General features: G+C 59.2%; 55 protein-coding genes (2 of these 55 running past the window's edge). 38 read left to right on the forward strand and 17 right to left on the reverse strand.

Annotated elements, in window-relative coordinates:
* From hisA to AC0TOF_RS09790, 5 genes are all read left to right on the forward strand, one after another.
* Positions 1–570: the 3' portion of a 1-(5-phosphoribosyl)-5-[(5-phosphoribosylamino)methylideneamino]imidazole-4-carboxamide isomerase gene (gene hisA / locus AC0TOF_RS09770; protein ID WP_473768079.1), read on the forward strand. It extends 213 nt beyond the left edge of the window; the window shows 570 of its 783 coding nt (coding positions 214–783); its start codon lies off the left edge, out of view; its stop codon occupies positions 568–570.
* Positions 567–1352: an imidazole glycerol phosphate synthase subunit HisF gene (hisF, locus tag AC0TOF_RS09775; RefSeq protein WP_473768080.1), complete on the forward strand. Its 786-nt coding sequence runs from the start codon at positions 567–569 to the stop codon at positions 1350–1352. The genes hisA and hisF overlap by 4 nt, the downstream gene beginning before the upstream one ends.
* A 124-nt stretch (positions 1353–1476) precedes the next feature.
* The gene (locus AC0TOF_RS09780) at positions 1477–1800 is read left to right on the forward strand and encodes a phosphoribosyl-ATP diphosphatase (RefSeq protein WP_122002826.1); all 324 of its coding nucleotides are present in this window, start codon (positions 1477–1479) and stop codon (positions 1798–1800) included.
* Between the two features lie 60 nt (positions 1801–1860).
* Positions 1861–2829 (forward strand): type I pantothenate kinase, encoded by a 969-nt coding sequence (coaA, locus tag AC0TOF_RS09785; protein ID WP_121981221.1) that lies wholly within the window; start codon positions 1861–1863, stop codon positions 2827–2829.
* Between the two features lie 8 nt (positions 2830–2837).
* Positions 2838–3641, forward strand: coding sequence for a PhzF family phenazine biosynthesis protein (locus AC0TOF_RS09790; protein ID WP_473768081.1), 804 nt, complete (start codon positions 2838–2840; stop codon positions 3639–3641).
* Between the two features lie 60 nt (positions 3642–3701).
* Here AC0TOF_RS09790 and arfB read toward each other — a convergent pair whose 3' ends face one another.
* Together arfB and AC0TOF_RS09800 are read right to left on the reverse strand one after the other, a co-directional pair.
* Entirely contained in the window at positions 3702–4139 is a 438-nt protein-coding gene (gene arfB / locus AC0TOF_RS09795) for an alternative ribosome rescue aminoacyl-tRNA hydrolase ArfB (protein ID WP_122003109.1), read from the reverse strand.
* A gap of 144 nt (positions 4140–4283) precedes the next feature.
* Positions 4284–5894, reverse strand: coding sequence for a phosphoenolpyruvate carboxykinase (locus AC0TOF_RS09800; RefSeq protein ID WP_122002828.1), 1611 nt, complete (start codon positions 5892–5894; stop codon positions 4284–4286).
* A 411-nt stretch (positions 5895–6305) separates the two neighbouring features.
* On the opposite strand from AC0TOF_RS09800, the gene AC0TOF_RS09805 reads away from it, so the two are divergent.
* The 13 genes from AC0TOF_RS09805 (at position 6306) to trxA (ending at position 24985) form a co-directional block, all read left to right on the forward strand.
* Positions 6306–7025, forward strand: coding sequence for a response regulator transcription factor (locus AC0TOF_RS09805; protein ID WP_006468074.1), 720 nt, complete (start codon positions 6306–6308; stop codon positions 7023–7025).
* Between the two features lie 67 nt (positions 7026–7092).
* The gene (locus AC0TOF_RS09810; RefSeq protein ID WP_122002829.1) at positions 7093–8910 is read left to right on the forward strand and encodes a stimulus-sensing domain-containing protein; all 1818 of its coding nucleotides are present in this window, start codon (positions 7093–7095) and stop codon (positions 8908–8910) included.
* Complete coding sequence (locus AC0TOF_RS09815) at positions 8907–9389, forward strand: HPr kinase/phosphorylase (protein WP_473768082.1); 483 nt, start codon at positions 8907–8909, stop codon at positions 9387–9389. The genes AC0TOF_RS09810 and AC0TOF_RS09815 overlap by 4 nt, the downstream gene beginning before the upstream one ends.
* Before the next feature lie 204 nt (positions 9390–9593).
* Positions 9594–9995: a PTS sugar transporter subunit IIA gene (locus AC0TOF_RS09820; RefSeq protein WP_122002831.1), complete on the forward strand. Its 402-nt coding sequence runs from the start codon at positions 9594–9596 to the stop codon at positions 9993–9995.
* 3 nt (positions 9996–9998) lie between these two features.
* Positions 9999–10313: an HPr family phosphocarrier protein gene (locus tag AC0TOF_RS09825; protein ID WP_473768083.1), complete on the forward strand. Its 315-nt coding sequence runs from the start codon at positions 9999–10001 to the stop codon at positions 10311–10313.
* A complete protein-coding gene (locus tag AC0TOF_RS09830) occupies positions 10307–11140 on the forward strand; it encodes a glutamate racemase (RefSeq protein ID WP_473768084.1) in 834 nt (277 codons plus the stop codon). Before AC0TOF_RS09825 ends, AC0TOF_RS09830 begins: the two co-directional genes overlap by 7 nt.
* A gap of 172 nt (positions 11141–11312) precedes the next feature.
* Entirely contained in the window at positions 11313–12713 is a 1401-nt protein-coding gene (gene ahcY / locus AC0TOF_RS09835; protein WP_122002834.1) for an adenosylhomocysteinase, read from the forward strand.
* Positions 12714–13170: 457 nt separating this feature from the next.
* Entirely contained in the window at positions 13171–15624 is a 2454-nt protein-coding gene (locus AC0TOF_RS09840) for a sensor histidine kinase (protein ID WP_473768117.1), read from the forward strand.
* A gap of 14 nt (positions 15625–15638) precedes the next feature.
* Positions 15639–17168 (forward strand): tRNA (adenosine(37)-N6)-threonylcarbamoyltransferase complex ATPase subunit type 1 TsaE, encoded by a 1530-nt coding sequence (gene tsaE / locus AC0TOF_RS09845; protein ID WP_473768085.1) that lies wholly within the window; start codon positions 15639–15641, stop codon positions 17166–17168.
* Positions 17165–17884: a nucleotidyltransferase family protein gene (locus AC0TOF_RS09850; protein WP_473768086.1), complete on the forward strand. Its 720-nt coding sequence runs from the start codon at positions 17165–17167 to the stop codon at positions 17882–17884. Before tsaE ends, AC0TOF_RS09850 begins: the two co-directional genes overlap by 4 nt.
* A gap of 13 nt (positions 17885–17897) precedes the next feature.
* Complete coding sequence (addB, locus tag AC0TOF_RS09855; RefSeq protein WP_473768087.1) at positions 17898–21044, forward strand: double-strand break repair protein AddB; 3147 nt, start codon at positions 17898–17900, stop codon at positions 21042–21044.
* Positions 21041–24583, forward strand: a complete 3543-nt coding sequence (gene addA / locus AC0TOF_RS09860; RefSeq protein ID WP_473768088.1) for a double-strand break repair helicase AddA — start codon at positions 21041–21043, stop codon at positions 24581–24583. The genes addB and addA overlap by 4 nt, the downstream gene beginning before the upstream one ends.
* A 78-nt stretch (positions 24584–24661) precedes the next feature.
* Positions 24662–24985, forward strand: a complete 324-nt coding sequence (trxA, locus tag AC0TOF_RS09865; RefSeq protein ID WP_006473274.1) for a thioredoxin — start codon at positions 24662–24664, stop codon at positions 24983–24985.
* Between the two features lie 402 nt (positions 24986–25387).
* On the opposite strand, the gene AC0TOF_RS09870 is transcribed toward trxA, so the two are convergent.
* From AC0TOF_RS09870 to AC0TOF_RS09925, 12 genes are all read right to left on the reverse strand, one after another.
* Positions 25388–26680 carry a bifunctional folylpolyglutamate synthase/dihydrofolate synthase gene (locus AC0TOF_RS09870; RefSeq protein ID WP_473768118.1) on the reverse strand — a complete coding sequence of 431 codons (1293 nt, stop codon included), beginning with the start codon at positions 26678–26680 and terminating at the stop codon, positions 25388–25390.
* Positions 26681–26718: 38 nt separating this feature from the next.
* The gene (gene accD / locus AC0TOF_RS09875; RefSeq protein ID WP_122002842.1) at positions 26719–27624 is read right to left on the reverse strand and encodes an acetyl-CoA carboxylase, carboxyltransferase subunit beta; all 906 of its coding nucleotides are present in this window, start codon (positions 27622–27624) and stop codon (positions 26719–26721) included.
* 118 nt (positions 27625–27742) lie between these two features.
* Positions 27743–28582, reverse strand: coding sequence for a tryptophan synthase subunit alpha (trpA, locus tag AC0TOF_RS09880; protein ID WP_473768089.1), 840 nt, complete (start codon positions 28580–28582; stop codon positions 27743–27745).
* The gene (locus AC0TOF_RS09885) at positions 28579–29049 is read right to left on the reverse strand and encodes a hypothetical protein (protein ID WP_121981238.1); all 471 of its coding nucleotides are present in this window, start codon (positions 29047–29049) and stop codon (positions 28579–28581) included. The genes trpA and AC0TOF_RS09885 overlap by 4 nt, the downstream gene beginning before the upstream one ends.
* A 1-nt stretch (position 29050) precedes the next feature.
* On the reverse strand, positions 29051–30271 hold the full coding sequence (trpB, locus tag AC0TOF_RS09890) for a tryptophan synthase subunit beta (protein ID WP_473768090.1): 1221 nt from the start codon (positions 30269–30271) through the stop codon (positions 29051–29053).
* A complete protein-coding gene (locus AC0TOF_RS09895) occupies positions 30268–30942 on the reverse strand; it encodes a phosphoribosylanthranilate isomerase (protein ID WP_473768091.1) in 675 nt (224 codons plus the stop codon). The genes trpB and AC0TOF_RS09895 overlap by 4 nt, the downstream gene beginning before the upstream one ends.
* 39 nt (positions 30943–30981) lie before the next feature.
* Complete coding sequence (locus AC0TOF_RS09900) at positions 30982–31617, reverse strand: YdcF family protein (RefSeq protein WP_473768092.1); 636 nt, start codon at positions 31615–31617, stop codon at positions 30982–30984.
* The gene (locus AC0TOF_RS09905) at positions 31614–32375 is read right to left on the reverse strand and encodes a M48 family metallopeptidase (RefSeq protein WP_473768119.1); all 762 of its coding nucleotides are present in this window, start codon (positions 32373–32375) and stop codon (positions 31614–31616) included. The genes AC0TOF_RS09900 and AC0TOF_RS09905 overlap by 4 nt, the downstream gene beginning before the upstream one ends.
* Before the next feature lie 109 nt (positions 32376–32484).
* The gene (locus AC0TOF_RS09910) at positions 32485–32931 is read right to left on the reverse strand and encodes a DUF2852 domain-containing protein (RefSeq protein ID WP_122002847.1); all 447 of its coding nucleotides are present in this window, start codon (positions 32929–32931) and stop codon (positions 32485–32487) included.
* A gap of 195 nt (positions 32932–33126) precedes the next feature.
* Entirely contained in the window at positions 33127–34278 is a 1152-nt protein-coding gene (locus AC0TOF_RS09915; protein WP_122002848.1) for a benzoate/H(+) symporter BenE family transporter, read from the reverse strand.
* A 12-nt stretch (positions 34279–34290) separates the two neighbouring features.
* Positions 34291–35070: an alpha/beta hydrolase gene (locus AC0TOF_RS09920; protein WP_473768093.1), complete on the reverse strand. Its 780-nt coding sequence runs from the start codon at positions 35068–35070 to the stop codon at positions 34291–34293.
* Positions 35071–35216: 146 nt separating this feature from the next.
* Positions 35217–35477 carry a hypothetical protein gene (locus AC0TOF_RS09925; RefSeq protein ID WP_473768094.1) on the reverse strand — a complete coding sequence of 87 codons (261 nt, stop codon included), beginning with the start codon at positions 35475–35477 and terminating at the stop codon, positions 35217–35219.
* Between AC0TOF_RS09925 and infC the strand changes: the two genes are divergently transcribed.
* The 8 genes from infC (at position 35370) to pheT (ending at position 42542) form a co-directional block, all read left to right on the forward strand.
* Positions 35370–35906, forward strand: a complete 537-nt coding sequence (gene infC / locus AC0TOF_RS09930; RefSeq protein WP_122002851.1) for a translation initiation factor IF-3 — start codon at positions 35370–35372, stop codon at positions 35904–35906. The genes AC0TOF_RS09925 and infC overlap by 108 nt on opposite strands.
* Positions 35907–35985: 79 nt before the next feature.
* Positions 35986–36600: a methyltransferase family protein gene (locus AC0TOF_RS09935; RefSeq protein ID WP_122002852.1), complete on the forward strand. Its 615-nt coding sequence runs from the start codon at positions 35986–35988 to the stop codon at positions 36598–36600.
* A gap of 234 nt (positions 36601–36834) precedes the next feature.
* Positions 36835–37035, forward strand: coding sequence for a 50S ribosomal protein L35 (gene rpmI, locus AC0TOF_RS09940; RefSeq protein WP_006473268.1), 201 nt, complete (start codon positions 36835–36837; stop codon positions 37033–37035).
* Between the two features lie 26 nt (positions 37036–37061).
* Positions 37062–37466 carry a 50S ribosomal protein L20 gene (gene rplT / locus AC0TOF_RS09945; RefSeq protein WP_006468099.1) on the forward strand — a complete coding sequence of 135 codons (405 nt, stop codon included), beginning with the start codon at positions 37062–37064 and terminating at the stop codon, positions 37464–37466.
* A gap of 94 nt (positions 37467–37560) precedes the next feature.
* Positions 37561–38403: a BUD32 family EKC/KEOPS complex subunit gene (locus tag AC0TOF_RS09950; protein WP_473768095.1), complete on the forward strand. Its 843-nt coding sequence runs from the start codon at positions 37561–37563 to the stop codon at positions 38401–38403.
* Between the two features lie 192 nt (positions 38404–38595).
* Entirely contained in the window at positions 38596–39705 is a 1110-nt protein-coding gene (gene pheS, locus AC0TOF_RS09955) for a phenylalanine--tRNA ligase subunit alpha (RefSeq protein WP_122002854.1), read from the forward strand.
* A complete protein-coding gene (locus AC0TOF_RS09960; protein WP_473768096.1) occupies positions 39702–40106 on the forward strand; it encodes an ASCH domain-containing protein in 405 nt (134 codons plus the stop codon). The genes pheS and AC0TOF_RS09960 overlap by 4 nt, the downstream gene beginning before the upstream one ends.
* A gap of 21 nt (positions 40107–40127) precedes the next feature.
* Positions 40128–42542, forward strand: a complete 2415-nt coding sequence (pheT, locus tag AC0TOF_RS09965) for a phenylalanine--tRNA ligase subunit beta (protein ID WP_473768097.1) — start codon at positions 40128–40130, stop codon at positions 42540–42542.
* Positions 42543–42685: 143 nt separating this feature from the next.
* Here the strand turns inward: pheT and AC0TOF_RS09970 are convergent, their stop codons facing one another.
* Positions 42686–43306, reverse strand: coding sequence for a TetR/AcrR family transcriptional regulator (locus AC0TOF_RS09970; RefSeq protein ID WP_122002857.1), 621 nt, complete (start codon positions 43304–43306; stop codon positions 42686–42688).
* Positions 43307–43407: 101 nt separating this feature from the next.
* On the opposite strand from AC0TOF_RS09970, the gene AC0TOF_RS09975 reads away from it, so the two are divergent.
* Positions 43408–44619, forward strand: a complete 1212-nt coding sequence (locus tag AC0TOF_RS09975; protein WP_473768098.1) for an MFS transporter — start codon at positions 43408–43410, stop codon at positions 44617–44619.
* A 45-nt stretch (positions 44620–44664) separates the two neighbouring features.
* On the opposite strand, the gene AC0TOF_RS09980 is transcribed toward AC0TOF_RS09975, so the two are convergent.
* On the reverse strand, positions 44665–45645 hold the full coding sequence (locus AC0TOF_RS09980; RefSeq protein WP_473768099.1) for an aldo/keto reductase: 981 nt from the start codon (positions 45643–45645) through the stop codon (positions 44665–44667).
* A gap of 185 nt (positions 45646–45830) precedes the next feature.
* Between AC0TOF_RS09980 and AC0TOF_RS09985 the strand changes: the two genes are divergently transcribed.
* From AC0TOF_RS09985 to AC0TOF_RS10025, 9 genes are all read left to right on the forward strand, one after another.
* Positions 45831–46733: a LysR family transcriptional regulator gene (locus AC0TOF_RS09985; RefSeq protein WP_473768100.1), complete on the forward strand. Its 903-nt coding sequence runs from the start codon at positions 45831–45833 to the stop codon at positions 46731–46733.
* On the forward strand, positions 46730–47377 hold the full coding sequence (locus tag AC0TOF_RS09990) for a nucleotidyltransferase family protein (protein ID WP_473768101.1): 648 nt from the start codon (positions 46730–46732) through the stop codon (positions 47375–47377). Before AC0TOF_RS09985 ends, AC0TOF_RS09990 begins: the two co-directional genes overlap by 4 nt.
* 24 nt (positions 47378–47401) lie before the next feature.
* Positions 47402–48394: a Gfo/Idh/MocA family protein gene (locus AC0TOF_RS09995; protein ID WP_473768102.1), complete on the forward strand. Its 993-nt coding sequence runs from the start codon at positions 47402–47404 to the stop codon at positions 48392–48394.
* A 223-nt stretch (positions 48395–48617) separates the two neighbouring features.
* Positions 48618–50528 carry a molecular chaperone DnaK gene (gene dnaK / locus AC0TOF_RS10000; protein WP_473768103.1) on the forward strand — a complete coding sequence of 637 codons (1911 nt, stop codon included), beginning with the start codon at positions 48618–48620 and terminating at the stop codon, positions 50526–50528.
* A gap of 396 nt (positions 50529–50924) precedes the next feature.
* Positions 50925–52058, forward strand: coding sequence for a molecular chaperone DnaJ (dnaJ, locus tag AC0TOF_RS10005; RefSeq protein WP_473768104.1), 1134 nt, complete (start codon positions 50925–50927; stop codon positions 52056–52058).
* A gap of 109 nt (positions 52059–52167) precedes the next feature.
* Positions 52168–52767 carry a phospholipid N-methyltransferase PmtA gene (gene pmtA, locus AC0TOF_RS10010; protein WP_122002864.1) on the forward strand — a complete coding sequence of 200 codons (600 nt, stop codon included), beginning with the start codon at positions 52168–52170 and terminating at the stop codon, positions 52765–52767.
* Positions 52768–52808: 41 nt separating this feature from the next.
* Positions 52809–53387 (forward strand): NAD(P)H-dependent oxidoreductase, encoded by a 579-nt coding sequence (locus tag AC0TOF_RS10015; protein WP_122002865.1) that lies wholly within the window; start codon positions 52809–52811, stop codon positions 53385–53387.
* A 63-nt stretch (positions 53388–53450) separates the two neighbouring features.
* Positions 53451–54152, forward strand: coding sequence for an orotidine-5'-phosphate decarboxylase (gene pyrF / locus AC0TOF_RS10020; protein WP_473768105.1), 702 nt, complete (start codon positions 53451–53453; stop codon positions 54150–54152).
* 20 nt (positions 54153–54172) lie between these two features.
* Positions 54173–54460 carry a DUF1330 domain-containing protein gene (locus AC0TOF_RS10025; protein ID WP_473768106.1) on the forward strand — a complete coding sequence of 96 codons (288 nt, stop codon included), beginning with the start codon at positions 54173–54175 and terminating at the stop codon, positions 54458–54460.
* A 28-nt stretch (positions 54461–54488) separates the two neighbouring features.
* Here the strand turns inward: AC0TOF_RS10025 and AC0TOF_RS10030 are convergent, their stop codons facing one another.
* Positions 54489–55364: an SMP-30/gluconolactonase/LRE family protein gene (locus AC0TOF_RS10030; RefSeq protein WP_473768107.1), complete on the reverse strand. Its 876-nt coding sequence runs from the start codon at positions 55362–55364 to the stop codon at positions 54489–54491.
* A 182-nt stretch (positions 55365–55546) separates the two neighbouring features.
* Here AC0TOF_RS10030 and gshB point away from each other — a divergent pair, with 182 nt between their 5' ends.
* Both gshB and AC0TOF_RS10040 read left to right on the forward strand, forming a co-directional pair.
* Positions 55547–56485 carry a glutathione synthase gene (gshB, locus tag AC0TOF_RS10035; protein WP_122002869.1) on the forward strand — a complete coding sequence of 313 codons (939 nt, stop codon included), beginning with the start codon at positions 55547–55549 and terminating at the stop codon, positions 56483–56485.
* Between the two features lie 109 nt (positions 56486–56594).
* Positions 56595–56773 carry the 5' portion of a YifB family Mg chelatase-like AAA ATPase gene (locus AC0TOF_RS10040; protein WP_473768120.1) on the forward strand. The gene runs 1354 nt beyond the window's last position, so 179 of the gene's 1533 nt are visible here — the first part of the coding sequence; it begins with the start codon at positions 56595–56597; the stop codon falls past the right edge of the window.

Raw genomic sequence — 56773 nt, forward strand, 5'->3', positions numbered from 1 at the left:
GCCACGAAAAATCCGGTGCAGCTCGGTGGCGGCATCCGCACGCTACAGCATATCGAGAACTGGCTTTCCAAGGGGCTGCGCCGCGTCATTCTCGGCACGGTCGCCGTGCGCGATCCGGCGCTGGTGATCGAGGCCTGCAAGGAATTTCCGGGACAGGTTGCCGTTGGCATCGACGCCAAGGGCGGCAAGGTTGCTGTCGAAGGCTGGGCCGAAGCATCGGAACTGGGCGTAATCGAACTCGCGAAAAAATTCGAGGGCGCAGGCGTTGCCGCCATTATCTATACCGATATCGACCGTGACGGCGTGCTGGCTGGAATCAACTGGGATTCGACGCTGGCGCTAGCCGAAGCTGTTTCCATCCCGGTGATCGCTTCGGGTGGTCTTGCCTCGATGGACGATATTCGCCGCCTTGCCGCACCGGATGCCGCGAAACTGGAAGGTGCGATTTCGGGACGTGCGCTTTACGATGGCCGCATCGATCCGGCGGAAGCATTATCCCTGTTGGGGGCAGCGTCGTCGTCCGCAGCCGCACAGCGGCGAGGACGCGCAGATGAGGGAACAACGGTATGACACTCAAGGCACGCGTAATTCCCTGTCTCGACGTCAAAGACGGACGCGTCGTCAAGGGCGTCAATTTCGTCGACCTGATCGATGCGGGTGATCCGGTGGAAGCCGCCCGCGCTTATGATGCGGCGGGCGCAGACGAATTGTGCTTCCTCGACATCACGGCGTCCTCGGACAATCGCGAGACAATTTTCGATGTGGTGGCGCGAACGGCCGAACAGTGCTTCATGCCGCTCACCGTTGGCGGCGGCGTGCGGCAGGTTGCCGATATTCGCAAGCTTCTGCTGGCGGGTGCCGACAAGGTGGCCATCAACACGGCTGCGGTGAAGAACCCGGAATTCGTCGCCGAAGCTGCCGACAAGTTTGGCGATCAGTGCATCGTGGTTGCCATCGACGCCAAGAAGGTTTCGGGCGGAGGCGAAGCCGATCGCTGGGAAATCTTCACCCATGGCGGCCGCCAGGCGACTGGCATCAATGCGGTGGAGTTCGCGCAAAAGGTGGTGGGCCTCGGTGCGGGCGAAATCCTTTTGACCTCGATGGATCGCGACGGAACCAAGGCCGGTTACGATGTGGCCCTGACGCGCGCCGTGGCTGACAGCGTGCGCGTTCCGGTAATCGCTTCGGGCGGTGTCGGAAATCTCGACCACATGGTCGCGGGCATTCGCGACGGTCACGCGACGGCGGTGCTGGCCGCCTCCATCTTCCACTTTGGCACCTATACGGTTGGCGAGGCCAAGCGCTATATGGCCGAAGCGGGCATTCCAATGCGGCTCGATCCGGTCCACTAGAGCATTTCCAGCAAAAGTGCGAAGCGGTTTTGCGTCGGATAATGCGTAAAAACAGACAGATAGAGCGGTTCTAACGTTTCCATTTAAACGGGAGCCGCTCTAGAACAATATTTAGGGAAATCCGATGACCGATTTCACTCTTTCCGACCTTGAACGGATCGTCGCGGAGCGTGCCAGCGTGACGGACGGCTCGTCCTATACGGCAAGTCTGGTGGCAAAGGGGCAGTCGCGCGCGGCGAAAAAGCTGGGCGAGGAAGCCGTGGAAACGGTCATTGCCGCCATTGAAGGCAATCGCGCGGAAGTGATCACCGAAAGCGCTGATCTGCTTTATCACCTGCTTGTGGTTCTCAAGGTTGCCGACGTGCCGCTCGATGAGGTTCTTCAAGAGCTGCAACGCCGCACGGCGCAGACCGGCCTTGAGGAAAAAGCCGGTCGTCCGAAAGCCTAAATGCAAATTGGACCGGAAGCTGTTAGTGCAGAATTGGCGTTGAGGGAGAGCAGCGACAATATGTGGGAAAAAGTGGACCAGCTAACGCCGTCGCGTTACTCGCCTTACCGTTTCTTCTCGGCTGAGGAATGGGCGGGCTTCCGCGCCGATACGCCGCTTACCTTGACTTATGACGAGGTCAAGCGGCTGCGTTCGCTCGGCGACCCCATCGATCTCGATGAGGTGCGGCGCATCTATCTGTCGCTGTCGCGATTGCTGTCGGCGCATGTGGAGGCAAGCCAGCTCCTGTTCGAGCAGCGCAAGCAGTTCCTCAACATGGAGGAGTCGTTCAAGACGCCTTTCATCATCGGCATCGCCGGCTCGGTCGCGGTGGGAAAATCCACGACCGCACGTATCCTCAAAGAACTGCTTGCCCGCTGGCCATCAAGCCCCAAGGTCGATCTCGTGACGACCGATGGGTTTCTCTATCCCAATGCGGTTCTGCGCGAGCAGAACATGATGGAGCGCAAGGGCTTTCCCGAAAGCTACGATGTCGGCGCGGTCCTGCGCTTCCTGTCGGCGATCAAGGCTGGCATGAGCCAGGTGCGCGCGCCGCTCTATTCGCACTTGAGCTACGACGTGTTGCCGGGCGAATATCAGATCGTCGACAAGCCGGATATTCTGATCTTCGAAGGCATCAACGTGCTGCAGGTGCGCGATCTGCCGGAAGACGGCAAGATGGTGCCCTTCGTGTCGGATTTCTTCGACTTCTCCATCTATATCGATGCGGAATCGGAACTGATCCACAAATGGTATATCGACCGCTTCATGCGGCTGCGGGAGACCGCCTTCGTCAATCCGGAATCCTTCTTCCATCGTTATTCGCAGCTTTCCGAAGACGCGGCGCGTTCGATCGGCGAAGGGCTTTGGAACAACATCAACCTGAAGAACCTCAAGGATAATATCCTGCCGACGCGCCCGCGCGCCGATCTGATCCTGCGCAAGGGCAGCGATCATCTGATTGAGGAAGTGGCGCTCAGGAAAATATAGGAGCCGCTATGCTGCAGGCGCTGCGTATGTATCAGGTCGATGCCTTCACCGACCGCCTGTTCGGTGGCAATCCGGCCGCCGTTCTCATTCTCGATGCGTGGCTCTCCGACGATCTCATGCAGGCCATCGCCAGTGAGAACAATCTGGCGGAAACGGCTTTTGCCCGTCGCACCGGCGACAGCTGGCACCTGCGCTGGTTCACGCCGACGACGGAAGTCGATTTCTGCGGCCATGCCACGCTGGCAACGGCGCATGTCCTTGCCGCGCATTATGGCGCCGAAGGAGAAATGGCGTTTGAAACCCGCGTCGGAACGATCCGGGTTTCCCGTTCGGCGGACGGTTACGTCCTCGACATTCCGTGTTTCGACCCGCAGCCTCTGGTGGAACTGCCGGCCTGCATTGCCCCGCTTTTCGACCGCCTGGACGGGAGCCGGTTCTTCCGCAATTTCGAGAACATCTTTGTCGAGCTTGCGGACGATGCCTCCGTGCGTGCCTTTGTTCCCGATCTGGCGCAGATCGCCAAACTGGGTCCTGTCGGTCTGGTCGTCACGGCGAAAGGCACGATGTACGATTTCGTCTCGCGCTATTTTGCGCCCGGCGCGGGCATTCCCGAAGACCCGGTCACGGGATCGATCCATGCCACGCTCGTCCCCTACTGGAGCGGCAAACTGGGAAAGAACCGGCTACACGCTTACCAGGCGTCGGAGCGCGGCGGAGAATTGCTGTGCGAACTGAAGGGCGACCGCGTTCTGCTCGCGGGCAAGGCCGTCACCTATATGGCGGCAGATATCTATCTGCCGGACAGACTCTAGGTTCTTTTGTTTTCGTTTGTCTTTTCGGGAAAACCGGGTTCCACTTTTCCCTGACAAACTCTAATCGAAAGAAACCTTTCCCCTGCCCTTCTTGATGTCGGACCGGCCGGATTTTGCCTTGAGGCGACGTTCGATGGAGCCTTTTGTCGGCTTGGTTTTCTTGCGCGGCGGCGGTGGCGGTTCGGCGGCCTTGGCGACAAGCGCGATCAGCCGCTCGCGCGCGTCTTCGCGGTTGCGCTCCTGAGTGCGGAAACGATTGGCCTCGATCAGGATATCGCCGTCCTTGGTGCCCTTCTGCCCCGCTAGCTTGAACAGCCGCGACAGGATGTCTTCCGGCAGGCCCGACTGTGCCGCATGAAAGCGCAGTTGTACGGCAGTGGAAACCTTGTTGACGTTCTGACCGCCGGGACCGGAGGCACGGATAAAGCTTTCCTCCAGATCGTCTTCACGGATCGACAGGCGATTGTTGATGCGGATGATGTTCCGGTTCTCTTCCATGGCAAGGAGATATACCGCTTTGTATCCCTTATACAAAAGAAAAACCCGGCCTTTCAGCCGGGCTCTCCCTCCTCCTCAGGATGGTAGAAGCATGTCTCCAAAAAGTGGGAACCGGTTTTTGGATAAAGACATGCGTAGAAAAAGCTATTCCGCGGCGATGCGGATCGACGGAGCCGCGTCCTTGACCTCGTGATCGACATGGCTTTCGAACTTCTCGAAATTCGTGACGAACATGTCGACAAGCTTCTTGGCCTGCGCGTCATAGGCGGCCTTGTCGGCCCAGGTCGAACGCGGATCGAGGATCGACGTGTCCACGCCCGGTACTTCGACCGGAACCGCAAAGCCGAAATTCGGATCGATGCGGAATTCGGCATTGTTCAACGAACCGTCGAGCGCGGCTGCGAGCAGAGCGCGGGTTGCCTTGATCGGCATGCGCTTGCCGGTGCCATAGGCGCCACCGGTCCAGCCGGTATTGACCAGCCAGCAATCGACCTTGTGCTCGGCGATCAGCTTGCGCAGCAGGTTGCCGTATTCCGATGGATGGCGCGGCATGAACGGTGCGCCGAAGCAGGTCGAGAAGGTCGCTTCCGGTTCGGTCACGCCCTTTTCGGTACCGGCGACCTTGGCCGTGTAGCCGGACAGGAAGTGGTACATGGCCTGTGCAGGCGTCAGCTTGGCAATCGGAGGCATCACGCCGAAAGCATCGGCGGTGAGCATGATGATGTTCTTCGGCTGGCCGCCCTTCCCCGTTTTCGACGCGTTCGGGATGAAGTCGAGCGGATAGGCGCAACGGGTGTTTTCCGTCAGCGAGCCATCGTCGAAATCCGGCTGGCGATGTTCGTCGAGAACGACATTTTCCAGCACCGTGCCGAAACGCTGCGTGGTTGCGTAGATTTCCGGCTCCGCTTCGGCGGACAGGCGGATGGTCTTGGCATAGCAGCCGCCTTCGAAGTTGAAGATGCCATGTTCGCCCCAGCCATGCTCGTCATCGCCGATCAGCGTGCGGGTCGGATCGGCGGAAAGCGTGGTCTTGCCGGTGCCGGACAGGCCGAAGAAAACGGCGGTGTCGCCGTTCGGGCCTTCATTGGCCGAGCAGTGCATCGGCATCACGCCCTTGGCAGGCAGGATGTAGTTGAGCGCGGTGAAGACCGACTTCTTCATCTCACCGGCATAGGAGGTGCCGCCGATCAGCACGATCTTGCGGGTCAGATCAACGGCGATCACCGTTTCGGTGCGCACGCCATAGCGTTCCGGATCGGCCTTGAAGGATGGCAGGTCGATGATCGTCATTTCCGGTACATAGGAAGCCAGTGCTTCCTGTTCCGGACGGATCAGCAGATTGCGGATGAACAGCGAATGCCAGGCATATTCGGTGATGACGCGGGCATTGATCTTGTTGTCGGCGTCGGCGCCGCCGATCAGATCCTGCACGAAAAGCTCCTTGCCTTTCGCATGCTCGATGAAATCGGCATGAAGCAGGTCGAAGGCCTCGCGGCTCATCGGCTTGTTGTTGTCCCACCAGACATGCGCTTCGGTGTCGGCGTCGCGCACGACGAACTTGTCTTTCGGCGAGCGGCCCGTGTGCTGGCCAGTGCGCGCGACGAGCGCGCCTTGCGCCGACAGTTCGGCTTCGCCCCGGCGGACGGTTTCCTCATAAAGCCGGGCCGGCCCGAGATTGTAAAAGACTGCGGAGAGTTCCTTCAGTCCTGAAGTGGCAATGGAAGCGGCCGTGTTGTGAATGCCGGTCTCTCTCATGATGTCTCCGCCGTGGTTTGACAATTGATCGGTCTCATTTCGCGTCTCCAGATTGAACGCAAAACAGAGGATGGCAGTCAGAAACAGATTAATCGTGGCAATTCAAATATTTAATCGATTTAAAATTTTTGAAATTTTTTTAAATCGGTTAACCTGTGCGTTATGAGCCATTCGATTCCGGGAATGATGGACTTATCGGCATTAACCAAAGCGCGATTCGGTGGGCGGCGTTTCACGGCTTCTTCTGGCGCCGCCACATTTTGTACCTAATTTGTACTGCACAAGCAGGCGCATTATAATAGTATCGATGCGTAATCACGCGCTCGATTGGCAGTCTGCCAGTCTTTTGGCGGCTGAACGACGCCACCAGCCAGACATTCCGGCTGGCTTAGTTGAAGGAGAAAGGTTCGCATGAAGGAAGCCTCGGCAACGCAGACAATTGCGCTGGTCGACGACGACCGCAACATCCTGACCTCCGTGTCCATCGCACTGGAATCGGAAGGCTATCGGGTTGAGACCTACACCGATGGCGCATCCGCGCTGGACGGTCTGATGGCGCGTCCGCCCAATCTTGCGATCTTCGACATCAAGATGCCGCGCATGGACGGTATGGAGCTTCTGCGCCGCCTGCGCCAGAAATCCGACCTTCCCGTTATCTTTCTCACCTCCAAGGACGATGAGATCGACGAGCTTTTCGGCCTCAAGATGGGCGCGGACGATTTCATCACCAAGCCGTTCTCGCAGCGTCTTCTGGTCGAGCGCGTCAAGGCGGTTCTTCGCCGGGTCGCCGCCCGCGACGGCACGGCCAAGCCGACCGGGCAGCAGGCAAAATCGCTTGAGCGCGGCCAGCTGGTCATGGACCAGGAGCGTCACACCTGCACCTGGAAGGGCGAGCCGGTCACGCTGACGGTTACCGAATTCCTGATTCTTCATTCGCTGGCACAGCGCCCGGGCGTCGTGAAAAGCCGTGACGCCCTCATGGATGCGGCCTATGATGAGCAGGTCTATGTGGACGACCGTACGATCGACAGCCATATCAAGCGCCTGCGCAAGAAGTTCAAGGCGGTTGACGATGATTTCGAAATGATCGAAACGCTTTATGGCGTCGGCTATCGCTTCCGCGAGGCCTGATAGATAATTGCATATCGCCAGTCCGTGTGAGGTCTGGCGATAGCTTAATGAGAGCAGACAGAGCGACATGGTCGCAGAAACCCGGAACGACGGCCTTGTCGGCCAGAAATCGGATTTGCGCGAACGCAGGGCCCGGCGGCAGCGCTCGGTGTTCTGGCGTCGCTTCTTCGCGCCCCTGCGCAAGTTTCTCGGCCAATATCTGTTCTCAAGCCTGACGCGCCGCATCCTGTTTCTCAATCTGGCGGCGCTGGCGGTTCTTGTTTCCGGCATTCTCTATATGAATCAGTTCCGCGAGGGGCTGATCGATGCCAAGATCGAGAGCCTGCTCACCCAGGGCAAGATCATCGCGGGCGCAATTTCGGCTTCCGCGACCATCGACACCAATTCGCTGATGATCGATCCGGAAAAGCTTCTGGAACTGCAGGCCGGGCAAAGCCTGACGCCCTCGCCGGATTCGCCCGATAACTGGGAATTTCCGATCAACCCGGAAAAGGTCTCTCCGCTGCTGCGCCGGCTGATTTCACCGATAAGCACGCGGGCGCGCATCTATGATCGCTACGCCAATATGCTGCTCGATTCGCGCGCGCTCTATTCGCCGAGCTTCCCGTCGGCAGGGCCGGTGCTTCGCTACGACCTGCCGCCGATTGAGGAAGAGACCCCTTCCATCTGGGAGCGCGCCGGAGCGTGGATTTCGCAGTTGTTCTACGGTGGAGGCCTGCCGGTCTATCAGGAACAGCCGGGCGGTAACGGCCTCGCCTATCCGGAAATCGTCAAGGCGCTGGCCGGTTCGCCGCAAACAGCGCAGCGGCGCAATGAAAAGGGCGAGCTGGTGGTCTCTGTGGCCGTGCCGATCCAGCGTTCGCGCGCAATTTTGGGCGTGCTCCTGCTCTCCACCGAAGGCGACGATATCGACAAGATCGTGCAGGCCGAACGCATGGCGGTTTTCCGCGTGTTCGGCGTCGTGTCGCTGGTCATGGTCATCCTGTCGCTCTTCCTCGCTTCGACGATTGCAAGCCCGCTGCGCAAGCTTTCCGCCGCCGCCGACCGTGTTCGCCATGGCGTGAAAAGCCGCGTGGAAATTCCCGATTTCTCCGAACGTCAGGATGAGGTCGGCCATCTTTCCACATCCATTCGCGAGATGACCGATTCGCTCTATACCCGTATCGAGGCCATCGAGAGCTTTGCCGCCGATGTCAGCCACGAGTTGAAGAACCCCCTCACCTCGCTGCGCAGCGCCGTGGAAACCCTGCCGCTCGCCAAGACCGATGAATCGCGCAAGCGCCTGCTCGACATCATCCAGCACGACGTGCGCCGACTGGATCGCCTGATTACCGATATTTCCGATGCGTCGCGTCTGGATGCGGAACTGGCGCGCGAACATATCGACCGTGTCGATATGAAGACGCTTCTCACCAATCTGGTCACGGCGGCGCGCGAAGTGCGCCGCAACAAGGTCGGCACCGAAATCGTCTTCGATACCGGCAAGCTTCCCGCCGGAAAGAAGGGTTTTTATGTCGCCGGTCACGATCTGCGTCTCGGTCAGGTGGTGAGCAATCTGATTGAAAATGCCCGGTCTTTCGTGCCTGACGATACGGGACGCATCGTGGTGACGCTTGCCGGTGAAGGCAGCCGCCTGCGCGTGCTTGTCGAGGATAATGGTCCGGGTATTCCGATCGAGAATATTGAACGCATCTTCGAGCGTTTCTATACGGATCGTCCGACTTCGGAGGCTTTCGGCCAGAATTCCGGCCTCGGCCTTTCGATCAGCCGCCAGATCATCGAAGCCCATGGCGGCACGCTGACGGCAGAAAACATTGTCGACCCGGCAAGGCCTGACCAGTTCAAGGGCGCGCGTTTCATTGTCGACCTGCCTGCAAGCGCATGACGCCCGAAGAGGAAAAAAGCGGATTGCACGCGACGACGCTTCAGGTGCGGGGCCGTGGCGTCATGATCATGGGGCGCTCCGGCGCGGGCAAGACCGAGCTTGCATTGACGCTGGTGGAAAGGGCCCTCCTTCGCGGCGAGGCCGCTTCGCTGGTCGCGGACGACCGCACATTGCTGCATGTGGAAAGCGGAAGGCTGGTCGCCAGTGTTCCCGCAGCGCTTGCGGGTGGCGTGGAGATTCGCGGCGCGGGGCTTTTCAAGGTTGCTTTCGCGGAGGCGGCGCCGCTTTATCTCGTCGTCCGGCTTGTGGATCGTGACGAGGCCGAACGCTATCCAAGCGGCGAGGCCTGGGAGTTCGAGGGCGTTTCGCTGCCCCTGCTGCTTTTGCCCGCTTTGTCGTCGAATGGCGATTCCAACGCACTTTCGCGGGCAATCGAGGCCAGTTTGTTCTACGAAAAATGGCCTTCGGACGAAGGCTGAAACGGGCTTCGTTACGAATCGATTAATATTTCGCGACACTGCGGCATTTTGCTTTTTTCATGGCAGCGTGGGAATTTTTCACTTGCTATCAAGATTTGCGCTGCCAAGATGCACAACTCGCCGGCGTTTTTCCGGCGTGGTTTCAGTGCCATCTGACACTCTGGCGGGGTGATGCGGCGGGCACGCGACGGGAGCTTTTATAGTATGATCGGACTCGTGCTTGTCACGCACGGAAGATTGGCCGAAGAGTTTTTGCATGCTGTCGAGCATGTAGTCGGGCCGCAGGACAATTTCGAGACCGTGTGCATCGGTGCCGAAGACGATATGGAACAGCGTCGGCGGGATATCGTTGACGCGGTCGAGCGCGCCGACAATGGCGGCGGGGTCATTATTCTGACCGATATGTTCGGCGGTACGCCGTCCAATCTCGCCATTTCCGTCATGAAGGAAGGCAAGGTCGAAGTCATCGCAGGTGTCAACCTGCCGATGCTGATCAAGCTGTCGAGCGTGCGCATCGGGGGCGACATCAAGACAGCCCTGCGCGAGGCGCAGGATGCGGGGCGCAAATATATCAACGTTGCGAGCCAGGTGCTGACAGGAAAATAATTCATGCATTCCAGCGTGCCCGTCACCGGCGAATACGAACCCGAAACTGCAATTTCCCGATCCTTCGAGATCGTCAACAAGCGCGGCCTTCACGCCCGCGCTTCGGCCAAGTTCGTGCAGCTGGTCGATGGCTATAACGCGCATGTCCGCGTCAGCAAGGACGGCATGACGGTGGGTGGCACGTCGATCATGGGCCTGATGATGCTCGCTGCATCGCCGGGCTGCTGCATCGATGTGAGCGCTTCCGGCGAACAGGCCGATGCGGTGCTCGATGCGCTCCAGGCGCTCATCGCCGACAAGTTTGGCGAAGAATGCTGAAGCACGGAACCGCTGCCATCGGTGATCTCGATGATCCGGTGGCCGTTTTCGATGCAGGCATCGGCAGTTACGCTCTGGTCGAATTGATCCGGCGCAGCCAGCCGCAGCGCGACATCATCTATTTCGCCGACCGTGCCAGTTTTCCTTATGGCGCCAAAAGCCGCGATGAGCTGCTTTCGATCATGCGTCATACGATCCACTATCTGACCGGCCTTGGCGCGCAAATGATCGTGCTTGCTTCCAATGCACCCTCGGTCATGGTCCTCGACACGCTGAAAAGCGAGTTTCCGGTGCCGGTTTACGGCGTGGCGCCGCCGGTTCGGGCCGCGCTCGACAAAAGCCGCAGCGGCAAGGTCGCGGTCATGGGCGTGCGCTCGATGATCGAGAGCGAAGAGCTTGCGCGCTTTGTCCGGGCCGAGGCCGACAGACCGGATGACGTTGCCTTGATCAACGCGTCTGCAATGGTGGAACTGGTGGAAAACGGCGCTTTTCTTCGGCAACCGGACGAAACTGCACAGAAGATCGCTGCATTTTGCGACGAGATTGCCGCAAGCCACCCGCTCGTCGACACGCTGACCCTTTCCAGCACCCACCTGCCATGGCTGAGATCATTCTTCGAGCAGGCGCGTCCGGGCTGGCGGTTTCTTGATCCGGCAGACGATGTGATCGCCGCGCTCCCGCAAACCACAGGCGGCGCGGGCCGAACGATTGCCCTTGTCACGGAAAGCGAAACCTATCCCGTTTCCGGCTTTCGCCACATGCTCGAAATATTGCAGGTCGATCTTCCCTTGACGGTCATTGATCCCCTGCATGGCAAACATGCCTGATATGCACGTATAAAGATTTCTTTATATTGCGTTGTGCTTCTGGCTGCAATCTGCTAGTCAAGTCGCCAGCCGGGGCGCTTTCCCGCATGGAAAGCCGCTCCATACTGGAACGCAATTCCGGCCGCAGACTGCTTTTTCGTCGCGCTGGGACTGCCTTTGACTGGAGCACGCGATGACCGCAAGCCAAGATTTTGTCGTCAAGGACCTTAGCCTGGCCGATTGGGGCCGCAAGGAACTCGATATCGCAGAAACCGAAATGCCCGGCCTGATGGCTGCCCGCGAGGAATTCGGCAAGTCGCAGCCGCTGAAGGGCGCGCGCATTTCCGGCTCGCTGCACATGACGATCCAGACCGCTGTTCTGATCGAAACGCTGCAGGCGCTCGGCGCGCAGGTCCGCTGGGCCTCCTGCAACATCTTCTCGACGCAGGATCATGCCGCCGCCGCGATTGCCGCAACCGGCACGCCGGTTTTCGCCATCAAGGGCGAAACGCTTGAAGAATACTGGACCTATACCGACAAGATCTTCCAGTGGCCGGACGGCGAACCGTCCAACATGATCCTCGACGATGGCGGCGATGCCACCATGTATATCCTCATCGGCGCGCGCGCCGAAGCGGGCGAGGACGTTCTTTCGAACCCCGGCTCGGAAGAAGAAGAAGTGCTTTTCGCGCAGATCAAGAAGCGCATGGCTGAAACGCCGGGCTTCTTCACGCGTCAGCGCGACGCCATCAAGGGCGTGACGGAGGAAACCACCACCGGCGTCAACCGTCTTTACCAGTTGCAGAAGAAGGGTCTCCTGCCCTTCCCGGCCATCAACGTCAATGACAGCGTCACCAAGTCGAAGTTCGACAACAAGTATGGCTGCAAGGAATCGCTTGTTGACGGCATTCGTCGCGGCACCGACGTCATGATGGCTGGCAAGGTTGCCGTCGTGTGCGGTTATGGCGATGTGGGCAAGGGTTCCGCCCAGTCGCTCGCCGGCGCCGGCGCTCGCGTCAAGGTGACCGAAGTCGATCCGATCTGCGCGCTTCAGGCCGCGATGGACGGCTTCGAGGTCGTGACGCTGGACGACGCCGCTTCGACCGCCGACATTATCGTGACCACGACCGGCAACAAGGACGTGATCACCATCGACCATATGCGCAAGTTCAAGGATATGGCGATCGTCGGCAATATCGGCCACTTCGACAATGAAATTCAGGTGGCTGCACTTCGCAACCTGAAATGGACCAATGTGAAGCCGCAGGTCGACCTTGTCGAGTTCCCGGACGGCAAGCGCATCATCCTGCTTTCCGAAGGCCGCCTGCTCAATCTGGGCAACGCAACGGGCCATCCGAGCTTCGTCATGTCGGCCTCGTTCACCAATCAGGTTCTGGGCCAGATCGAGCTGTTTACCCGCACCGACGCCTACAAGAATGAGGTCTATGTGCTGCCGAAGCATCTCGACGAGAAGGTCGCGCGCCTGCATCTCGACAAGCTTGGCGCCAAGCTGACTGTGCTTTCTGAGGAACAGGCCGCCTATATCGGCGTCACTCCACAGGGGCCGTTCAAGTCGGAACACTACAGGTATTAACCATACATTAAGCATTGCACTACATGTTGAGGCCGGACGGTTGACAAGCCGTCCGGTCTTTCTTTTTGCGTGCAAGATGCTTCACGTGGATTCGCCGGAAGGGTATTGTGTAGGCGAATCAAGGTGTTTGAGCGGGTGTTTGCGTTGCGCGTTTTTTGCCGTTGTGGCGGGAAGCGAGAGGACGATTCATCCCCTGAATACCTGAAAACGCGTTGACTATCGTGCACTGTGGCGGCGTGCGTATGGTCAGGCTTTGATGTGTATTGAAGTGTTTTAATACGGCCAGTCTGCCCTCGGGCGGGTTTCATGGCCGGGTGGCGGAGAAAAGGACAACATGCCAGAGTTCGGCGCAACGGGGATTTTGCGGAATGTTTCCGCAATCGTTACTGGCAGGCAATGGCGTCCTGCCGCCCATGTTGCAAAGCCGCATGCCTGGCTCTCCCTGAAAAAAGCCGTGATGAAGGCTTCCGTTTCCCTTGCAACGCTTTTCGCTGCCATGCCTGCTTTTGCGCAAGGCGCGGAATCGGCGCGCATTGCCCTCCCCTTTGGCGGCGGCAGCGTCGGCGCTTTCGAGGTCATCCAGTTTTCCATGTTCCTCGGCGTGATGGGCGCGGCGCTTCTTTCTGCTGGCTGGCTGATCCGCGAACGGTCGCGTGTTGCGGCGGAAAACAAGGAACTTCGCTCCAAATTCGCCGACCTCAATCTGGTCGCGCAGCGCAATGAGGCCCTGCTCAACCTCAAGGATCAGCGCATCGTGGTCTGGGATGGCCACAGCACGCGCGCCGAGGTTGTCGGGTTGCTGCCGGACGAAAGTGCGGCGCCGCAGGATCGTTCGGCATTTCTGGCCTTTGGCCGCTGGCTGCGCCCGCAATCGGTCGTGGCGCTTGAACGTGCCATTGCGATGCTGCGCGAACAGGCGCGGTCTTTCGATCTCACGGTTGAAACCGTCAACGGCACCCTGCTCGACGTGCGGGGGCGCACATCAGGCGGCTTTGCGGTGGCGCGTTTCCTGAGCCTCCAGGGCGTCCAGGCGGAACGCGCGGCACTACAGGCGCAGAACCGCGAATTTTCCGAGCGTATCGAGCTCTTCCGCCGTCTTCTCGACCGGATCGACCAGCCGGTCTGGGCACGCGATGCCGGCGGTCGCGTCGAATGGGTCAATGCGGCCTATGCGCGAGCGGTCGATATGGCCGACGCAAGCCAGGTGATTTCCGAAGGGCGTGAGCTGTTCGGCGCGCAGGCGCGTCAGCGTCTGGAGCGTGACCGTTTTGCCGAACCTGTCCTGCAGGAACAATTGACCGCTGTCGTGCATGGTGATCGCCGCCTTTTCAACGTGACCGATGTGAGCGCGGAAACGGGTTCTGTCGGCCTCGGCTTCGACCTGACCGAAGTGCAGGCCGTGCGCGAAGAGCTGAACCGCACGCTGAAGAGCCACGCCGAAACGCTGGACCAGCTTTCGACGGCAGTGGCGATTTTCGATCCCGAAATGAAGCTGCAATTCTTCAATCAGGCTTTTGCCAAGCTCTGGTCGCTCGATACGGCCTGGCTGGAATCGCAGCCGAGCAACACGCTTATCCTCGACCGCCTGCGTTCGGAAGGCAAGCTGCCCGAACAGCCGGAATGGCGCAAGTGGAAGGATTCCGTCCTTTCCGCCTATCGCGCTGTCGAGCCGCAGGAACATATGTGGCACCTGCCGGATACCCGGACCATGCGCGTCGTCGCCAATCCGCATCCGCAAGGCGGCGTCACCTGGTTCTTCGAGAACATGACCGAAAAGTTCGAGCTCGAAGGCCGTTATAACACGCTCATCAAGGTGCAGGGCGAAACGCTCGACCATCTGGCGGAAGCCGTGGCGGTGTTTGGCTCCGATGGCCGTATCCGGCTTTCCAACCCATCCTTTGCCGATCTGTGGGCGCTGCCGATGCCGCTCATCGTCGAAGGCACGCATATCTCGTCGATTGCCAGGATATGCAGCGAGCGCGGCGGCAATGGCTTGTGGGATGATTTCGTCTCCACCGTCACCGGCTTCCTCGACAAGCGCGACGGTCGCATGGGGCAGGTGGAGCTGGATGATGGCACCATTCTTTCCTTTGCCGTGGTTCCGCTGCCGAAGGGCCAGACCATGCTGACCTTCATCGACGTCACCGACACGGTGCGCGTCGAGCGGGCGCTGAAGGAAAAGAACGAGGCGCTGGAACTGGCCGACCAGATCAAGAACGATTTCGTCCAGCATGTTTCCTACGAATTGCGTTCGCCGCTCACCAACATCATCGGCTTTACCGAACTGTTGCAGACCCCGGCTTTCGGGTCGCTCAACGAACGCCAGATCGAATATCTCGACCATATCAGCACCTCGTCATCGGTTCTGCTGACCATCGTCAACGACATTCTGGATCTTGCCACCGTCGATGCGGGCATTATGGAGCTGGAAGTCGGCGACGTTTCCGTCGTGGAGGCGATTTCGGCTGCCGCCTCGCGCGTCAGCGAGCGGATGCGCGACCACGATATCGGTCTCGATGTCGACATTGCCGACGATGTGGATGTGTTCAAGGCCGACGCCAACCGCGTCCGTCAGGTGCTTTTCAACCTCCTGTCCAACGCCACAAATTATGCGCCGGAAGGCTCTAGCATCCGGCTGCAAGTGGCGCGTGAAGGATCGGAAATCGTCTTCGCGGTCCACGATGACGGTCCGGGCATGCCGGGCGAGGTCCTGGATACGGTTTTCAAGCGCTTCCAGTCCTATCCGAACGGCGGCCGCCGCCGCGGCGCCGGGCTTGGACTTGCCATCGTCAAGAGCTTTGTCGAACTGCACGGCGGATCGGTCGATATCGATACAGGTTCCGGTCGCGGAACAACGGTAATTTGCCGCTTTCCATCGGAAACACGCAGCTTCCGCATCGCCGCCGAATAAGATAAAGGGTGCCCATGAGCGCCTCACAATCCAGCATCACCTATTTCTTGCCCGACGAAACCGCAACGCAGCGATTTGGTGAAGATTTCGCCCTCGCGCTTCAAAAGGGCGATCTTGTCACGCTTTCCGGCGATCTGGGGGCGGGAAAATCCTCGCTTGCCCGCGCCATCATCCGGGCAATCGCTGACGACGAGGGACTGGACGTTCCAAGCCCCACTTTCACGCTGGTGCAAAGCTACGAGGCCTTGCGGATTCCCGTCGCTCATACCGACCTTTACCGTATTTCGCACGGCGAAGAACTGGATGAACTGGGACTGCCGGAATTTATGGAGGATGGCGTGGTTTTGGCCGAATGGCCGGAACAGGGCGAGGGTTTTTTGCCGGAACCGTCTTTTGCCGTCACGCTGAGCCATGAAGGGGCAGGGCGGCGCATTGCCGTGTCGGGGCCTGCAGCTGCCATCAGCCGTCTGGAACGTTCGCGGGCCATTCGCGCCTTTCTGGACAGCCACGGCCGTTCCAATGCAACGCGGCGCTATTTGCAGGGCGATGCGTCCCCACGCAAGTACGAGACGATCTCCACATCTGCCCATGGTGTCGAAATTCTGATGAATGCGCCGCAGATGCCCTATGATCCGCCGCTGCGCGACGGCAAATCCTATCGGCAGACTGCGCATCTGGCGGAAAACATTTTTGCCTTTGCTGCCGTTGACGGGCTTCTTGCAAGGCAGGGCTTTCGTGTGCCGCAAATGCGTGCCGCCGATCTTGATGCCGGTTTTCTCATTCTCGAAAATCTTGGAACCGAGGGCGTGCGTGCGACGTCCGGTGAACCTGTCGCGGAACGTTATGAAGCCGCCGGGCGTTTTCTGGCGCATCTGCACGGCGTCACCTGGCCGGATCACGCGCCGGTGCCTGGCTATCCTGACCACATCATCGCCGGTTTTGACCGCGATGCGATGATGATCGAGGTCAGCCTGATCGGCCAGTGGTATGCGCCGCGCATGATGGGCAGGCAGCTCACAGACGCAGAAAAGCAAGGCTTCGAGACAGCGTGGGATCGCGTGATCGCCGAGATTGCCGATGTCGAGAAGAGCCTGCTCCTGCGCGATTATCACTCGCCCAACCTGTTCTGGTTCCCGGAGGCGCAAGGCGGGGACAGGATCGGCGTCATCGATTTTCAGGATGCGATGATTGGGCCAGCAGCCTATGACGTGGCCTCGCTGGCGCTCGATGCGCGCGTGACGATTTCGCCGGAGCTGGAGCAGGCCGTGGTCGCAGCCTATTGCGACGAGCGCCGGGCGCTCGGACATGTCTTCGATGAGGCTTCGTTCCGCAAGGCCTATGCGGCCATGGGCGCACAGCGCAATGCCAAGCTGCTTGGTCTTTTCGTGCGGCTCGACGAGCGCGATGGTAAGCCGGCTTATCTTGAGCATCTGCCGCGCATTCACGACTATCTCGGACGCGTGCTTAAAGATCCGGTCATGGCGCCTGTGGCTGCATGGTTTGAGCAATTGGGGTTGATGCAGCAGGAAGAGGCCGCGCAATGAAAATGCCTGAACTGGTAATGGTTCTTGCTGCCGGTCTTGGCAAGCGCATGCGCCCCATCACCGAAACCATTCCAAAGCCGCTGGTCGAGGTGGCGGGCAAGCCCCTGATCGACTGGGGTCTCGATGCGGCGGCACGCGCCGGTATCCGCACCGCAGTCGTCAATGTGCATTATCTGGCCGACCAGCTTGAAGAGCATCTTCGGGACCGTAACGATCTGGAGATTGTGATCTCGGATGAACGCGACATGCTGCTCGATTCCGCTGGCGGCATTGTGAAGGCTCTGCCCGTGCTCGGAACCGAGCCGTTTTTCATATTGAATGCCGATACATTCTGGGTCGGCGATGAGATGACCCCCAACCTTACGGCGCTGGCTGAGGTCTGGGATGCGGAGCGGATGGATATTCTCCTGATGACGGCGCGTCTCGATCAGGAAACCGGCTATGAAGGCAAGGGCGATTTCGTTGCCGACGAGAAGGGACATCTGCGTCGTGCGCGTGATGTCTCCGGCGAGCCGGTGATCTATGCCGGTGCGGGAATCATCCATCCCCGCATCTTCGATGGCGCGGAGCCGGTCGTGTCCTCGCTCAACCGTTATTTCGACGAGGCGATTGCGGCGGGTCGCCTTTATGGTATGCCAATGACCGGGCACTGGCTGACCGTCGGCACGCCGGACGCCATCGGCGAGGCGGAGGCCGCACTTACCGCATTTGCATAAGGAGGTAGAGCGCATGAGCGCACGCAGACCCAGAGATGGGAAACAGCGCCTGTTTTCAATTCCTCCCGGCACATCGTTTTTGCCAGCCTTTGCCAATGCCCTTCTGGAAGGGCGGCTGGTCGAAGGTTTTCCCGGCAATCCTTCCGATCCGCTGGCATTGGCCAATGCAACCATCTACGTGCCGACGCGCCGTGCGGCGCGTGCGCTAAGATCGATTTTAGTAGATAAGAATCTGGCTAGAAGCGCTATATTGCCGACGATAAAACCGCTCGGCGATGTGGATGAGGACGCCGCTTTTTTCAATGCCGGTTCGTCGGGCGTGTTCGACATCAATCCGCCTATCGGCACGGCGGAGCGGCTTCTGCTTCTGGCGCGATTGATCCGTCCGTGGCGGGAATCGCTGCCCTCCCATGTGCGTGCTTTGTTTGGCGTTGACGACGTTTCCGTTCCGGCAACCACTGCCGATGCGATCTGGCTTGCCCGCGATCTGGCGGGGTTGATGGATCAGGTCGAAACCGACGGAGCTGCATGGAGCGAGCTTGCGAGCATTGCCCCGGAAGACCTCGCCGACTGGTGGCAGGTCACGCTCGGCTTTCTCAATATCGTCACCAATCTGTGGCCGGATATTCTGGCGGAGCGCAAGCTCTCAAACCCCGCAGCGCATCGCAACGATCTCATATGGAGTGAGGTAAAGCGGCTGCGCACCCATCCGCCCGCCGGTCCGGTTATCGTGGCTGGTTCCACGGGTTCCATACCGGCGACTGCGGAACTGATTTCCGCCATTGCGGACTTGCCCAATGGCGCGGTAGTGCTGCCGGGGCTGGACCGCGATCTCGACGATGCCGCCTGGCAGCTGCTGGCATCGGCGACCGACAATCCGTCCACCTTCGGTCATCCGCAATTCGGTTTGCGCAAGCTTCTCGATGCAATGCAGACCTTGCGCGAGGATGTGGAACATCTGGACGATATGCCAGCTTCCAAACGCCTGCGCGAGCGGGTAGTGAGCGAAGCGCTTCGCCCGGCGGAAACGACCGATGCGTGGGGCAAGCTCGCTATAGAGGCTGATAGCCTGCACGCCGCCGCGCAGACGATCGACCTGATTGAAGCCGCCAACGAACGCGAAGAGGCGCTCGCCGTCGCGCTTGCCTTGCGTGATGCGATCAATGAGGAAGGCAAGACGGCGGCGCTCGTCACCGCCGACCGCAATCTGGCCAGGCGCGTGGTGGGTGAACTTGCCCGTTTCGGCATCGATGCCGACGATTCGGGCGGGCGGCATCTCCGCGATGTCGAAACCACGACATTGCTGCGGCTGCTGGTGGAAACGGTCTTCGATCCGGGCGATCCGGTTGCCTTGCTGGCGCTGGTCAAGCATCCGCTGCTGCGGCTGGAGGCCCCCCGTATCGAACGCCGCCTTGCTGCTGAAACGCTCGAACTCATCGCCTTTCGCGGCGGCACGGGCCGCGCTTCCGTGCTTGATCTTCCGGCATTTTTCGACCGGCGGCTGGAGGAGAGCGCCAGCCAGCCGTGGCAACCGGCATGGCATGACACCGTTACGCCGGATATGATCGCGGCTGCGCGAAATCTTTGCGAAAGCCTGTCGAATGCCGTGGCGCCGCTCGCACCTTTCGTCCTCGCTGGCCGCAGGACCGAGATCGGCGAAATCGCGCGCGCCACGGTCGAGGCGCTGGAAAATCTGGCACGCAACGAAAAGGCCAGCGTCGCGCCTTTTTATTCCGGCGAACGCGGAGAACAGCTCGCCGCCTTTTTGCGCGGTCTGGTCTCGAGTGAAGCCGGGCTTGATTTTGAAGCTTCCGAATGGCCAGCCGTGCTGGATGCCTTGATGGCGGGTGAGACGGTCAAGCCGCATCCGGGCGGTCATCCGCGCCTCTTCATCTGGGGTGCGCTGGAAGCGCGCCTGCAAACCATGGATACGGTGGTGATTGGCGGTCTCAATGAGGGAAGCTGGCCTGCCCGCACCCGCAACGATCCGTTCATGTCGCGCCCGATGAAGTCGATGATCGCGCTCGATCCGCCCGAACGGCGCACCGGCCTTGCCGCCCACGACTTCCAGATGGCGCTGGGCATGGATCATGTCGTGCTGACGCGCTCGCAGCGTTCCGACAATGCGCCGACGGTTGCCTCGCGCTGGCTGCAGCGGCTCGAAACGGTGCTGGGCGCTGATGTGGCCGCACAAATGCGCAGGCGCGGGGCGCGTTTCATCCAGTGGTCACGGGAAATCGATCAGGCACCTGACGTGCCTTTCGTCAAGCGCCCGGAGCCAGCCCCGCCTGTCGCTGCCCGTCCGAAGCATTTTTCGGTGACGGAAATCGAAACGCTGCGCCGCGATCCCTATGCGATCTTTGCGAAGAAGATACTGAAACTGCGGCCACTTGAGCCTTTGATCCGTGATCCGGCGGCAGCAGAACGTGGCACATTGTTCCACGATATTCTGGGTCATTTCACGCAAGAGGCGATCGATCCGCTGGCACCCGATGCCGCCGAACGCCTGATGGAGCTTGGCCGCATTCTTTTTGCCGATATGGATCTGCCGACCGAAATCGAGGCCGTGTGGTGGCCGCGCTTCACGGCGCTCATTCCGCAGTTTCTGGCCTGGGAGCGCGAGCGCGCCTATAATGTCCAGACCCGCTTTGCCGAGATTTCCTCCGACAAGCGTGAGGTTGAAGGACTTGGCGTCACGCTTTCCGGCCGTGCCGACCGCATCGACCTGATGCGCGACGGGACAGCCGAAATCATCGATTACAAGACCGGTTCGACGCCATCGCCCAAACAGGCGCATGCGCTGCTGTCGCCACAGCTGGCGCTGGAAGCCGCACTTCTGGTGCGCGGTGCGTTTCGTGAACTGGGGTCGGTCCGCGCTTCGGACCTCACCTATGTCCGTCTCAAGGCAGGCGGCGAGGTAAAGCCGGAATCCATCCTCAAGATCGGACGACCGCCATCGGAAAAAACCGCCCCGGCGCTTGGCGAGGAATCCTGGCAGCGGCTGGCGCAACTGCTGGCCGAATATCAGAAGCCGGAAAAAGGCTATCTTTCCCGTGCATTGCCGTTCCGCGAGACGGACCTGACAGGCGATTACGATCATCTGGCGCGGGTGCTGGAATGGTCTGCCGGTGGCGACGCGGGCGGGGAGGGCGACGCATGAAGAAGAAGCTCCATATTCCGCCGGAAACATTGTTTGCGCAGGGCAGGGCCGCCGATCCGTCAGCGTCCGTCTGGGTTTCCGCCAATGCGGGTTCCGGCAAGACGCATGTTCTGACTGAAAGGGTTATCCGCCTTCTGCTCGAAGGCACCGATCCATCCAAGATTCTCTGCCTCACCTACACCAAGGCGGCGGCGGCGGTGATGCAGAACCGCGTGTTCATGCGGCTTTCCGAATGGGCGGTCCTGCCCGATATCGAACTGGCCGAACGCCTGAAATCGCTGGAAGGGCGCAGGCCGGGCGATGCCCGTCTTGCCGCAGCGCGACGGCTGTTCGCGCGCGCGCTGGAAACGCCGGGCGGGCTCAAAATCCAGACCATCCATGCTTTCTGTGAAGCGATCCTGCACCAGTTCCCGCTTGAGGCGAACATTGCCGGTCATTTCGAGATGATGGACGACTTGATGCAGGCGGCACTTGTCGGTGAAGCACGTCGCCAGTTGCTGGAGACCGCGCATGGCGGCGGTGACATGGAGCTCGCCGCTGCCTTTGCCGATGTCCTGCAAGCAGCGGGCGAGATGGGCCTGCAATCGCTGCTCGATGAAGCGGTAAGCAGGCGCAATGGCTTGCAGACCTATATCGCCGAACTGGGCGTAGCGGCCCATCGAAGCGAAGCCCTGCATCGCGCTTTCCGCTTCGACCCGCAAACCAGCGAAGACGATCTTGTTGCCGATCTCTGGCCGATACCGGAATTTTCCGATGATGCGCTTGATCTCATCATGTCGATCCAGAAAGGGGCGTCGCGCGCGCAGGATTTTGCGCTGCAACTCCGGCGTTTCGACAAGGTGACGAGCCAGCGCGACCGCGAAGCCGTGTTGCGCGCCGCCTTCCTGAAAAGTACCGGCGAGCCCAAATCCGGCTCCTATGTCTGCTCGGCAGCGGTGAAAAAGCTTCTGCCGGATTTCGAGGAGGATTTCGACACGGCGGCGGCGCGTGTCGAACAGGGGCTCGACCGGCTGAAGGAGTTGCGCCTTGTGCGGCTCAATCTGGCTGCGCTCACGCTGATCGACAATCTCCTGCAACGCTATCACGACCTGAAGCGTCAGCGCGGCCTGCTCGATTTCGAAGACCTCATCACTCGAACCGTGGCGCTACTTGCCCGCAACGGGGCAGGGCAGTGGGTGCAGTACAAGCTCGATCGCGGCATCGACCATATTCTGGTCGACGAGGCGCAGGATACCAGCCCCGACCAGTGGCAGGTGATCCGCATGCTGTCGGAAGAGTTTTTCTCCGGCCTCGGCCAGCGCAATATCAGCCGCACGCTCTTTGCCGTCGGTGACGAAAAACAATCGATCTATTCGTTCCAGGGCGCGGTGCCGGAGGATTTTGCGGCGCAGGGGCGTTCCGTCAGTCTGCGGGCGGAAGATGCGGAGCTGAAATTCGAGCGCGTCAGCCTCAATTTCTCGTTCCGCTCCGCGCCCGATGTTTTGCAGGCGGTGGACGAGGTTTTTGCGAGGCCAGAAGCCAATCGCGGCCTTGCGGGCGCAACGGTGCATGAGGCCATTCGTTCCGACGCGCCGGGCGAGGTGGAAATCTGGGATATGCTGACGCCGGAAGTGGTAGAGGAACCTGACGACTGGCGTGAGCCGGTCGATCATCTGGCCGCCCCCGCCGTCCGGCTGGCGGATCAGATAGCCGCCACCATTCGCCACTGGCTGGATAGCGGCGAAGCTATTCCGGGCCAGAACCGGCGGATCATGCCGCGTGACATCATGGTTCTGGTGCGAAAGCGCGACCAGTTCATGCCGGCCCTGTCGCGGGCGCTGAAAAACCTGTCCGTTCCGGTGGCAGGCGCCGACCGCCTGCGGCTCACCAGCCATATTGCCATTCAGGACCTGATGGCGCTCGGGCGTTTCGTGTTGCAGCCTTCGGATGATCTTTCGCTGGCATCGGTCCTGAAAAGTCCGCTGTTCGGCTGGGATGACGACCAGCTTTTCGATCTTGCCCATCCGCGAGGTTCAAGCCTCACATTGTTCGAGCGGCTTTATCAGGTCTCGCGTGGCGATGCCGCGCTGGCCGAAGTGCACAAGACCTTGAGCCGCTGGCGCAATATGGCTGACACCATGCCGGTGTTCGAATTCTATGCACGCATATTGAGTGCGGATGGTGCGCGGCGAAAACTTCTGGCCCGGTTGGGGCCGGAGGCTGGCGACATTATCGATGAATTCCAGAATTATGCGCTTTCTGCCGAGCGCGCCGGTCTGCCGGGCTTGCAGGCCTTCCTTGAAACGCTGGAAGCGGCATCGCCGGAAATCAAGCGCGAACTCGATCAGGGGCGCAATGAAGTGCGCATCATGACCGTCCATGCCGCCAAGGGGCTGGAAGGAGCGGTGGTGTTTCTGGTCGATCCGGGAAGCGCTGTCTGGACCGGCAGTCGTGCGCCAAAGCTCATTCCGTTTGATTTTTCGAACGGTGATCCGCCGGTGAAAGGCTATCTCTGGCAACCCAATGCCGGATACCAGACTGGCTTCACAGCCGCTCAGATCGACAAGCTGAAGACGCGGGCCGAGGAAGAATATCGCCGCCTGCTCTATGTCGGCATGACGCGGGCCGAAGATCGGCTCATCATCTGCGGCTATCGCGGCACGCGTGAAAGCGGAGAGACATGGCATCGCCTAGTCGAAGATGCGCTGGCCATCAAGGCCGAGACATTCGTGCATCCCGTGCTGAAAGTTGCCGCACGGCGTTATCGCAATACGCCGCGCGGAATGGTCGAGATTGCCGATCAGGATAGAGCCGAAGAGCATAAACTGCCGTCACTGCCGCTCGACTATCTGCGCCCGATAAAGCCGGAAACCGGATTGCCGCGTCCGCTGGCGCCGTCGGGCGCGTCTGCGCTGATCGAAGCGGATGAGGAACCGCCGCTCGACGTGATTTCGCCAGTTCTGGGGCCCGGCGGCGGAACGCCCGCCTTTGCGCTGCGACGCGGCACGGCAATCCACATGCTGCTGCAATATCTGCCCGATGTGCCGCAGGCTGACCGTGCAACGCTTGCGCATGACTATCTTGACCGGATCGCCGCCGATTGGCCGGAAACCGAGCGCCGGATGGCATGGCAAAGTGTGCGGACCATTCTGGATGATCCGACCTATGCGCCTGTCTTTGCCGAAGGCTCACGCGGGGAGGTGGCCATCATGGGCACGATCGAGCTGGGCGGGCGCGATCACGCGGTGTCAGGCCAGATCGACCGTATCAGCGTTGGCGAGGACCGTGTGCTGATCGTGGACTACAAGACCAATCGACCACCGCCGAAAACCATCGAAGCGGTTCCTTTCGCCTATCGGGCGCAGCTTGCGCTCTACCGGGAATTGTTGGCGCCGCTCTATCCGGGGCGGATTGTCGAAACGGCGCTTCTGTTCACCGAAGGCCCGTTTTTGATGCCGTTGCCGGATGCGATTCTGGACGAGGCGTTGCAGTCCCTGAAAGACTCTCAAGTAAAGGTGACGAACCAGAACTTGACGGATGGCAGCAGACACGCCACATGATATAGCGAATAAAGAGCGGAATGCGTTGTGAGTCTGAAAAGATGTCTGCCGTTCTTGGAGAGAAAAGAGGATAGCCCTATGGCAACCGTTAAGGTCGATAACAGCAATTTTCAGTCGGACGTTCTTCAGTCGAGCGAGCCTGTCGTGGTGGATTTCTGGGCTGAATGGTGCGGTCCCTGCAAGATGATCGCTCCGGCTCTGGACGAAATCGCGACCGAAATGGCCGGTCAGGTCAAGATCGCCAAGGTCAATATCGATGAGAATCCGGAACTGGCGGCGCAGTTCGGCGTGCGCTCGATCCCGACGCTTCTGATGTTCAAGGACGGCGAACTCGCCGCCAATATGGTCGGCGCTGCTCCCAAGAGCCGCCTTGCTGACTGGATCAAGGCTTCTGCTGCGTAATCAGCGCATCCAAGAAATGAAAAAACCCGGCCTTCGAGCCGGGTTTTTTGTTGGTGCGAGAAAGAGTTCGGACTTACTTCGACTTTTTCCGAGCGCGGGCTCGGTCGTCGTCGCTTGGATTGCATTCCTGATGCGTTCCCGGAATGTAGAATTTTCCGTCAGCGGCGGGGTTGGTGCCGCCGTCACATCCCGGCATTCCATTCCCTGCGCTTCCTCCATCGCCGCCATTACCGCCCGCTTGAGCGAAAGCGTGTGTCGTCGCCCCGCCAACGGCAACGAATAGAATTAAAAACACAAACGTCCTCATCTCGATTCCTCCCGTGGAGTGAGGCAGATTGCTCGTTATTCTATTACCGGAAGGCTCTGGCCGCATCTCCTACTTGTTGCCGGCAAACCAGCCAGTCAAACAGGCGGGGTTCCGTTGTCTCGCAGGACTTCGCCCGCGAGATAAAGCGATCCGCCAATCAGGATGCGCGGCGGCGCTTCATCCGAAGGCCATGTGTCGCGCAAAAGTTTCAACGCATTGGCAACCGAATGCACGGGCTCTGCCGAAAGATTGGCCTTCTGCGCGGAAACCGCCAGTTCATCATTGGGGATGCCCGCATCGCTGGACGGGATGGGCACGGTGAAAACATGCCGCGCCATGCCGGAAAAGGCTTCGAAATAGCCGACCGGGTCCTTGGTGTTGATCATGCCGGTGATGAGGAACAGCGGGCGTGCATTGCGCTCTTCAAGGTCGCCGAAGGCTTCCGCGATCACGGCGCCCGCACCCGGATTATGACCGCCATCAAGCCAGATTTCGGATGCTGCAGGGGCCATATCCACGAGCGCGCCATGGGTCAGCCGCTGCATGCGGGCAGGCCAGTCCACCACCATCAGCGCCTTTTCGACTGCCTTGTCGGTCAGGCTGAAACCGGCCATCTGCACGGCCTCGATTGCGGCTGCGGCATTGGAAATCTGATGGCGTCCGGGCAGGCGCGGCAGAGGCAGGTCGATCAGGCCATCCTCGTTCTGGAACACCATGCGGCCATGTTCCTCGAAGGCGAGAAAATCCTGTCCGTAGACCGAAACCGGACAGTCAAGCCGGTCTGCTGTCGAGACAAGCACTTCCCGCGCCGCATCGAAGGGCTGGAAGCCGACGACGACCGGGCATTCCTTCTTGATGATGCCGGCCTTTTCGGCGGCAATAAGCTCCACACGGTCACCGAGATAGGCCTGATGGTCGATGGAAACCGGCATGATGAGCGAGACAGCGGGATCGGTAATGACATTGGTGGCGTCGAAACGCCCGCCGAGGCCTACTTCCATGACGACGACATCCGCCGGATGCTCGGAAAAGAGCACGAAGGCCACAGCGGTCAGGATTTCGAAAACGGTGATGTGCTGCCCGCCATTGGCCGCTGCAACACGTTCTATGGCGTCGGCCAGAACATCATCGCTGACCAGCTTTCCGCCGCCGGGCGCCGCCAGACGATAGCGCTCGTGCCAGTGGACAAGGTGCGGCGAGGTGTGGACGTGAACGTCGAAGCCGCCTGCCTCCAGAAGCGCACGGCAGAAAGCGGTCGCCGATCCCTTGCCGTTGGTTCCGGCAATGTGGATGACCGGCGGCAGCTTCAGATGCGGATTGCCAAGCTTTTCCAGAAGACCGCGGATGCGGTCCAGGGAAAGATCAAAACCCTTTGGATGCAACTGCATAAGCCGCTCGATTGCGGCGGCGGCTTTTTCTGTCACGATCAGGCTGCCTTGCTGTTTGCTTCCGTCTTCTTGGCGTCCGGAGTATCGCTGTTGGCTGGCTGCTTGGTCATGATCTTGAGGAGGCGCGCAATCGTGCTCTTCAATTCAAGGCGAGAGACGACCATGTCGACCATGCCGTGTTCCATGAGATAATCGGCGCTCTGGAAGCCCTCGGGGAGCTTTTCGCGGATCGTCTGTTCGATGACGCGCGGTCCGGCAAAGCCGATCAGTGCGCCGGGTTCGGCGATGTGGATATCGCCCAGCATGGCATAGGAAGCCGTCACACCGCCGGTGGTCGGGTTGGTCAGGACGACGATATAGGGCAGGCCTGCCTCTTTCAGCATTTCCACGGCAACCGTGGTGCGCGGAAGCTGCATGAGCGACAGGATGCCTTCCTGCATGCGTGCGCCACCGGAGGCGGCGAACAGAACCATGGGACGCTTCAGCTCAATGGCCTTTTCAAAGCCCTGGATGATCGCTTCGCCGGCGCCCATGCCAAGCGAGCCGCCCATGAAGCCGAAATCCTGAACGGTGGCGACAATCGGCAGGCCTTCAATGGTGCCGATGCCGTTGACGATGGCGTCATCCATGCCGGTGCGGGTGCGGTAATCCTTGAGACGATCGATATATTTCTTCTCGTCGCGGAATTTCAGCGGATCGACCGGCACTTTCGGTGCTTCAAGCGTGGTGTATTCGCCATTGTCGAAGAAGAAGCGCAGGCGATCCTTTGCCTTGATGCGCATGTGATGGCCCGAGGAGGGGATCACAAACTGGTTGCTCTCAAGGTCCTTGTGAAACACCATTTCACCGGTCGACGGATCCTTGATCCAGAGGTTTTCCGGCATTTCACGACGCCCGAGCATCGAATTGATCTTCGGACGGACGTAGTTGGTGATCCAGTTCATGACGTTTGGTTCCGTTTCTTGTTCTTCGGCAAAGAGCTTGTCAGCCGCTTAGAGTCTTAGCGCGCATCTTGCCCAAAAACCGCTTCGCACTTTCTAGGATGCGCTTTAAATGGACGATTTATTGGGCGGCTTCAAGGCGTGTGGCGCGAACACTCTCTGCAAGAGCGTGGACAAGCCGGGTTGCGGCGGCGACAGGATCGCCCTTCGCCTTGCCGTTTTCGTCCAGTTCACCGGCAATCGCGTTGACAATCGCCGTGCCGACGACGACGCCATCCGCATGGGCGGCGATGGCTGCGGCGTGCTCCGGCGTCTTGACGCCGAAACCGACGCAGATCGGCAGATCGGTGCTCTTCTTGATGTGGCGCACGGCTTCGCCAACCTTTGCCGTATCGGCAATAGCCGAACCGGTAATGCCGTTCATCGAGACGTAATAGACGAAGCCCGATGAATTGTGCAGCACCTTTGGCAGGCGCTTGTCGTCGGTGGTCGGCGTGGTGAGGCGAATGAAATTGATGCCCGCCTTCATGGCCGGAATGCAAAGCTCGGCATCCATTTCGGAAGGAAGATCTACAACGATCAGCCCATCCACGCCGGAAGCCTTGGCATCAGCCAGAAAGCGCTCCACGCCATAGATATAGATCGGGTTGTAATAGCCCATCATCACGATCGGGGTCGTGTCGTCTTCCTTGCGGAATTCTGCCGCCATGCGCAGCGTCTTCGCCAGGGTCTGGCCGGCGTTGAGGGCGCGAAGGCCTGCCGCCTGAATAGCCGGACCATCCGCCATCGGATCGGAAAATGGCATGCCAAGCTCGATCACGTCCGCACCGGCCTTTGGCAGGGCTTTCATCACCTTGAGCGAGGTTTCGAGATCCGGATCGCCACCCATGAAATAGGTAACGAGCGCCGGACGGCCCTCGGCCTTCAGTTCAGCGAATTTGGTGTCGATGCGAGTAGTCATACCGTGCCCCGTGGCAAAGTGCGCGCCAGATAGTCGGCAACGGGCTTGCCCGCCATCGCCGTTTCCATCCATGCGCGCCGTTCAAAGTCTATGATTCCCAGTTCCCACACGCAGGCCATCAAGAGCGGCTGTGCGGGCATGAATTCCACCTCGTCGCCGAGTTCCGACTGCCAGAGGATTTCCGTGGCAATGCCGCCCTCAAGCCACCAGTGCAGGAGTAGCCACAGGCCATCCTCACCCTGATGCAGAATCGCGAAACCCACGCCCAGATGCGGCAGGGCGGCGAGCTTTTCAGCGGCGGTCTCGATCTGTCTGCGGGCGAGGCCGACAGCCGCCTCCGCGACAGGATTGGCCGGATCGGCTTCGATGATGTTGAGCTTGATCGTCGCCGGACCGCACGTCGTCAGGCCGTCGAACCATGCGGCGCGCGGCTTGTAGACGGAGATTTCGGCGACGTCGTTGCCCATGTCAAATGTCCATGCCGAGAAGTTTGCCGACCGTGTGGACATCCTTGTCGCCACGACCGGACAGATTGACGATCATGACCTGATCCTTGCCCATGGTCGGGGCCATTTTCACGGCCTGCGCGATGGCATGGGCGGATTCGAGGGCGGGGATGATGCCTTCGGTGCGGGTGCAAAGCTGGAATGCATCCAGCGCCTCATCATCGAGGATCGGCACATAGTCGACGCGCCCGCTGTCTTTCAGCCATGAATGTTCCGGCCCGACGCCGGGATAGTCGAGACCAGCAGAAACAGAGTGGCCTTCGAGAATCTGGCCGTCATCGTTCTGGAGGAGATAGGTGCGGTTGCCATGCAGCACGCCGGGACGGCCAGCGCTCATCGAGGCGCAATGTTCGTCACCGTCAAGACCGCGCCCGCCAGCTTCCACGCCGACGATCTTCACGGAGGCATCGTCGAGGAACGGATGGAACAGGCCGATGGCGTTGGAACCGCCGCCAACCGCTGCCACGATCACGTCCGGCAGGCGTCCTTCCTGTTCCAGAATCTGCTGGCGTGCCTCGTTACCGATCACCGACTGGAAATCGCGCACCAGTTCCGGATAGGGATGCGGGCCGGCAGCAGTGCCGATCAGGTAATAGGTGTCTTCGACATTCGTCACCCAGTCACGCAGGGCTTCGTTCATCGCGTCTTTCAGCGTGCCGTTGCCAGCAGTGACGGGCTTCACTTCGGCGCCGAGCAGCTTCATGCGGAACACGTTCGGCTTCTGGCGCTCGACATCGGTTGCGCCCATATAGACCACGCAGGGCAGGCCGAAACGCGCGGCAACGGTGGCAGATGCCACGCCATGCTGGCCAGCGCCGGTTTCGGCGATGATGCGGGTCTTGCCCATGCGCTTGGCCAGCAGAATCTGGCCAAGGCAATTATTGATCTTGTGACTGCCGGTGTGATTGAGGTCTTCGCGCTTGAAGTAAATCTTCGCGCCGCCCAGATGCTTGGTCAGGCCTTCGGCATAATAGAGCTTGGAAGGACGACCGGCATAGTAGGTGGAAAGCGCGTTCAGTTCCGCCTTGAACTCAGGATCGTTCTTCGCCGTTTCATAGGCTTCCTGCAATTCGAGGATCAGCGGCATCAGCGTTTCGGCAACAAAGCGTCCGCCGAAAATACCGAACATGCCCTCTTCATCGGGGCCTGTTTTGTAGGAATTGGGTTCAACCGGCTTGTTCAACGCTTTCGCTCCGTCATTTCAGGCTGTCTGCGGGCGTCAGTGACAGCCCGGAAAAAATTCTCGATGAGGCGCACATCCTTTTCGCCGGGCGCGCGCTCGACGCCGGACGATATATCGATACCGGGCGCCTGGGTCTTGTGCAGCGCCTCTGCGATATTGTCCGCATTCAATCCACCGGAAAGCATGTAATCGATATCCGCGTCAAGCGCAGCCAGAAGTTCCCAGTCGAATGACACGCCATTGCCGCCCGGAAGCTCCGATCCCTTCGGCGGCTTGGCATCGAATAGGAAACGGTCGGCTATGCCTTTATAGGCCGCAATCGGCGCTAGATCGCTGGCCTCGCGCACCGAAAAAGCCTTCATGACCGGCAAGCCATAACGCGCCTTGATGGAGGCCACGCGTTCCGGCGTCTCGTGGCCATGCAGCTGCAAAATGTCGGGCTTCACCGTTTTCACGATGTCGTCCAGCGTTTCATCGTCGGCATCGACTGTAACGGCAACCGCAAGCGCGCGTCCCTTGACCGCATCGCGCAGGCTTGCCGCTGTCTGCGGCGTTATATGGCGCGGGCTTTTGGGAAAGAAGATGAAACCGATATGCGTCGCCCCGCCGTCGAGGGCGGCGGCAACGGCCTCCGGCGTCTTCAACCCGCATATTTTGATATCAAGGACCATAGGTTTCCCGTCGCACAAATCAGGGCACTACTCAAGTTGCTATCGGACCGGATGCCCGTCAAAACCCTGTGCAATCAGAAAATCATACGCCTCCATGACCTCAAGGGGAACTGCCTGCGCGATCTGGTAGCCCTTGGCGGGATATTCCAGAATGCGTTGCAGGTCGCCAGTCATCTCATGGATAAGCATTTCGACCGGGTGATCCGCCGTCGGCTGGTCTTCAAAGGCGGTGAGGGGAGCAGTGATGCTTGCGCGCGCTTCTGGCCATTGGCGCGCCACAGTCGCCAGAACGCGGCGCTGGGTCTGCGGCTTTGTCACAAGGATGGCGCTGATGGCGCCGGGCGCAACCCTTTCGCGGCTGAACCTTATGTTTTCGCCGATATTGGTGGCATTGGGCTCGATCGTGATCGCTTTTTCCGGCACGCCGCGCTTGATGGCGATTTCGGCAAAGGCTTCCGCTTCGCTTGTCTTATAGAGCTTTTCCGTCCAGTGACCGCTTTTGCCGGTGAATACCAGCCAGGTCGCCATGCCTTCGAGAAAAAGATCGGCTGCTCTTTCGGCCACGCGCGGATCATAGCTGCCAAGCCCGATGATGACATCGGCGGTTTCCAGCGGATCATAGATGCAGTGATAATCCCACAGCACCTTGGCGGCGGTCAGTATGGATGGGTTCATGTAAAGTCGATAGCCTGTAATGCGCTGCCATTGCGCTTCAGCCAAGCCTTGCAGCGCTCCGTGTCGGGGCAAAGCTCATGGCAGAGTTTCCAGAATTTGGGCCCATGGTTCATCTCGATGAGATGGGCCACTTCATGGGCGACAAGATAATTGATCACCGGTGCAGGCGCCATGCCGATGCGCCAGGAGAAGGAAAGGACGCCGTCCGAGGTGCACGATCCCCAGCGGCTTTTCGTATCCTTGAAACGCACCGCTTTCGCCTTGCGGCCGACAGCGGCGGTGTGGCGGGCGACAAGCGCCTCAATCTCGCGCTTCACCTCGCGCTTGATGTGATCGGCAACGCGGCGCGGCAGATGTGCCGGGTCACCATGGACGAGCAGGATGTTGCCTTCAAGAAGCTCGGTCGTGCCGCGTCCCGGCTGGTGCACGATCTTGTGCGGAACGCCGCGCAAGGGGATTTTGATACCGGCGCGCACGCCCGGCTGGTCTGGCAGTTTTGCGATGCGGCTTTCGATCCAGCCTTCATGGCGATTGAGAAAACTCAGCACTTCGCGCTCGGGAAGGCCGGGCGGAACCGTGACGCGCAATCCCTTGCCGCCGGTTTCGATGCGCAAGGTCAGCCGTTTGGCACGGGGATTTTCGAAAACGCGCAAGGGAAGTTCCCGCCCAGCGACCGCGTGAATGCGTTCGCTGCGAACGGTTGTCGTCCCAGCGGATGCCCCTTTGCCGCTGATTTGCCGAAGAAAGGAAAGGCCCATCATTCAAGAATAAGCGATTCGTTCAAAAAGCCAGAAAAATTTGCAGCTCAAAGCGAAACGGCGCGGTTTGACCGCGCCGTTTCCAAGGTTTTCAGGGTGTTAGGGCATTTCAAACATCGGTGATGTCGTTCTTGCCACCCTTGGCAGGCGTCTTCTTCGCGCTGGCACGGCGCTCGGCCATGAAGCGGTCGAATTCTTGCTTGTCGCGGGCACGGCGCAATTCTGCGGCATAGGCTTCGAATTCGGCGCGTGCTTCCTCAAGCTTGCGGCGTTCTTCGGCCAGTCGTTCCAGCTCGGCACGACGCCACTCATCAAAGGCCTCGTTGCCGGTGGTGCCGCCGAAGTTGAAGCTTTCGCCCTTGTGGCAGTTGCGGAACGAGCCGAACATGGAATCGGTTTTCTCGTTCACGCCGCGCTTGAACCCTTCGAGGCGATCACCCCAGAGGATATAGGCGAGCATGGCAAGGCCAAGCGGCCAGAACAGGAAAAAGCCGAGCACCATCAGCGCAATCGTGGCTGGCGTCCATGCCGGGCGGATCAATGCAGTATTGGTCATGGTCTGCTCCGTCAAAAAAAGCGCATGCCATCAAACCGTTCGACAATCGTTCGGCTACATGCGCGAAACCAGGGCCAGCCAGCCCACCCATGCGGGCATTTCTTCTGGCGGCTTGATATCGACGTGGTGAGAAGATTGCGGCTTTTCAAGAATGCAACCTGCGGATTCAGGCCATGCGTCCCCTAACCAATGTGATTAATTCGAAATTTTTTTGCGGAGATGCTCAAGAAAAGTGACGCAAAGTCCGGCTATCAGCGCCCAGAAGGCGGAACCGATGCCGAAAAACGCCATGCCGGAGGCTGTCACCGCAAAGGTTATGGTCGCGGCAAGTCGCTCCTGTTCATCCTTGAGCGCCAGTGACATGGCGTTGATGAACGGGCCGGTCAGGGCAAGCCCGGCAACAAGGGCGATGAGCGTCACCGGCAGCACCGCAAAGATTGCGACCAGTGACGCTCCGAAGAGGGCAAACACGACATAGATCGCGGCATAGACCGGTCCGGTCAGCCAGCGTTTGGCGTGATCCGGATGTGCGTCCGGGTTGGTGCAAAGTGCTGCCGAGATCGCGGCAAGATTGGTGGTGGATGCCCCGAAAGGAGCAGTCAACAGTGAAAACAGGCCGGTTACCCGTAGGCAGGCACTGGTAGGCGGCTCATAGCCGGAAGCGCGCAGCACGGCGAAGCCCGGCAGGTTTTGCGACGCCATGGTCACCAGATAGAGCGGGACCGCAATACCGATCATCGCGCCCATGTGAAACTGCGGCCAGATGAGGGTGAGCGTGGAGATTTCAGGCGCGGGCAGCGCGGGCGACCGCCCCGTGACCAGAGCAAAGACCATGCCGATGACCAGAACAGCAATGACGGCGAGCGACGGATTGAAAAGGCGTATGATGAAGAACAGCGCCACCAGCGGCAGGACGAAAACCGGATCGCCGGGCACGGTCTTGGCGGCGGCAATGACGAAACTGAGGAGCACACCCGCCAGCATGCCCGATGCGACGGAAGCCGGGATGCGTGAAACGAGCACCGACAACTGGCGGATCAGCCCGGTGGCGACCAGTGCCAATGCAGTCACGATGAAAGCGCCGACCGCTTCCGGCATGGTGAAGCCGGCGCTGGCTCCGATCAGCGCCAGCCCCGGCGTGGACCAGGCGGCGATGATCGGCATCTTGTAGCGGATACTGAGCCATGCGGAGGAAGCGGCAATCGCGAGACAGATCGCCGTGACCCAGCTTGCGGTTTCAGCCTGCGTGGCGCCCAGCACTTGCGCTGCCGCAATGATGAGCGCCAACGTGCCGCCGAAGCCGACAATGGCCGCAACTGCGGAGGAAGCGAAAACCGAAAACCGCATGACTGTGCTCCGCTATGATTGTTCGCCGATGCGTTCCGCCAGACCGGACACGGTGCGGATCAGAAGATCGAGATCCTGCGGTCGCGACAGGCGATGGTCGCCGTCACGCACCAGTGTCAGGGTCACGTCGTCGACCGGCAGATGCTCCACCAGTGTCAGCGCATGCCTGTAGGGAACATCCGGGTCCTGCATCCCTTGCAGGATGTGCACGGGACAGCCCGTCTCGATGATGCCTTTGAGAACCAGATTTTTTCGTCCGTCCTCGATCAAGGCGCGAGTGTAGATGTAGGGATTGGGCGAATATTCGGAGGGTTCTTCAAAATAGCCTTTTTCCTGAAGGTCGCTTTTCTGCGCTTCGGAAAGTGTCGGCTCCACAAGCACGGCGGTGAAATCGGGAGCAGGCGCGATCAGCACGATCCCGGCAGGCGGGTTGCCTTCCTTCATGAGTTCCTGCGCCATGCGTAGCGCAATCCAGCCGCCCATGGAGGACCCGACCAGAATCTGCGGACCTTTGGCAAATTTGCGATAAACGGTAAGGCTTTCGTTCAGCCAGCGCGAGATGGTGCCCTGATTGAAATCGCCGCCGGAGGAGCCGTGGCCGGAATAATCGTGACGCAAGGCGCTGTGTCCGGTCTCAGCCGCCCATTCGTCGAGGACAACGGCTTTGGTGCCCAGCATGTCCGAACGATATCCGCCGAGCCAGACGACGCCTGGTGCCTTGTCGCCCGCCCTGTACCGCACGGCGATTTTTGCTCCATCCACGTCGATGAATTCCGGCCCCGCAACGCTCATGTCAGATCTCCTCATTTTCCGGGAACGTTTTGGCATGTTCGGAAAAGAGAGAAAACCCGCCATGTGAGGCGAGGCCCTTGAAATGACGGCAAATGTGACCGATATGCCGCTTGTTCGCCGCGAAATGATAATAAAAAGTACGTTTATCACGCGGGGGTGATTTTTCCTGTCAAAGATGCTATTGACTTCGCCGCCTGCTTGACGACATTTCCGCGATCAACTGCGGTTTGATCGGGGACATGCCGTTTGGCAGCAAGCATCCGACCGCATGAGACGTAACAATTCAGGAGATAACGACCATTCGCCGACCCTTCAGAGCGACGCCGGTTCAGAAAGACGGACCGCGCTCCAACCGTGATATCCGGGTTCCCCGGGTTCAGCTTATCGATGCCGAAGGCCAGAACCATGGCGACGTTTCCATTCAGGAAGCGCTGGCCATGGCGGAAGAAGCAGGTCTCGATCTCGTTGAGATCGTGCCGAATGCAGAGCCTCCGGTTTGCAAGATCGTCGACCTCGGCAAGCTGAAATATCAGAATCAGAAAAAGGCCGCCGAAGCGCGCAAGAAGCAGAAAACGGTTGAAATCAAGGAAATCAAGATGCGACCGAACATCGACACCCATGATTATGAGGTGAAGATGAAGGCTGCTCTGCGTTTCTTTGAGGAAGGCGACAAGGTCAAGGTTACCTTGCGTTTCCGCGGACGCGAAATGGCGCATCAGGAACTTGGCATGAAGCTTTTGCAGCGCGTCAAGGAAGACACTGTTGAAATCGCCAAGGTCGAGTCCGAGCCGAAGCTTGAAGGCCGTCAGATGATGATGGTTCTCGCTCCGCGCTGAACTTTGCGAAATGCCTTGGAAAAGCCGCCTTCGGGCGGCTTTTCATTTGCCCGGACAAACCTAGGATCATGGAAACACAATGAAGACTTTGGGCGAACTGGGGAAATATCAGCAGCGGCGGCGCCTCGCGATCGGTGCCGTAGTGGTGCTTCTGGTCGTGGCGCTGCTGTTCGTAGGCTCGCAGTCGACCGGGCATTTTCACGAATATATCGAGGCTTTCGGCCTCAGCCTGATCGTTGCCGCCATTATTGGCCGCATGTGGTGCACCCTCTATATCGGCGGGCGCAAGAGCGCGGAAATCGTGCAGAGCGGTCCATATTCGGTCACGCGCAATCCGCTTTATGTCTTCAGCAGCATAGGTGCGATGGGTATCGGCGCGCAGACAGGCAGCCTCATCATCGCGATCACTTTCGGCGTGCTTTGCTATCTCGCTTTCTCGGTCGTCATCCGCACGGAAGAGAAGTTCCTGAAGCAGAATTTCGGCAAGCCGTATGAAGCCTATTGCGCCAGCGTCCCGCGCTTCTTCCCGAAGCCTTCGCTGTTTCGTGACGACAAGGAACTGATCGTCCGTCCTGACCGGCTGTACCGGACCTTCACGGATGGCCTGGTGTTTTTCGTCGCCTATCCGTTTTTCGAGTTCGTGGAATATTTGCAGGACACACAAGTTCTGCCGGTGCTCCTCCATCTTTATTGACGTTTAGATCGCGATTCAGCCCAATTCGGGCATTGCGTTTTGCGGTCTTTGAGCCTATAAGGCCGCGTTCGAACCGCCCGGCAGGGCATGCCGTGGCGGTTTCGTATGCTTTTCGGGCTTGGTCAGTCCGGAAGTGAAAACAGGGTTCCGGTCGGTTGCAGATACCGACGCCGCTTGAAGCAAGATGCGTGGAGTGCCGCAGGCACGACGGGGACTAAACAAAGGAGTAGCAAAATGCCCAAGATGAAGACCAAATCGGCCGCCAAGAAGCGGTTCAAGATCACCGGCACCGGCAAAATCAAGGCCGCAGCTGCTGGTAAGCGTCATGGCATGATCAAGCGTTCGAACAAGTTCATTCGCGATGCACGCGGCACCATGGTTCTCGCCGATGCCGATGCAAAGATCGTGAAGCAGTTCCTGCCGAACGGCCTCTAAGATTAGTCTGAGAAGGAGATCATAACATGGCACGCGTAAAACGCGGCGTTACCGCCCACGCAAAGCACAAGAAGGTTCTGGATCAGGCTGCTGGTTTCCGTGGCCGTCGCAAGAACACCATCCGCACCGCCAAGGCTGCGGTTGACCGTTCGAAGCAGTATGCTTACCGCGACCGCAAGAACCGCAAGCGCTCGTTCCGCGCTCTCTGGATCCAGCGCATCAACGCTGCTGTCCGCGAGCAGGGCCTGACCTATGGCCGTTTCATTGACGGTCTGGCCAAGGCTGGCATCGAAATCGACCGCAAGGTTCTGTCCGACATCGCAATCCACGAACCGGATGCATTCGGTGCGCTGGTTGCTTCGGCAAAGAAGGCTCTCGAGTACCTCAAGAACACCGAGACGCCGAACGCTTTTGAAGGCGCTGTCCGCTAAGCCAGCCGCCTTTCCCAAGCAGTATCGATAATTTTGGGGACCCGCGCTGGCTCGGCTGGCGCGGGTTTTCCTTTTTGGGGAGTGCAAACCGGGCATGAAGGATGAACCGGGCAAGCTGAGACTGGATCTGGATGCGGACGATCTCCGCAGCCTGCTGGTTCTGCTCGTCCAAAGCCAGGGCAAGCGCATTTCCAGCGCTGCCATTGGCGGTCATCGTGTCTGGATCAAGCGCTATGATGCCGAAAGGCGTCCGCTCCCGAAGCGTCTGCACAGCCTGATTTCGCCGCTTCTTCCCTATCCCTTCCTGCGCAGCCCGAAAAATATCGGAGAAGCAGGCATGGGCGACCGCGAAGAGCGCAAGATGAGCGCCTTTATGCAGGCGGGCTTTCAGGTGCCAAGGATCGTCTACCGCCATGGAGCGGTGTTGGTTCTGAGCGATGTTGCACCGATCATTCAGGATCGGCTCGACCATCTGGGCCATGATGATCCGGAAGGACATGACGCGCTTCTCATCCATTGCGCGCGCGCGTTGGGCGAGGCGCATGCAGTCGGGCTTTGCCACGGGCGTCCGCACCCGCGCGATTTCTTCGAGAAGAACGGCGTAGCGGGTTTTCTCGATTTCGAGGAGGAGCCGGAAACGGTCATGCCGCTTGCCGCCGCACAGGCGCGCGACGTCTGGCTTTTGTTCTTCCAGATCACCGCGCAGGCGCGGCTTGCAGAGACGCCGCAACAGGCATTTGCGGCTTACCGGGCGCTAGCCCCGGCAGCGGTGCTGCCGGAACTGGAGAAAATCGTCGGATTTTTCCGATTTACCATCGCGCCGCTGCGGCTGTTCCGCCGCATTTTTCTCGGCGGCGATGGAAGGCGGCTTTTGCAGGCGATGGAATTTTTTGACGCAAATCTTGATGCGTCTCACCAATCAGGTCAAAGAGAGTAACGAAAAAGCTTCTTTGGCTGCAAAGCGGAATTTTTTGGGGTGCCACAGGCGCAACCGGCAACTGGAAACAAGAGGCGTGAAGCGCCATAGGCGCGACAGGGATTTAAACCAAGAGGCGTGGCGTGCCGCAGGCGCGACAGGGATATGAACCAAGAGGCGTGGAGCGCCGCAGGCGCGACAGGGATTTAAACAATGAGTGATCTAGAACAACTCGAACGGCAGATTCTTGAAGACATTGCGGCGGCGGCTGACGAGCCGGCGATTGAAGCCGTCCGTGTCGCGGCCCTTGGCAAGAAGGGTTCTGTTTCGGAAAAGCTGAAGACGCTGGGCAGCATGACGCCTGAAGAACGTCAGGCGCAGGGACCGGCCATAAACGGTTTGAAAAACCGTGTTACCGAAGCGTTGACCGAGCGCAAGACGGAGCTGCGTCGTCAGGCGATTGCAGAGCGACTTGAGCGCGAGAAGGTAGATGTAACGCTTCCTGTCCGCGAAAGTGCTGCATCGCGCGGCCGCATTCATCCGATTTCGCAGGTGATCGACGAGATCACGGCAATCTTCGCCGATATGGGGTTCTCGATTGCCGAAGGTCCGGATATCGAAACCGACTATTACAATTTCACGGCGCTGAATTTTCCTGAAGGCCATCCGGCGCGCGAGATGCACGACACGTTCTTCTTCAATGCGGACGAGAAGGGCGAGCGCAAGCTTCTGCGGACCCATACCTCGCCGGTGCAGGTGCACACCATGGAGAAGTTCGCCGCCATCCGCGACAAGGAGGGCCGCGACGAGCCGATCCGCATTGTCATTCCGGGGAAGACGTACCGCATGGATTCCGATGCCACCCATTCGCCGATGTTCCATCAGGTCGAGGGTCTGGTTGTCGACAAGTCGGCCACTGTCGCCAACATGAAATGGGTGCTGGAAGAGTTCTGCAAGGCATTCTTCGAAGTACCTTCGGTCAAGATGCGCATGCGCCCAAGCTTCTTCCCCTTCACCGAGCCATCGGTTGAAGTGGATATCCAGTGCGACCGTTCCGGCCCGCATGTGAAGTTCGGCGAAGGCAATGACTGGCTCGAAATTCTGGGCTGCGGCATGGTGCACCCCAATGTGCTGCGCGCTTCCGGCTACGACCCGGACGTCTATCAGGGCTTTGCCTGGGGCATGGGCATCGACCGCATTGCCATGCTGAAATATGGCATGCCTGATCTGCGCGCCTTCTTTGACGCCGATGTGCGCTGGATCGAGCATTACGGTTTCCGTCCGCTCGACATTCCGACGCTGTTCGGCGGTCTGAGCGCATGACGCAACTGCCCGAACCTTATCGCGATGCCGTGACCTTCGCCTTTGGCGATTCGCCGGAACTCGCCGATGAGCTGCTTGCGCTGGTGCTCGCGGGCCGAAAGACCGCGACCTGTGCCGCGCTTGCCTCTTTCGGGGAAGACGGTGAGCCAATGCCGGTCATCGGTCGCCGCGATGTGGTTCTGGACGGTCAGGGCCGGCCTGCTGCGGTGCTGGAAACCGTCGAATTGACGGTGCGCCGCTTTGATGAAGTTGATGCCGCATTTGCGGAAGATGAGGGGGAAGGTCCACTGGATGACTGGCGAAAAGGACACGAAGCCTATTTTCGCCGCAACGGCGGCTTTTCTCCGGACATGAAATTGCTTTGCGAGCGCTTTCGCGTAGTCGAAGTGCTCAAACGCTGAAATTTAGGAAAGAACACGATCATGAAATTCACGCTTTCCTGGCTCAAGGATCACCTTGAAACCGATGCGGCACTGGATGAAATCGTCGAAAAACTGACCGATATCGGTCTGGAAGTGGATGGGGTCGATGACCGCGCCGCTTTCAAGGCCTTCAAGATCGCCAAGGTGCTGACCGCCGTTCAGCACCCGGATGCCGACAAGCTGCGCGTGCTCTCCGTCGATACGGGTGACGGCAAGCCGGTTCAGGTCGTCTGCGGTGCGCCCAATGCACGCGCCGGTCTGGTCGGCGTTCTGGGCCGTCCGGGCGACTATGTTCCGGGCCTCGACGTCACATTGTCGGTCGGCAAGATTCGTGGTGTCGAAAGTTTCGGCATGATGTGCTCCGAGCGCGAGCTGGAATTGTCCGACGAGCATAACGGAATCATCGACCTGCCGGAAAATGCGCCGGTGGGCACCAGTTTTGCCGCCTATATGGGCCTTGACGATCCGATCATCGAAATTGGTCTGACGCCGAACCGCGCTGATTGTGCAGGCATTCGCGGCATTGCGCGCGATCTCGCCGCCGCCGGCCTCGGCAAGCTGAAAGATACATTGCCGGAAGCGGTCAAGGGTGAAGGCGAAACGCCTGTGAAGGTTATTCTGGATCAGGATGCCGAAAACCCGTTCTGCACCGGCTTCGCGCTGCGCATGGTCAAGGGCGTGAAGAACGGCCCAAGCCCGAAATGGATGCAGCAGCGCCTGAAGGCTATCGGCCTGCGTCCGATCAACGCGCTGGTGGACATCACCAATTACGTGACTTTCGATCAGGGCCGTCCGCTGCACGTCTTCGATGCGACCAAGGTCAAGGGCAATCTGACGGTACGCGAGGCACGGGACGGAGAAACCATTCTCGGTCTCGATCAGCGCGAATACAAGTTCAAGCCGGGCATGTATGTTATCGCCGATGAAAACGGCCCTGAATCCATTGCCGGCATCATGGGCGGGGAACATTCGGGCTGCGACGAGAACACGGTCGATGTGCTGATTGAATCAGCACTTTGGGACCCACGCATGATCGCGCGCACGGGGCGTGAACTCGGCATCGTCACCGATGCGCGCTATCGCTTCGAACGCGGCGTCGATCCGGAAATGATGGTGCCGGGTGCGGAAATCGCGACCAGGCTGGTGCTGGAATTCTGCGGCGGAAAGCCCACGGTTCTCGATGTGGTTGGCTATAGCAAGCCCACGCCGCGCGTGATCGATTTCCCCGTTTCGGAAGTCAAGCGCCTGACCGGCATCGACGTGCCTTACGAAATCTCGCTCGATATCCTGAAGCGTCTCGGCTTCGGCGTTGAAGGTGACGGCAAGGTCATCAAGGCAACCGTTCCATCATGGCGCGGTGATGTGGAAGGCAAGGCCGATCTCGTTGAAGAAGTCATGCGCATTCATGGCATCAATCAGATTGCGCCGCAGCCCTTGCCGAGCCACGGCGCGGTCAATGGCCGTATTCTGACGACGCTGCAAATCCGCACCCGCCATGCCCGCCGCATGCTGGCATCGCGCGGCATGATGGAAGCCGTGACCTATTCCTTCATTTCTGAAGCGCAGGCCAAGGCGTTCGGCGGCGGCGCTTCGCAACTGAAGCTTGCCAACCCGATTGCTGCCGATATGTCGGACATGCGTCCGTCGCTTCTGCCGGGCCTGTTGGCCGCGGCACAGCGCAATGCGGATCGCGGCTTTGGCGATACGGCCTTGTTCGAGGTGTCGGGCATTTATGAAGGCGACACACCGGACAAGCAGCGCCGGGTTGCCGGTGGCGTGCGTCGCGGCACGGCAAAGGTTGACGGCTCTGGCCGTTTCTGGGCTGGCAATGCGGCACCCGTCGGCGTGTTCGACGCCAAGGCCGATGCGCTGGCCGCATTGGAAGCTGCCGGTGCGCCGGTGGATCGCATCCAGATCGAAGCCGGTGGCCCTGACTGGTTCCATCCGGGCCGTTCGGGCACGCTGAAGCTTGGACCGAAGGTCGTGCTTGGTTATTTCGGCGAGTTCCATCCGGATACGCTGGAAGCGCTTGATGTTTCGGGCGCACTTTGCGGCTTTGAAGTCTATATCGATGCGATCCCTGAGCCGAAGGCAAAATCCACCCGCACCAAGCCCGCACTCAACCTCTCGCAGTTCCAGAGCCTCAAGCGCGATTTTGCGTTTGTGGTGGATGCAAGTGTCGAGGCCGGAAATGTTGTGAAGGCGGTTTCGTCTGCTGACAAGAAACTGATCGTCGGCGTTCAGGTTTTCGATATCTTCACAGGCGCCGCGCTCGGTGAAGGCAAGAAGTCGATTGCGGTCGAGGTGCTGTTGCAGCCGCAGGACCGCACATTGACGGATGAAGATCTGGAAACGCTGTCGAAACAGGTCGTGGCAAGTGTCGCCAAACAGACCGGCGGTGTTCTTCGCGGATAAAGACTGCCATGTGATGGAGATGAAAGCGCCAGCCTGATAAATTCAGGCTGGCGCTTTTTGTATTTTAAATTTTTGGAATAAGATTGATATGCGCTATTCCGAGCGGTTTTGATTTCGTTTCTATTTTCTCTTGCTGGATTGGATCAATTGACGAGATCAGGCGTCCCGGTTGCACGGGCAGGCATGGCCAGCATTGCCATATCGATGATCTTTTGCACCGCGGCGCGCGAATTGCCGTCGCGGGCTTCAAAGGAAATGCTCTGCTGGATCATGTGATAAAACTCGGTCATCTGCGCAATATCGGCGTCGGCAGGCAATTCGCCTGTCGCGACAGCTCGTTGCAGGCGCTTTGAAAGCCGCTCATGATTGGCGTGACGGATGGCCTGGAGAAATTCCTTCACAGGCACATTTTCCGGTTTGCACTGGATCGAACTGACGCTGATCATGCAGCCGCCCGCCGGACAGGCAAAGGCGCTGTCGGCGGTTTTCTCCAGCCATTGGCGCAAGCCGTCATGAATGGTGGGCGCATTTTCAAGCGCGTCGAAAGGGACGGCGCCGATGGTGCGGCGATAATAGTCGACAGCCTCACGAAATGCCTGCTCCTTATTGCCGAAAGCGGCATAAAAGCTCGGCGGCGTGATGCCGATGGCGGTCGTGAAATCGTTGATCTGGGCGCATTCATAGCCCTTGGCCCAGAAAACCTTCATCACCTTGTCCAGCGCCGCATCGCGGTCGAAGCTGCGCGGACGTCCGCGTGGAACCATTTTTCTCCCTTTCTATAATCATCCCTATATAATTCTCTTGACCCTTTCGGGCAAGTCGATATTAATTATGTAATCTATACTATATAAATAGGATTCGTCCCATGAACGATACGTGCGATTCCGCCCTGGCGGCGGAAGGGGTCTCTGCGTCCGCGCAAAAGGCGCGGGCAATCCCGCTGGTCGTGTACTGTCTCAGTCTTGGCGTTTTTGCGCTCACGACTTCCGAGCTTATGATTTCGGGAATGCTGCCCTCCCTTCAGGTGGCGTTCGACCGTTCCATTGCCGATATCGGTAATCTCATATCGCTTTACGCTCTCGGCATGATGGTCGGCGGGCCGCTGGTGACGATATTGTTTCTGGCGCTGAAGATCGAGAACAAGCGCGGGCTTCTCCTTTTGCTGGTCTTTTATGCGGCAGCGCAAAGCGTTGCGGCGTCCACCAGTAGCTTCCAGGTTTTGCTCGTCGCGCGCGTTCTGACCGGCATGGCGGCGGCGACAAGCTTCGGGCTGATGCTCGCCATTACGGCGCAGCTTGTCGGACCGGAATTGCGCGGGCGCGCCTCGTCGCTCGTTTTTGCGGGCCTCATGCTTTGCACCGTCTTCGGCGTGCCCATCGCAACGGCAATCACCAATGCGTTCGGCTGGAGGGCGAGCTTCTGGGCAATTGTGGTTCTGATCCTGGTCTGCGCGCTTGTCATAGCAATCAAGATCGAATCCTCGCCCGATGCGCCGCAGGCCGATCTGCGCTCCGAACTGAAGGAAATGCGCAAGCCGAAACTCTGGGCTGCCTATGCCACCAGTGCGCTCGTCATCGGCTCGTCCTTCGCCGTCTACAGCTATCTGTCGCCGATCACGGTGCAGCTTGCCGGTTTCTCGGCCATGCAGGTGCCATTGCTGCTCGCGGTCTATGGCGGCGCCAATATCGTCGGCAACTATGTCACCGGGCGCTTTGCGGATCGCCACACGATCCCCACCATCGCCGTCGGACTGGTGTTGATGCTGACGGCCATGCTGATTTTCGCGCTTTTCGCAGAATTGAAGCCTGCTGCAATTCTCGCCATCGTGATGATCGGCCTGACAGGCATTGCCCTCAACCCCGCCTTCATTGCGCGGGTGATGCGGATCGCACATCCGGGCGCGCTGGTGAACGCGATGCATGCGTCGGTCATCAATATCGGTCTCGGGCTCGGACCATGGATCGGCGGACAGGCGATGGAAGCCGGCTATGGCCTGCATGCGCCGCTATGGGTGGGCTTCGCCATGACGCTGGGCGGGCTTCTGACCCTCGCGCCACCAGCCTTGCGCCGGATGTAAAAAGAAGGGAGCCGGTCGGGCTCCCTTTTCGTTTGGGGCATCTGATCAGAGACCGGTCAGCGCAAGCTGCTGTTCGTTGTAACGCTTGCCTGCAATCAGGTTTGGCGTGGACACTTCGTCCAGGCGTTGCAGGTCCTCCGGCGTCAGCACAACGTCGACGGCTTTCACATTGTCTTCCAGATGACGGATTTTGCGTACGCCGGGGATAGGCACGATGAAATCACCCCGGCTCAATACCCAAGCCAGCGCCAGTTGTGCGGGCGTGACCTGCTTTTCCTGCGCGATCTCGACGATGCGGTCCACCTGCCGGTTGTTGGCTTCCAGATTACCCGGTTGGAAACGCGGCAGCGTCTTGCGGAAATCGTCTTCTGCAAGGTCTGACTGCGAGCGTACCGTGCCGGTCAGCATGCCGCGCCCGAGTGGGCTATAGGGTACGAAACCAATACCGAGTTCGCGACAGACCGGCAGAACACCCTCTTCCGGATCGCGAGCCCATAGCGAATATTCGCTTTGCAGCGCGGCGATGGGGTGGACCGCATGTGCGCGGCGCAGCGTGGAGGCGCCCGCTTCGGAAAGGCCGATCGCGCGAATTTTCCCCTCGTCGATAAGGTCCTTCAAGGTGCCGACCACATCTTCGATCGGCACGGATGGGTCGACGCGGTGCTGGTAGAACAGGTCGATCACATCGATACCGAGTCGCTTGAGGGAAGCCTCGGCTACGTCGCGAATATGTTCGGGACGGCTATCGACACCCTTCATCTGCCCGTCTTCGATCTTGAAGCCGAACTTCGTTGCAATCGTCACTCGCTCTCTAAAGGGCTTCAGCGCCTTGCCGAGGAGCTTCTCGTTCTCGAACGGGCCATAGACCTCCGCCGTATCGAAAAAAGTCACGTCGAGATCGATGGCGCGATGCAGCGTGCGGATCGCGTCCTGCTCATCCTGTCCGCCATAGGCATAGGTCATTCCCATGCAGCCGAAACCAAGGGCGGAGACGCTCAATTGCGGGCCGAGTTTACGCTGTTGCATTGTAGTTCCTTTCGAATGACTGATTGAAAGTACTGAAAATTGTGCGGGAAAATCGGGAGACGGGCCGGCTGGCAGCACTTTCGGGGTGGCTGCAGTCCAGAGGGATCTTGCGGTGAACCATAAAACAGGGAGGTCAGTTCGATAATACCGATTTATTTTCACGGCTTGTTCTGTAATTTATAACAATGAATCGAAGCCAACTGTCACAGCTTGCTGTTCTTGCCGCTGTTGCCGCGCATGGAAGTTTTCGGGGTGCGGCGCGGGAATTGGCGATTGCCCCCTCAGCCGTCAGCCACGCGGTGGCTACGCTGGAGGACAGTCTGGGCGTGCGCCTTCTGGCGCGCACGACGCGCAGCGTCGCGCCAACGGAGGCGGGCCGTCGGCTTCTGGAGCGACTTGCGCCCGCGCTGGCGGAGATCGATCAGGCGCTGGGCGCGGCGCTGGAGACGAAGGACCGCCCGGCGGGAATCCTGCGCATTTCCGCCCCGCTCGTTGCCACGCAGCTGATGCTTGCGCCTCGCCTTGGTGAATTCGCCCGGCTCTATCCCGACATCACGCTGGACCTGCGCATCGACAACGCCTTCACCGATATCGTCGCTGCTGGTTTCGATGCGGGTGTGCGGCTAGGCGAAAATCTGGAAGCCGACATGATCGCGGTACGGCTCGGTGGCCCACAGCGCGGCGCCGTGGTGGGATCGCCCGCCTATTTCGAAGCCCGTTCGGCCCCTTCGCATCCGCGCGATCTGGCGCGGCACCGCTGTTTGCGTCAGCGCTTCCCGGGAGGGCGGCTCTATCGCTGGGAGTTCGAGAAGAACGGCCAGATCGTGGAAATCGGCGTCGAAGGACCACTGATCGCCAACGACAACGGCATCCTGCTCGAGGCGGCGCTCGCCGGCGCGGGGCTGGTCTGGCTGTTCGAGGATTATACGCGGGATTTTCTGGCCGAGGGTCGGCTGGTCCGGGTTCTGGAAGACTGGTGCGCGCCCTTCGAGGGGTTCCACCTTTATTATCCAAGCCGCCGCCAGATGCGCCCGGCATTGCGCGCATTCATCGACTTTTATCGCCATGGGACAGGAAGCGATAAATGAACACGCTGCCGGAGCATTTGCGCCATGCTGGTCTCTCGCCCTCTCGGCAGCGGAATGTCTTTTCGCAGATGGTGCTGGAAAGTCCGATGCTGGCCGATGCGCTGCATCGGTTGCATGACCTGGGAGGAAAGGTTTCCGATTTCTGGGTCGTTTCCGGCGCGCTTTACAACACCATCTGGAACCGGCTGACTGGGCGACCGGACCTGCTTGGAATCAAGGACCTCGACATTATTTATTTCGACGGCCACGATCTTTCCTGGGAAGCGGAGGATGCGGTTATCGCGCGCGGTGCCGAGATATTTCGCGGTTTTCCGCTTCCGGTGGAGATCCGCAATCAGGCCCGGGTGCATCTGTGGTTCGAAAAGCGCTTCGGGCAGCCTTATGCACCACTTTGTTGCGCCACCGAATCGATAGAACGCTATTCGACGATCGCCCATTGCGTCGGCGCGCGGCTGGCAAACGAGAGTGAGGCGGCAGAGGGCGAGCTGCTCATCCACGCCCCTTTCGGCCTCGACGATATTTTTTCATTTCGCCTTCGGCCCAATCGTGCCATCGATAACCGCCAAACATATGAGATCAAGGCCGACCGCGCGCTCAAACTCTGGCCGGAACTGACTGTTCAAGGCTGGGACGTGCCGGATTGAACTCTTTATAGATGAGGGAATTGCATGTTTCGTTGGGGTATTCTTTCAACCGCCAAGATCGGTGTCACGCAGGTGATTCCCGCACTTTGCGCTTCCGAGAATGGCGTCGTTCATGCCGTCGCGAGCCGGGATCAGTCACGTGCGCGCGCTGTCGCCGATCGTTTTGGTGCACCGCTGGCATTCGGTTCCTATGAGGAGCTTCTGGCGAGCGACGCCATTGATGGCGTCTATATTCCGCTGCCGACCTCGCAGCACATCGAATGGAGCCTCAAGGCGGCGGAAGCTGGCAAACATGTGCTGTGTGAAAAACCGATTGCGCTCAAGGCCGATGATATCGACCAGCTTGTCGCCGCGCGTGACAAGCATAAGGTTACGATAGCTGAAGCCTTTATGGTCTATTATCACCCGCAGTGGATCAAGTTGCAGGAACTTCTGGCCGAAGGCGCTATCGGCCGGTTGCGCCACGTGCAGGGTGTCTTCTCCTATTTCAATGTCGATCCGGGAAATATGCGCAACCAGCCGGAACTGGGCGGCGGCGCTTTGCCGGATATTGGCGTCTATCCGACCGTGGTAACCCGCATGGTAACCGGTCAAGAGCCTCTCTCGGTCCAGGCATCGGTGGAATATGATCCGGCTTTCGGTACCGACCGTTATGCCAATGTTTCAGCGCGTTTTGACGGCTTTGACCTGACCTTCTATGTCGCGACGCAACTTGCCGGACGCCAGACGATGGTTTTCCATGGCGACAAAGGCTTCATCGAGATTTATGCGCCGTTCAATACCGGCAAATATGGCCATGGCAGCATCGCGCTTTTCGATGCCGGACACACACGAGCGAGCGAATGGTCGTTCGGTGACGCCAATCATTACCAGCTTCAGGCCGAAAGCTTTGTGCGCGCCGCACGCGGCGACAGGGATGCCAGACTGTTCTCGCTTGAAAGTTCGAAGGCGAACCAGAAATTCATCGATGCAATCTATCGTGCGGGCAAAACCAGCATGAGCGAGACAGTCCGTTGATCCTGTAAGGAATATCGGGCAAGGAATCTGTCTTTGTCCGGCTCTTGTGACTTGCAGTGAAAAACCGCGTTTCTTATATACGCCTCGCACAGGGCATTGATGTGCGTCTGGAAACCGGTTCGGTGTTCGGGCGCTCGTCGTGAAAAGAGCATTGTGAAACCGATAGGAACCGCCCACGGAACGCTCGGTAGAGGTCTTGGCGGTTTGCTGAATGGAGAGAAATATGGCTAAAGTTATTGGTATCGATCTGGGAACGACCAACTCCTGCGTATCCGTCATGGACGGCAAAACCGCGAAGGTCATCGAAAATGCCGAAGGTGCGCGTACAACCCCTTCGATCGTTGCATTCACCGACAGTGACGAACGTCTCATCGGCCAGCCTGCAAAGCGTCAGGCCGTCACCAATCCGGAAGGTACCATTTTTGCGGTCAAGCGCCTTGTCGGCCGCCGTTTTGACGACCCGATGGTTACCAAGGACAAGGACCTTGTCCCTTACCATATCGTCAAGGGCGACAATGGCGATGCCTGGGTTGAAGTCCACGGCAAGAAATATTCCCCGTCGCAGGTCTCTGCGATGACCCTTCAGAAGATGAAGGAAACTGCTGAATCCTATCTCGGAGAAACGGTTACGCAGGCGGTTATCACCGTTCCGGCCTACTTCAACGACGCTCAGCGCCAGGCAACCAAGGATGCCGGCAAGATCGCTGGTCTTGAAGTGCTGCGTATCATCAACGAGCCGACTGCTGCCGCGCTCGCCTACGGTCTGGACAAGAACGATGGCAAGACCATCGCTGTTTACGACCTTGGCGGCGGTACCTTCGACGTGTCGATTCTCGAAATCGGCGACGGCGTCTTTGAAGTGAAGTCGACCAATGGCGACACCTTCCTCGGCGGTGAAGACTTTGACATGCGTCTGGTCGAGTATCTGGTTTCCGAGTTCAAGAAGGAAAGCGGCATCGACCTCAAGAACGACAAGCTTGCCCTGCAGCGCCTCAAGGAAGCTGCCGAAAAGGCCAAGATCGAACTGTCGTCCTCGCAGCAGACCGAAGTCAACCTGCCGTTCATCACGGCGGACGCCACCGGTCCGAAGCACCTTGCCATCAAGCTGTCGCGCGCCAAGTTCGAAAGCCTGGTCGACGATCTCGTCCAGCGCACCGTCGAGCCTTGCAAGGCAGCACTGAAGGATGCCGGTCTCAAGGCTGGCGAAATCGACGAAGTGATTCTGGTCGGCGGCATGACCCGCATGCCGAAGATTCAGGAAGTCGTGAAGGCCTTCTTCGGCAAGGAACCACACAAGGGAGTCAATCCTGACGAAGTCGTCGCCATGGGCGCGGCCATTCAGGCTGGCGTTCTGCAGGGCGACGTCAAGGATGTTCTGCTGCTCGACGTGACCCCGCTTTCGCTGGGCATCGAAACGCTGGGCGGCGTCTTCACCCGTCTGATCGAGCGCAACACCACGATCCCGACCAAGAAGTCGCAGACCTTCTCCACCGCCGAGGACAACCAGTCGGCCGTGACGATCCGCGTCTTCCAGGGCGAGCGTGAAATGGCCGCCGACAACAAGATGCTTGGCCAGTTCGACCTCGTTGGCATTCCGCCAGCACCGCGTGGCGTGCCGCAGATCGAAGTGACCTTCGACATCGACGCCAACGGCATCGTCAACGTGACGGCCAAGGACAAGGGCACGGGCAAGGAACACCAGATCCGCATTCAGGCGTCCGGTGGTCTTTCCGATGCCGACATCGAAAAGATGGTCAAGGACGCCGAGGCCAATGCCGAAGCCGACAAGAAGCGTCGCGATGCCGTCGAAGCGAAGAACCAGGCTGAAAGCCTTGTTCATTCGACCGAAAAGTCGCTGGCCGAATATGGCGACAAGGTCTCGGCTGACGACAAGAAGGCCATTGAGGATGCGCTCGCAAGCCTCAAGACCGCGCTTGAAGGCGATGATGCAGAAGACATCAAGGCCAAGACGCAGACGCTTGCAGAGGCTTCCATGAAGCTTGGCCAGGCCATGTACGAAGCCGCTCAGGCTGCCGAAACCGGCGCTGCTGGCGCTGGTGAAGAGAAAGCTTCAAACGACGATGTTGTCGACGCCGATTACGAAGAAATCGACGACGACAAGAAGAAGTCGTAAATTCAGGCTCAATACGCTCAAGCCCGGGGTTCTGCCCCGGGCTTTTGCCAATTTTTGAGATGTTCATATTTGCCGGTTTTGTATAAGCCTGCATGTTGGCCGGTGTCGGTGGAAAATACCGAGAAAATCAGCCTCTGTTTGAAAAATCGCTCTGGCCTGCATACATCTTGAAGATCATGAGACGGTTTCGGACAAAGTGGTGTTGATGCTGGAAACCGGAGTGCCGCTCCGACATATCGGATCGGAAGGCGCTTCGATAAATAAACAATTGGAAACGCTGGCCCCTGACAAGTCTTGAACGCTTTTGGGGCGTGTCGCACGAATCTGGGGACCGGTTTCGGGATACGATGTCCGTGAAAGCAAAAGGCGCGTTCCTGTCGCCGGGATAACGAACTGATGAAGATCGATTACTACGAAGCTCTGGGTGTTGAAAGAACAGCAGACGACAAGACGCTGAAGACAGCCTTTCGCAAACTCGCCATGGAATATCATCCGGATCGTAATCCGGATAATCCGGAAGCTGAACGCAAGTTCAAGGAAATCGGCGAGGCTTACGAAACGCTGAAGGACCCGCAAAAGCGGGCCGCCTATGACCGGTTTGGCCACGCGGCCTTTGAAAATGGCGGCATGGGTGGCGGCTTCGGCAACGGTTTTGCTGGCGGCGGCGGGTTTGCCGATATCTTCGAAGATATTTTTGGCGAGATGATGGGCGGCGGTCGTCGCCGCTCCAATGGCGGACGCGAACGCGGCGCCGATCTTCGCTACAATATGGAAGTGACGCTGGAAGAAGCCTATGCGGGCAAGACCGCGCAGATCCGCGTTCCGACCTCCATCACCTGCGACGAGTGTTCCGGCTCCGGCGCTAAGGCCGGTTCGCAGCCCACCACCTGTACCATGTGCTCCGGCTCGGGCCGTGTCCGCGCCGCGCAGGGCTTTTTCTCGGTGGAGCGCACCTGCCCGACCTGTAACGGTCGTGGCCAGATCATCAAGGACCCTTGTGGCAAGTGCCACGGGCAGGGCCGCGTGACGCAGGAACGTTCGCTGTCGGTCAATATTCCGGCAGGTATCGAGGACGGCACCCGTATTCGCCTCGCCGGTGAAGGGGAAGCCGGCATGCGCGGCGGCCCGTCGGGTGATCTCTACATTTTCCTTTCGGTCAAGCCGCATGAGTTTTTCCAGCGCGATGGTTCCGACCTTTATTGCAAGGTGCCGATCTCGATGACGACGGCAGCGCTGGGCGGCCAGTTCGAAGTTTCGACGCTCGACGGCACGCAGACGCGTGTGAAGGTTCCGGAAGGCACGCAAAACGGCAAGCAGTTCCGCCTCAAGGGCAAGGGCATGCCGGTTCTGCGCCAGGCAGCTGTCGGCGATCTTTATATACAGATCGACATCGAGACGCCGCAGAACCTGTCCAAACGCCAGCGCGAACTGCTGGAAGAGTTTGAAAAACTCTCCTCTCAGGAGAACAGCCCGAAATCAGCGGGGTTCTTTTCAAGGATGAAGGAATTCTTCGACGGTATCGGAGAGTAGTAAAGGGGGCCGAAAGGCTCCCTTTTTTGTTCTTTTCCTTATTCACGCCTTGCTTAGATAATTCAAAGCGGCATAAACTTGTCCGATAACGACAATGGGAGCAGCGAGAATGGCAGGACAGCTCGGCAGGAAACTGGCCGCAAAGTTCGATGAGGAAATCCGTTTTTTCAAGGGATGGATAGACGGACCGAAAGCGGTCGGCGCTATTTTGCCGACGAGTTCCATTACGGCGCGCCGCATGGCAAGCGTTATCGATACCGGCTCCGGTCTTCCGGTTCTGGAGCTTGGGCCGGGTACCGGCGTTATCACCAAGGCGATCCTGAAACAGGGCGTGAAACCTGCCGACCTTTATTCCATCGAATATTCGCAGGATTTCGTGGACCACCTGAATACGATCTTTCCGGAGGTCAATATCATCCAGGGTGACGCATTCGATCTCGATACGGCGCTGGGTGAAAAGAAGGACCAGAAATTCGATTGCATCATTTCTGCCGTTCCCATGCTCAATTTCCCCATGGAGCGGCGTATCCAGCTCGTGGAAAGCCTGCTTTCGCATATTCCGCGCGGACGCCCGCTGATGCAGATCACCTACGGCCCCTTGCCGCCGGTTCCTGCCGGTCGCGGCAATTATACCGTCCAGCACTATGATTTCGTGGTGCGGAATGTCCCGCCCGCACAGCTCTGGGTTTATCGCAGCCCACTGGTTTAGATTTTTCTTCGGGTTTAGATTTTTCCTCGCGGAGTTTTAGCATGACTGCACGTATTCTCGTCTTCGCGGGGTCGGTTCGCGTTGGCGCTTTTTCCGGGCATATGGCCGATGCAGCCGAAATGGAATTGCGGGCGCAGGGTGCCGAAGTAACGCGCATCACGCTTGCCGACTATCCTCTGCCGATCATGGATCAGAATCTGGAAAACGAGCATGGCGTTCCCGAGAACGCCATGAAACTCGGTCGTCTGTTCGCCGAACATGACGGACTGATGATCTGCTCGCCGGAATATAACGCCTCGATCCCGCCTCTTCTGAAAAACACCATCGACTGGGTCAGCCGTATTTCAAGGGATGGGGACAAGCCGTTTCGGCCCTATGCCGGTCTGACGGTCGGCCTCTGCTCGAGTTCGGATGGCATGTTCGCCGGGATGCGGGGACTTTATCATTTGCGTGCGGTGTTGATGAATGTCGGCGTGCAGATCGTCACCGAGCAATGTTCGGTCGGCCATGCATCGGTGGCATTCAATGAGGATGGCACGCTGAAAGAAGAGCGCAGCGCCAGAATGCTCTCCGCTGTCTGCCGCAGCCTCATCGCGCGGGTGGAAGAAGCAAAAAGCTGATTCCGTCTCTTTCGTATCGGGGCCTGTTGTGCGAAGAGAGTAAAAATCACCACGGAGACTCTCATGACGACGACAGATTTGCGCGATCGACTGATCGTGGGCCTTGACGTGCCGACTATTACCGAGGCGGATAAAGTAGTCGAAGAACTGGGCGATACCGTTTCCTTCTACAAGATCGGCTATCAGCTGGTCTTTGCCGGTGGTCTCGATTTCGCCAAAAGCCTTGTGGCGGCGCGGAAAAAAGTCTTCCTCGACATGAAGCTGCTCGACATCGACAACACCATTGCAAAGGGCGTTGAAAATGTCGCGAAGATGGGCGTTTCCATGCTCACGCTCCATGCCTATCCGAAGGCGATGCGGGCAGCGGTGGAAGCCGCGAGGGGATCGAACCTCTGCCTCCTGGGCGTGACGGTCCTGACATCAATGGACAATGTCGATCTGCGGGAAGCCGGTTATGCTGACGACGCGGAAACCCTGGTGCTGAAACGGGCGCGTCAGGCACGCGAGGCTGGTATGGGCGGCATCGTCGCTTCTGCCGCCGAAGCTGCAGCCATCCGTCAGGCGGTCGGCCCGGATATGGCTATCGTTACGCCGGGCATTCGTCCCGCCGGTTCGGAAAAGGGTGACCAGAAGCGGGTCATGACACCTGCCGATGCATTGAAAGCCGGAGCCAGCCATCTCGTCGTTGCGCGCCCGATTGTCGGTGCGGCTGATCGCAAGGCCGCAGCTCTTGCCATTCTCGAAGAAATGCGCTCGGTTGCGTAAGAGAAACTGGAGGAGAGAATATGACGAAAGCCTATTGGATTGCCCGTGTAGATGTCCGTGATCCCGAGCGATACAAGGATTATGTTTCGACAGCAAAACCGGCTTTTGAGCGTTACGGCGCAAATTTCATCGCACGCGGCGGCAAGGCTGAAGCCGTTGAGGGGCCGGGCCGCGCCCGCAATGTGATCATCGAATTCGAGACCATGCAGCACGCGCTTGATTGCTACAATTCGCCGGAATATCAGGCGGCGAAGGCAATCCGCCAGACAGTGGCTGACGGCGAGATCGTCATCGTCGAAGGTATCTGAAATCAAAAGGGCCCAGTCGGGCCCTTTTCTATAGCCGGACCGGTGGATCGTGCCGTCCGGCCAGTGTCATGTCCAAGAGCAGTACCTTTCCGGCATGAGGGTCTGAACGGCGGGTTTCCTCATCAAGACCTTCATGGGCGCTCGTCACGATTACCGCCGTCGCATCCGGCCCCACGAAAGCCGGGCAGGAGGGCTGCTTCACCGGCAGCGCAACGGAGCGGATCAGGCGGCCTTGCGGTGAATAGGCATTGAGTGAACTGCCGCCCCAGCAAGCATTCCACAGCGTGCCTTCCGCGTCGACGACGGAGCCATCGACGCCGCCTTCCTCGGCCCGGTGGTGGAAGACGCTTTTGTCCGATACCGGCAATCCGGTTTCGGGGTCGGCATCGACCCGCCAGATGATATTGCGGTGCGTATCGGCGAAATAGGCAACCCTGCCATCGGAGGAAAAGCAGATCGAATTGGGGATCGTGATGCCGGAAAACAGCTTTTTCACCTGGCCTTCGCGATACCACCAGATGGAGCCCGCATCGGGCTCGGCTTTCTTGCCCATCGTACCGATCCAGAACGATCCTGAAGGATGCACGCGCGCGTCGTTGGAACGAGTGATTTCGTTGTCTGCCTCAAGCGGATGATGAAGAGTCAAGCGCCCGTTGGCGCGCTCACGGACGAACAGACCGTGTTCGCTGACGATCAATTGCCGGTCGCGATCGATCACGGCGAGGGCGCTTGCTTTCATGCCGAGCGCATGGACGTGGGTTTCGCCGCTGTCCCAGTTCTTCTCGATCAGTTTCTGGCCGAGAATGTCGAACCACCAGACATTACCGCTCAGCGGATCGTAGCCGGGGCCTTCGCCCAGTTCCGCTACGTGGTCGGCAAAAAGGGTAGTTTTAACAGCGGTCACATTTTCCTCCCGAGACGCCCGCAGCAATTGCATCAAGCATAGACAATGGATCAAAACTGATCCAGTTCAACTTCACACACTGGCAAAAGCACAAGCGAAGTCCGCGCCGGATTGAGAGAAAGGGCTATGTTGCCTGACCATTCCGTTTTAGATTTCCCGCAACTTCGAATCGCGAGGAAATCATGGCTCTCAAAGTCGCGGTCCAGATGGACCATATCAGCACGGTGAATATCGCGGGCGATACCACATTCGCCCTCTCGCTCGAGGCGCAAAAGCGCGGTCATGAGCTTTATCATTATACGCCGGACCGGCTTTCGATGCGTGATGGCGTCGTTTCCGCTCGCCTCGAAAAGATGGAAGTGCGCGACATCAAGGGCGATCACTACACGCTGGGCGAGCCGGTCCGCCGCGACCTGTCGGAAATGGATGTGGTGCTTCTGCGTCAAGACCCGCCCTTCGACATGAACTACATCACAACCACCCATCTTCTGGAGCGGATTCATCCGAAGACACTGGTGGTCAACGATCCGGCATGGGTGCGCAACAGCCCGGAAAAAATCTTCGTGACCGAGTTTCCTGACCTTATGCCGGAAACGCTGATCACCAAAGACCCGCAGGAAGTCATGGATTTTCGTCGCGAGTTCGGCGACATCATCTTGAAGCCGCTTTACGGCAATGGCGGTGCGGGCGTGTTCCATCTGGCCGATGGCGACCGCAACCTGACCTCGCTTCTGGAAATGTTCGGTCAGCTCTTCAAGGAGCCGTTCATTGCGCAGCGCTATCTGAAGGACGTGCGCGCCGGCGACAAGCGCATCATCCTGATCGACGGCGAACCTGTCGGCGCAATCAATCGCGTACCGTCGGAAACGGACGCCCGTTCCAACATGCATGTCGGCGGGCGCGCCGAACAGAGCAAGCTGACGCCGCGTGAACGCGAGATTTGCGAGCGTATTGGCCCTTCGCTGAAGGAGCGTGGTTTCATTCTGGTCGGCATTGATGTGATCGGCGACTACATGACTGAAATCAATGTCACCTCTCCGACCGGTATCCGGGAAATCCAGCGTTTCGACGGAACCAATATTGCGGCCCTGTTCTGGGATGCGGTCGAGGCCAAGCGCTAATTTGTTCTCTTAACGTTCTTGTGTTTGCCGCTCGTCCGTGCTTAACTCTTCAAGTTGTATTTGAGTATTTACTCACTTAAGAGATGTGGTGCGTGGCGAGCGGGGGCACATGGTCGCGCGGGTTGGAACAGTTGCTTTTCAGGGCATAGAGGCTGTGCCTGTCGACGTGCAGGTCATGGTTGCGCCAGGCAAGATGGGCATGTCCATCGTCGGACTTCCGGACAAGGCCGTGGCGGAAAGTCGTGAGCGTGTGCAGGCCGCATTGCACGCTTCCGGGCTTTCCATGCC

It is taken from the genome of Ochrobactrum sp. PL_is501 (assembly GCF_055816895.1).

What these genes read in the sequence shown, in the direction of transcription:
- AC0TOF_RS09805 (WP_006468074.1), top strand. Translation starts at nt 6,306, where the DNA reads ATGAAGGAAGCCTCGGCAACGCAGACAATTGCGCTGGTCGACGACGAC.
- pheT (WP_473768097.1), top strand. Translation starts at nt 40,128, where the DNA reads ATGAAATTCACGCTTTCCTGGCTCAAGGATCACCTTGAAACCGATGCG.
- gshB (WP_122002869.1), top strand. Translation starts at nt 55,547, where the DNA reads ATGGCTCTCAAAGTCGCGGTCCAGATGGACCATATCAGCACGGTGAAT.
- dnaK (WP_473768103.1), top strand. Translation starts at nt 48,618, where the DNA reads ATGGCTAAAGTTATTGGTATCGATCTGGGAACGACCAACTCCTGCGTA.
- AC0TOF_RS09820 (WP_122002831.1), top strand. Translation starts at nt 9,594, where the DNA reads ATGATCGGACTCGTGCTTGTCACGCACGGAAGATTGGCCGAAGAGTTT.
- AC0TOF_RS09980 (WP_473768099.1), bottom strand. Translation starts at nt 45,645, where the DNA reads ATGCAACAGCGTAAACTCGGCCCGCAATTGAGCGTCTCCGCCCTTGGT.
- AC0TOF_RS09900 (WP_473768092.1), bottom strand. Translation starts at nt 31,617, where the DNA reads ATGAACCCATCCATACTGACCGCCGCCAAGGTGCTGTGGGATTATCAC.
- ahcY (WP_122002834.1), top strand. Translation starts at nt 11,313, where the DNA reads ATGACCGCAAGCCAAGATTTTGTCGTCAAGGACCTTAGCCTGGCCGAT.
- AC0TOF_RS10015 (WP_122002865.1), top strand. Translation starts at nt 52,809, where the DNA reads ATGACTGCACGTATTCTCGTCTTCGCGGGGTCGGTTCGCGTTGGCGCT.
- tsaE (WP_473768085.1), top strand. Translation starts at nt 15,639, where the DNA reads ATGAGCGCCTCACAATCCAGCATCACCTATTTCTTGCCCGACGAAACC.
- AC0TOF_RS09990 (WP_473768101.1), top strand. Translation starts at nt 46,730, where the DNA reads ATGAACACGCTGCCGGAGCATTTGCGCCATGCTGGTCTCTCGCCCTCT.
- addA (WP_473768088.1), top strand. Translation starts at nt 21,041, where the DNA reads ATGAAGAAGAAGCTCCATATTCCGCCGGAAACATTGTTTGCGCAGGGC.
- AC0TOF_RS09905 (WP_473768119.1), bottom strand. Translation starts at nt 32,375, where the DNA reads ATGGGCCTTTCCTTTCTTCGGCAAATCAGCGGCAAAGGGGCATCCGCT.
- AC0TOF_RS09915 (WP_122002848.1), bottom strand. Translation starts at nt 34,278, where the DNA reads ATGCGGTTTTCGGTTTTCGCTTCCTCCGCAGTTGCGGCCATTGTCGGC.
- AC0TOF_RS09995 (WP_473768102.1), top strand. Translation starts at nt 47,402, where the DNA reads ATGTTTCGTTGGGGTATTCTTTCAACCGCCAAGATCGGTGTCACGCAG.
- dnaJ (WP_473768104.1), top strand. Translation starts at nt 50,925, where the DNA reads ATGAAGATCGATTACTACGAAGCTCTGGGTGTTGAAAGAACAGCAGAC.
- trxA (WP_006473274.1), top strand. Translation starts at nt 24,662, where the DNA reads ATGGCAACCGTTAAGGTCGATAACAGCAATTTTCAGTCGGACGTTCTT.
- hisF (WP_473768080.1), top strand. Translation starts at nt 567, where the DNA reads ATGACACTCAAGGCACGCGTAATTCCCTGTCTCGACGTCAAAGACGGA.
- AC0TOF_RS09920 (WP_473768093.1), bottom strand. Translation starts at nt 35,070, where the DNA reads ATGAGCGTTGCGGGGCCGGAATTCATCGACGTGGATGGAGCAAAAATC.
- accD (WP_122002842.1), bottom strand. Translation starts at nt 27,624, where the DNA reads ATGAACTGGATCACCAACTACGTCCGTCCGAAGATCAATTCGATGCTC.
- AC0TOF_RS09985 (WP_473768100.1), top strand. Translation starts at nt 45,831, where the DNA reads ATGAATCGAAGCCAACTGTCACAGCTTGCTGTTCTTGCCGCTGTTGCC.
- addB (WP_473768087.1), top strand. Translation starts at nt 17,898, where the DNA reads ATGAGCGCACGCAGACCCAGAGATGGGAAACAGCGCCTGTTTTCAATT.
- rplT (WP_006468099.1), top strand. Translation starts at nt 37,062, where the DNA reads ATGGCACGCGTAAAACGCGGCGTTACCGCCCACGCAAAGCACAAGAAG.
- AC0TOF_RS09950 (WP_473768095.1), top strand. Translation starts at nt 37,561, where the DNA reads ATGAAGGATGAACCGGGCAAGCTGAGACTGGATCTGGATGCGGACGAT.
- AC0TOF_RS09780 (WP_122002826.1), top strand. Translation starts at nt 1,477, where the DNA reads ATGACCGATTTCACTCTTTCCGACCTTGAACGGATCGTCGCGGAGCGT.
- AC0TOF_RS09910 (WP_122002847.1), bottom strand. Translation starts at nt 32,931, where the DNA reads ATGACCAATACTGCATTGATCCGCCCGGCATGGACGCCAGCCACGATT.
- pheS (WP_122002854.1), top strand. Translation starts at nt 38,596, where the DNA reads ATGAGTGATCTAGAACAACTCGAACGGCAGATTCTTGAAGACATTGCG.
- arfB (WP_122003109.1), bottom strand. Translation starts at nt 4,139, where the DNA reads ATGGAAGAGAACCGGAACATCATCCGCATCAACAATCGCCTGTCGATC.
- pmtA (WP_122002864.1), top strand. Translation starts at nt 52,168, where the DNA reads ATGGCAGGACAGCTCGGCAGGAAACTGGCCGCAAAGTTCGATGAGGAA.
- AC0TOF_RS10025 (WP_473768106.1), top strand. Translation starts at nt 54,173, where the DNA reads ATGACGAAAGCCTATTGGATTGCCCGTGTAGATGTCCGTGATCCCGAG.
- AC0TOF_RS09815 (WP_473768082.1), top strand. Translation starts at nt 8,907, where the DNA reads ATGACGCCCGAAGAGGAAAAAAGCGGATTGCACGCGACGACGCTTCAG.
- trpA (WP_473768089.1), bottom strand. Translation starts at nt 28,582, where the DNA reads ATGACTACTCGCATCGACACCAAATTCGCTGAACTGAAGGCCGAGGGC.
- AC0TOF_RS09800 (WP_122002828.1), bottom strand. Translation starts at nt 5,894, where the DNA reads ATGAGAGAGACCGGCATTCACAACACGGCCGCTTCCATTGCCACTTCA.
- pyrF (WP_473768105.1), top strand. Translation starts at nt 53,451, where the DNA reads ATGACGACGACAGATTTGCGCGATCGACTGATCGTGGGCCTTGACGTG.
- AC0TOF_RS09830 (WP_473768084.1), top strand. Translation starts at nt 10,307, where the DNA reads ATGCTGAAGCACGGAACCGCTGCCATCGGTGATCTCGATGATCCGGTG.
- rpmI (WP_006473268.1), top strand. Translation starts at nt 36,835, where the DNA reads ATGCCCAAGATGAAGACCAAATCGGCCGCCAAGAAGCGGTTCAAGATC.
- AC0TOF_RS09840 (WP_473768117.1), top strand. Translation starts at nt 13,171, where the DNA reads ATGAAGGCTTCCGTTTCCCTTGCAACGCTTTTCGCTGCCATGCCTGCT.
- AC0TOF_RS09975 (WP_473768098.1), top strand. Translation starts at nt 43,408, where the DNA reads ATGAACGATACGTGCGATTCCGCCCTGGCGGCGGAAGGGGTCTCTGCG.
- AC0TOF_RS09850 (WP_473768086.1), top strand. Translation starts at nt 17,165, where the DNA reads ATGAAAATGCCTGAACTGGTAATGGTTCTTGCTGCCGGTCTTGGCAAG.
- AC0TOF_RS09960 (WP_473768096.1), top strand. Translation starts at nt 39,702, where the DNA reads ATGACGCAACTGCCCGAACCTTATCGCGATGCCGTGACCTTCGCCTTT.
- AC0TOF_RS09885 (WP_121981238.1), bottom strand. Translation starts at nt 29,049, where the DNA reads ATGGGCAACGACGTCGCCGAAATCTCCGTCTACAAGCCGCGCGCCGCA.
- AC0TOF_RS09870 (WP_473768118.1), bottom strand. Translation starts at nt 26,680, where the DNA reads ATGCAGTTGCATCCAAAGGGTTTTGATCTTTCCCTGGACCGCATCCGC.
- AC0TOF_RS09810 (WP_122002829.1), top strand. Translation starts at nt 7,093, where the DNA reads ATGGTCGCAGAAACCCGGAACGACGGCCTTGTCGGCCAGAAATCGGAT.
- AC0TOF_RS09935 (WP_122002852.1), top strand. Translation starts at nt 35,986, where the DNA reads ATGAAGACTTTGGGCGAACTGGGGAAATATCAGCAGCGGCGGCGCCTC.
- AC0TOF_RS09925 (WP_473768094.1), bottom strand. Translation starts at nt 35,477, where the DNA reads ATGGTTCTGGCCTTCGGCATCGATAAGCTGAACCCGGGGAACCCGGAT.
- AC0TOF_RS09790 (WP_473768081.1), top strand. Translation starts at nt 2,838, where the DNA reads ATGCTGCAGGCGCTGCGTATGTATCAGGTCGATGCCTTCACCGACCGC.
- AC0TOF_RS09825 (WP_473768083.1), top strand. Translation starts at nt 9,999, where the DNA reads ATGCATTCCAGCGTGCCCGTCACCGGCGAATACGAACCCGAAACTGCA.
- AC0TOF_RS09970 (WP_122002857.1), bottom strand. Translation starts at nt 43,306, where the DNA reads ATGGTTCCACGCGGACGTCCGCGCAGCTTCGACCGCGATGCGGCGCTG.
- coaA (WP_121981221.1), top strand. Translation starts at nt 1,861, where the DNA reads ATGTGGGAAAAAGTGGACCAGCTAACGCCGTCGCGTTACTCGCCTTAC.
- AC0TOF_RS09895 (WP_473768091.1), bottom strand. Translation starts at nt 30,942, where the DNA reads ATGGTCCTTGATATCAAAATATGCGGGTTGAAGACGCCGGAGGCCGTT.